The sequence below is a fragment of the Candidatus Binataceae bacterium genome (assembly GCA_035508495.1).
Taxonomy (GTDB): Bacteria; Desulfobacterota; Binatia; order Binatales; family Binataceae; genus JASHPB01.
In genome coordinates, this window is the sequence record DATJMX010000007.1 from 1 (window position 1) to 57,177 (window position 57,177).

General features: G+C 61.9%; 56 protein-coding genes and 1 tRNA gene (1 of these 57 only partly in view). 28 read left to right on the forward strand and 29 right to left on the reverse strand.

The annotated features are described in order from the left end of the window. The 12 genes from VMA09_02540 to VMA09_02595 form a co-directional block, all read left to right on the forward strand. The coding region (locus tag VMA09_02540; protein ID HUA32457.1) for a hypothetical protein at positions 1-371 on the forward strand (371 nt) is incomplete at its 5' end. Between the two features lie 413 nt (positions 372-784). Next, positions 785-1,039, forward strand: coding sequence for a hypothetical protein (locus VMA09_02545; protein ID HUA32458.1), 255 nt, complete (start codon positions 785-787; stop codon positions 1,037-1,039). Continuing rightward, positions 1,036-2,241 carry a CoA transferase gene (locus VMA09_02550; protein HUA32459.1) on the forward strand — a complete coding sequence of 402 codons (1,206 nt, stop codon included), beginning with the start codon at positions 1,036-1,038 and terminating at the stop codon, positions 2,239-2,241. Before VMA09_02545 ends, VMA09_02550 begins: the two co-directional genes overlap by 4 nt. Continuing rightward, the gene (locus VMA09_02555; GenBank protein HUA32460.1) at positions 2,241-3,437 is read left to right on the forward strand and encodes a CoA transferase; all 1,197 of its coding nucleotides are present in this window, start codon (positions 2,241-2,243) and stop codon (positions 3,435-3,437) included. Before VMA09_02550 ends, VMA09_02555 begins: the two co-directional genes overlap by 1 nt. Positions 3,438-3,542: 105 nt before the next feature. Further along, positions 3,543-4,058 (forward strand): PEGA domain-containing protein, encoded by a 516-nt coding sequence (locus tag VMA09_02560; GenBank protein HUA32461.1) that lies wholly within the window; start codon positions 3,543-3,545, stop codon positions 4,056-4,058. 63 nt (positions 4,059-4,121) lie between these two features. Next, entirely contained in the window at positions 4,122-4,928 is an 807-nt protein-coding gene (locus VMA09_02565) for a DUF169 domain-containing protein (protein ID HUA32462.1), read from the forward strand. 41 nt (positions 4,929-4,969) lie between these two features. Next, a complete protein-coding gene (rpe, locus tag VMA09_02570) occupies positions 4,970-5,659 on the forward strand; it encodes a ribulose-phosphate 3-epimerase (GenBank protein ID HUA32463.1) in 690 nt (229 codons plus the stop codon). After that, positions 5,656-5,970 carry a hypothetical protein gene (locus VMA09_02575; protein ID HUA32464.1) on the forward strand — a complete coding sequence of 105 codons (315 nt, stop codon included), beginning with the start codon at positions 5,656-5,658 and terminating at the stop codon, positions 5,968-5,970. The genes rpe and VMA09_02575 overlap by 4 nt, the downstream gene beginning before the upstream one ends. 71 nt (positions 5,971-6,041) lie before the next feature. Continuing rightward, positions 6,042-6,119 (forward strand) — tRNA-Pro (locus VMA09_02580). A 256-nt stretch (positions 6,120-6,375) separates the two neighbouring features. After that, positions 6,376-6,999, forward strand: a complete 624-nt coding sequence (gene plsY, locus VMA09_02585; GenBank protein HUA32465.1) for a glycerol-3-phosphate 1-O-acyltransferase PlsY — start codon at positions 6,376-6,378, stop codon at positions 6,997-6,999. A 158-nt stretch (positions 7,000-7,157) separates the two neighbouring features. Then, a complete protein-coding gene (locus VMA09_02590; protein ID HUA32466.1) occupies positions 7,158-7,556 on the forward strand; it encodes a nuclear transport factor 2 family protein in 399 nt (132 codons plus the stop codon). A 110-nt stretch (positions 7,557-7,666) separates the two neighbouring features. After that, a complete protein-coding gene (locus VMA09_02595; protein HUA32467.1) occupies positions 7,667-8,005 on the forward strand; it encodes a P-II family nitrogen regulator in 339 nt (112 codons plus the stop codon). Between the two features lie 96 nt (positions 8,006-8,101). Here the strand turns inward: VMA09_02595 and VMA09_02600 are convergent, their stop codons facing one another. Beyond that, positions 8,102-9,325, reverse strand: coding sequence for an acyl-CoA dehydrogenase family protein (locus tag VMA09_02600; GenBank protein ID HUA32468.1), 1,224 nt, complete (start codon positions 9,323-9,325; stop codon positions 8,102-8,104). Between the two features lie 130 nt (positions 9,326-9,455). On the opposite strand from VMA09_02600, the gene VMA09_02605 reads away from it, so the two are divergent. The 3 genes from VMA09_02605 to VMA09_02615 all read left to right on the forward strand — a co-directional run bounded on the left by VMA09_02605 (position 9,456) and on the right by VMA09_02615 (position 12,596). Then, positions 9,456-10,073, forward strand: a complete 618-nt coding sequence (locus VMA09_02605; GenBank protein ID HUA32469.1) for a glutathione S-transferase N-terminal domain-containing protein — start codon at positions 9,456-9,458, stop codon at positions 10,071-10,073. A 73-nt stretch (positions 10,074-10,146) separates the two neighbouring features. Further along, complete coding sequence (locus VMA09_02610; protein ID HUA32470.1) at positions 10,147-11,349, forward strand: CoA transferase; 1,203 nt, start codon at positions 10,147-10,149, stop codon at positions 11,347-11,349. Beyond that, positions 11,346-12,596: a CoA transferase gene (locus VMA09_02615; protein ID HUA32471.1), complete on the forward strand. Its 1,251-nt coding sequence runs from the start codon at positions 11,346-11,348 to the stop codon at positions 12,594-12,596. Before VMA09_02610 ends, VMA09_02615 begins: the two co-directional genes overlap by 4 nt. 165 nt (positions 12,597-12,761) lie before the next feature. On the opposite strand, the gene VMA09_02620 is transcribed toward VMA09_02615, so the two are convergent. Then, entirely contained in the window at positions 12,762-13,094 is a 333-nt protein-coding gene (locus VMA09_02620) for a hypothetical protein (GenBank protein ID HUA32472.1), read from the reverse strand. A 227-nt stretch (positions 13,095-13,321) separates the two neighbouring features. Here VMA09_02620 and VMA09_02625 point away from each other — a divergent pair, with 227 nt between their 5' ends. The 7 genes from VMA09_02625 (at position 13,322) to ppdK (ending at position 21,746) form a co-directional block, all read left to right on the forward strand. Next, positions 13,322-14,428, forward strand: coding sequence for an ABC transporter permease (locus VMA09_02625; GenBank protein HUA32473.1), 1,107 nt, complete (start codon positions 13,322-13,324; stop codon positions 14,426-14,428). A 14-nt stretch (positions 14,429-14,442) separates the two neighbouring features. Further along, positions 14,443-15,234, forward strand: coding sequence for an ATP-binding cassette domain-containing protein (locus VMA09_02630; protein HUA32474.1), 792 nt, complete (start codon positions 14,443-14,445; stop codon positions 15,232-15,234). Between the two features lie 48 nt (positions 15,235-15,282). After that, positions 15,283-16,224, forward strand: a complete 942-nt coding sequence (locus VMA09_02635; GenBank protein ID HUA32475.1) for an MlaD family protein — start codon at positions 15,283-15,285, stop codon at positions 16,222-16,224. Continuing rightward, positions 16,221-16,868: an ABC-type transport auxiliary lipoprotein family protein gene (locus tag VMA09_02640; protein HUA32476.1), complete on the forward strand. Its 648-nt coding sequence runs from the start codon at positions 16,221-16,223 to the stop codon at positions 16,866-16,868. The genes VMA09_02635 and VMA09_02640 overlap by 4 nt, the downstream gene beginning before the upstream one ends. A gap of 114 nt (positions 16,869-16,982) precedes the next feature. Continuing rightward, a complete protein-coding gene (locus tag VMA09_02645) occupies positions 16,983-17,522 on the forward strand; it encodes a metallophosphoesterase family protein (protein HUA32477.1) in 540 nt (179 codons plus the stop codon). Positions 17,523-17,597: 75 nt separating this feature from the next. Continuing rightward, the gene (locus VMA09_02650) at positions 17,598-18,896 is read left to right on the forward strand and encodes a glycine--tRNA ligase (GenBank protein ID HUA32478.1); all 1,299 of its coding nucleotides are present in this window, start codon (positions 17,598-17,600) and stop codon (positions 18,894-18,896) included. 102 nt (positions 18,897-18,998) lie between these two features. Next, complete coding sequence (gene ppdK, locus VMA09_02655) at positions 18,999-21,746, forward strand: pyruvate, phosphate dikinase (protein HUA32479.1); 2,748 nt, start codon at positions 18,999-19,001, stop codon at positions 21,744-21,746. A 90-nt stretch (positions 21,747-21,836) separates the two neighbouring features. Here ppdK and VMA09_02660 read toward each other — a convergent pair whose 3' ends face one another. The 11 genes from VMA09_02660 to VMA09_02710 all read right to left on the reverse strand — a co-directional run bounded on the left by VMA09_02660 (position 21,837) and on the right by VMA09_02710 (position 34,240). Continuing rightward, a complete protein-coding gene (locus VMA09_02660; protein HUA32480.1) occupies positions 21,837-22,769 on the reverse strand; it encodes an alpha/beta hydrolase in 933 nt (310 codons plus the stop codon). 74 nt (positions 22,770-22,843) lie between these two features. Then, a complete protein-coding gene (locus VMA09_02665) occupies positions 22,844-23,737 on the reverse strand; it encodes a hypothetical protein (protein HUA32481.1) in 894 nt (297 codons plus the stop codon). Next, entirely contained in the window at positions 23,713-25,038 is a 1,326-nt protein-coding gene (locus tag VMA09_02670) for an AarF/ABC1/UbiB kinase family protein (protein HUA32482.1), read from the reverse strand. The genes VMA09_02665 and VMA09_02670 overlap by 25 nt, the downstream gene beginning before the upstream one ends. Next, positions 25,035-25,799, reverse strand: coding sequence for a nickel pincer cofactor biosynthesis protein LarB (larB, locus tag VMA09_02675; GenBank protein HUA32483.1), 765 nt, complete (start codon positions 25,797-25,799; stop codon positions 25,035-25,037). Before larB ends, VMA09_02670 begins: the two co-directional genes overlap by 4 nt. Further along, on the reverse strand, positions 25,796-27,076 hold the full coding sequence (locus tag VMA09_02680; GenBank protein ID HUA32484.1) for a hemolysin family protein: 1,281 nt from the start codon (positions 27,074-27,076) through the stop codon (positions 25,796-25,798). The genes larB and VMA09_02680 overlap by 4 nt, the downstream gene beginning before the upstream one ends. Beyond that, positions 27,076-28,284, reverse strand: coding sequence for a hemolysin family protein (locus tag VMA09_02685; GenBank protein ID HUA32485.1), 1,209 nt, complete (start codon positions 28,282-28,284; stop codon positions 27,076-27,078). The genes VMA09_02680 and VMA09_02685 overlap by 1 nt, the downstream gene beginning before the upstream one ends. Next, on the reverse strand, positions 28,284-29,333 hold the full coding sequence (thiL, locus tag VMA09_02690; protein ID HUA32486.1) for a thiamine-phosphate kinase: 1,050 nt from the start codon (positions 29,331-29,333) through the stop codon (positions 28,284-28,286). The genes VMA09_02685 and thiL overlap by 1 nt, the downstream gene beginning before the upstream one ends. A gap of 62 nt (positions 29,334-29,395) precedes the next feature. Then, complete coding sequence (locus VMA09_02695) at positions 29,396-30,688, reverse strand: HAMP domain-containing sensor histidine kinase (protein ID HUA32487.1); 1,293 nt, start codon at positions 30,686-30,688, stop codon at positions 29,396-29,398. Next, complete coding sequence (locus VMA09_02700; protein HUA32488.1) at positions 30,685-31,890, reverse strand: aspartate aminotransferase family protein; 1,206 nt, start codon at positions 31,888-31,890, stop codon at positions 30,685-30,687. Before VMA09_02700 ends, VMA09_02695 begins: the two co-directional genes overlap by 4 nt. Further along, positions 31,887-33,125: an acyl-CoA reductase gene (locus VMA09_02705; GenBank protein HUA32489.1), complete on the reverse strand. Its 1,239-nt coding sequence runs from the start codon at positions 33,123-33,125 to the stop codon at positions 31,887-31,889. The genes VMA09_02700 and VMA09_02705 overlap by 4 nt, the downstream gene beginning before the upstream one ends. Further along, complete coding sequence (locus VMA09_02710; GenBank protein ID HUA32490.1) at positions 33,122-34,240, reverse strand: hypothetical protein; 1,119 nt, start codon at positions 34,238-34,240, stop codon at positions 33,122-33,124. Before VMA09_02710 ends, VMA09_02705 begins: the two co-directional genes overlap by 4 nt. A 290-nt stretch (positions 34,241-34,530) precedes the next feature. Here VMA09_02710 and VMA09_02715 point away from each other — a divergent pair, with 290 nt between their 5' ends. The 4 genes from VMA09_02715 (at position 34,531) to VMA09_02730 (ending at position 37,647) form a co-directional block, all read left to right on the forward strand. Beyond that, on the forward strand, positions 34,531-34,947 hold the full coding sequence (locus VMA09_02715; GenBank protein ID HUA32491.1) for a hypothetical protein: 417 nt from the start codon (positions 34,531-34,533) through the stop codon (positions 34,945-34,947). Between the two features lie 107 nt (positions 34,948-35,054). Further along, positions 35,055-35,963, forward strand: a complete 909-nt coding sequence (locus tag VMA09_02720; GenBank protein HUA32492.1) for a S1C family serine protease — start codon at positions 35,055-35,057, stop codon at positions 35,961-35,963. A 72-nt stretch (positions 35,964-36,035) separates the two neighbouring features. Continuing rightward, positions 36,036-36,878, forward strand: a complete 843-nt coding sequence (locus VMA09_02725; protein ID HUA32493.1) for an isocitrate lyase/PEP mutase family protein — start codon at positions 36,036-36,038, stop codon at positions 36,876-36,878. A gap of 40 nt (positions 36,879-36,918) precedes the next feature. Next, positions 36,919-37,647, forward strand: a complete 729-nt coding sequence (locus tag VMA09_02730) for a class I SAM-dependent methyltransferase (protein HUA32494.1) — start codon at positions 36,919-36,921, stop codon at positions 37,645-37,647. A 92-nt stretch (positions 37,648-37,739) separates the two neighbouring features. On the opposite strand, the gene VMA09_02735 is transcribed toward VMA09_02730, so the two are convergent. Next, positions 37,740-38,438 carry an FAD-dependent oxidoreductase gene (locus VMA09_02735; GenBank protein ID HUA32495.1) on the reverse strand — a complete coding sequence of 233 codons (699 nt, stop codon included), beginning with the start codon at positions 38,436-38,438 and terminating at the stop codon, positions 37,740-37,742. Next, positions 38,435-38,809 carry a 2Fe-2S iron-sulfur cluster-binding protein gene (locus VMA09_02740; GenBank protein ID HUA32496.1) on the reverse strand — a complete coding sequence of 125 codons (375 nt, stop codon included), beginning with the start codon at positions 38,807-38,809 and terminating at the stop codon, positions 38,435-38,437. Before VMA09_02740 ends, VMA09_02735 begins: the two co-directional genes overlap by 4 nt. Positions 38,810-38,949: 140 nt before the next feature. Here VMA09_02740 and lexA point away from each other — a divergent pair, with 140 nt between their 5' ends. Next, on the forward strand, positions 38,950-39,564 hold the full coding sequence (gene lexA, locus VMA09_02745) for a transcriptional repressor LexA (protein HUA32497.1): 615 nt from the start codon (positions 38,950-38,952) through the stop codon (positions 39,562-39,564). Positions 39,565-39,604: 40 nt separating this feature from the next. Here the strand turns inward: lexA and VMA09_02750 are convergent, their stop codons facing one another. The 6 genes from VMA09_02750 to VMA09_02775 form a co-directional block, all read right to left on the reverse strand. Beyond that, entirely contained in the window at positions 39,605-40,477 is an 873-nt protein-coding gene (locus VMA09_02750; GenBank protein ID HUA32498.1) for a HAMP domain-containing sensor histidine kinase, read from the reverse strand. A gap of 213 nt (positions 40,478-40,690) precedes the next feature. Further along, on the reverse strand, positions 40,691-40,888 hold the full coding sequence (locus VMA09_02755) for a hypothetical protein (GenBank protein HUA32499.1): 198 nt from the start codon (positions 40,886-40,888) through the stop codon (positions 40,691-40,693). After that, the gene (locus tag VMA09_02760) at positions 40,885-42,921 is read right to left on the reverse strand and encodes a carbon starvation CstA family protein (protein ID HUA32500.1); all 2,037 of its coding nucleotides are present in this window, start codon (positions 42,919-42,921) and stop codon (positions 40,885-40,887) included. Before VMA09_02760 ends, VMA09_02755 begins: the two co-directional genes overlap by 4 nt. Before the next feature lie 200 nt (positions 42,922-43,121). Beyond that, positions 43,122-43,346 (reverse strand): twin-arginine translocase TatA/TatE family subunit, encoded by a 225-nt coding sequence (gene tatA / locus VMA09_02765; GenBank protein HUA32501.1) that lies wholly within the window; start codon positions 43,344-43,346, stop codon positions 43,122-43,124. Between the two features lie 82 nt (positions 43,347-43,428). Then, entirely contained in the window at positions 43,429-44,871 is a 1,443-nt protein-coding gene (locus VMA09_02770) for a sigma-54 dependent transcriptional regulator (GenBank protein ID HUA32502.1), read from the reverse strand. Then, positions 44,868-46,565: an ATP-binding protein gene (locus VMA09_02775; protein HUA32503.1), complete on the reverse strand. Its 1,698-nt coding sequence runs from the start codon at positions 46,563-46,565 to the stop codon at positions 44,868-44,870. Before VMA09_02775 ends, VMA09_02770 begins: the two co-directional genes overlap by 4 nt. Positions 46,566-46,950: 385 nt before the next feature. Between VMA09_02775 and VMA09_02780 the strand changes: the two genes are divergently transcribed. Beyond that, the gene (locus VMA09_02780; protein HUA32504.1) at positions 46,951-49,455 is read left to right on the forward strand and encodes a glycosyltransferase; all 2,505 of its coding nucleotides are present in this window, start codon (positions 46,951-46,953) and stop codon (positions 49,453-49,455) included. 267 nt (positions 49,456-49,722) lie between these two features. Here the strand turns inward: VMA09_02780 and VMA09_02785 are convergent, their stop codons facing one another. The 8 genes from VMA09_02785 to thrS all read right to left on the reverse strand — a co-directional run. Continuing rightward, entirely contained in the window at positions 49,723-50,181 is a 459-nt protein-coding gene (locus VMA09_02785; protein ID HUA32505.1) for a MerR family transcriptional regulator, read from the reverse strand. Further along, positions 50,178-50,468 carry an integration host factor subunit alpha gene (locus VMA09_02790; GenBank protein HUA32506.1) on the reverse strand — a complete coding sequence of 97 codons (291 nt, stop codon included), beginning with the start codon at positions 50,466-50,468 and terminating at the stop codon, positions 50,178-50,180. Before VMA09_02790 ends, VMA09_02785 begins: the two co-directional genes overlap by 4 nt. 44 nt (positions 50,469-50,512) lie before the next feature. Further along, on the reverse strand, positions 50,513-52,927 hold the full coding sequence (gene pheT, locus VMA09_02795) for a phenylalanine--tRNA ligase subunit beta (protein ID HUA32507.1): 2,415 nt from the start codon (positions 52,925-52,927) through the stop codon (positions 50,513-50,515). Continuing rightward, on the reverse strand, positions 52,924-53,970 hold the full coding sequence (gene pheS / locus VMA09_02800; GenBank protein HUA32508.1) for a phenylalanine--tRNA ligase subunit alpha: 1,047 nt from the start codon (positions 53,968-53,970) through the stop codon (positions 52,924-52,926). Before pheS ends, pheT begins: the two co-directional genes overlap by 4 nt. Positions 53,971-54,072: 102 nt before the next feature. Further along, on the reverse strand, positions 54,073-54,438 hold the full coding sequence (gene rplT / locus VMA09_02805) for a 50S ribosomal protein L20 (GenBank protein HUA32509.1): 366 nt from the start codon (positions 54,436-54,438) through the stop codon (positions 54,073-54,075). Between the two features lie 42 nt (positions 54,439-54,480). Beyond that, entirely contained in the window at positions 54,481-54,678 is a 198-nt protein-coding gene (gene rpmI, locus VMA09_02810; protein HUA32510.1) for a 50S ribosomal protein L35, read from the reverse strand. A gap of 34 nt (positions 54,679-54,712) precedes the next feature. Beyond that, positions 54,713-55,246: a translation initiation factor IF-3 gene (gene infC / locus VMA09_02815; GenBank protein ID HUA32511.1), complete on the reverse strand. Its 534-nt coding sequence runs from the start codon at positions 55,244-55,246 to the stop codon at positions 54,713-54,715. A 38-nt stretch (positions 55,247-55,284) separates the two neighbouring features. Beyond that, on the reverse strand, positions 55,285-57,177 hold the 3' portion of the coding sequence (thrS, locus tag VMA09_02820; protein HUA32512.1) for a threonine--tRNA ligase. 48 nt of this gene lie beyond the right edge of the window; only the last 1,893 of its 1,941 coding nucleotides appear in the window; its start codon lies beyond the right edge, outside the window — the gene reads right to left on this strand; the stop codon is at positions 55,285-55,287.

The window sequence follows — 57,177 nt, forward strand, 5'->3', positions numbered from 1 at the left end:
TGCGGCAGCATAATGGTAAGAAACGGCTCCTGCTACAAATGCATGAATTGCGGCTCAACCAGCGGGTGCAGTTGAGGAGATTTTCGATGTTCCCTGCTGAAAAGGAAAACAGACTTTTAGTTGGAAGTCAGGACTTTCAAATTCTCGTTAACCGCGGTCACTCCTTCGGTAAAAGAGAAGCCGTCTTGCATGGTGGACCTCAAGGGAAAGGCTTGTTGGCGACCAGACTCGAGATTTGGTGCGACGCCTGCGGACGAAAGTTTACCTTCAAAAACGGGAAGATGGACGCGAAATTGGATTCGGAATGGTACTGGGATCCTGCCGAGATTCGAGGGTTAGAGCTACTTTGCTCACGTGTGCCACTGAATTGACTTTACGAGGGTCCCGGTGAACGGGATGTGCGGTGAAAATTTCCGGATGCGGATGGGGGCGGCGGCGAGGCGGAGAAGGATCGAGGGCGGATAGGCGTAGTAATCACCGGAAAGGTGGCGGGCGCGTTCACCGGGGCCCACTTTGAAGATCGGCGAGGCAGTAAAACTCGCATAAGAGTGTGGTGATGGGGCGGCGGATGTGGTGACGGCGGGGGCCGGCGAAAGCCGGCCCCCGAATTCGTTTTGAGTTCTGTTATTCTTCGACGTTGCTCGGGATGACGGAATTGTAGGTGCCGCTTTCGCGACAAGCGTTTACGATAAGAGAAAATGTCACCCGCAGCGCGGCAGCAGATTGGTACCAAAAGATCATTTGAAAACCGCGCGCGAGGCCAATATCATCCGCATCACTAATTATGGGACTTCGAAAAGTTACTTTGTTCGATAAGGAAGGCCCCGCGATTGTGCCCGTCGATGAGGACGGGCAGGCCAAGCCGTGTGTGCTTGGCGTGCGCTGGGTCAATCCCGATACCTTTGAAACGATTCGCGCGCGCGGCGGCAAGCGCACGGGACCCAAGAACGAAGTCCTGCTCGACGTGCCGCCCACGACAGACCTGACCGCGTTTGCGATCGAGCATCTGGCTGAGGCGCCGCGCAAGTTCGAGAAGTGAGCGAGCCGGGCGCACTCGCGGGGCTCAGGGTCCTTGACCTGAGTGACCATCGGGCGCAGTTGTGCGCGCGACTTCTCGCCGACATGGGCGCCGACGTGATCAAAGTCGAGCCGCCGTCCGGAAGCAGCTCGCGGCGGATCGGCCCGTTCCTCGACGACCTGCCGCATCATGATCGCAGCCTCTTTCACTGGTATTACAATCTCAACAAGCGCTCGCTGACACTCGATGTTGCCGATCCTCGCGGCGCGGAGATCCTGCTGCGCCTGGCGAAGTCGGCCGACGTGATCATCGAGAGCTATGCGCCTGGCTCGCTCGCGAGGATGGGCCTCGGCTGGGAGCTGCTACATCGCGAGAACCCGGCGCTCGTGCTTTGCTCGATCACGCCCTTCGGACAGACCGGCCCGTATCGCGATTTTGTCGCCGATGACTCCGTGCTCACCGCCCTCGGCGGGATGCTCTACGTCAACGGCTACCCGGACCGCGCTCCCGTGCGGCCGCTGGGTCTCCAGGCTTATCATTCGTCGGCGTACTTCGGCGCGATCGCGACGATGATCGCGATCCTCGCACGCGACACGAGCGGCGAAGGTCAGTGGATCGATCTCAGCATGCAGGAATCGACCGCGGCTGCCGTCGAGCACGTCGCAAGCTCGTACTTCGAGCGCGGCGAATCCGAGCCGCGCCGCGGCACGCTTCATTGGAGCCGCTTCTTCCGCGTCGGCAAATGCCGCGACGGCTACATCATGCACTGCTGTCTCGGCGACTGGACCTCGCTCATCGAATGGGTGAAGAGCGACGGCAAGGCGCAGGACCTCGACGCGCCCGACTACGACCAGGTGATGCATCGCTTCCTGATGGCGGAGCATCTGTTCGACGTGCTCGACGATTGGGTCAAGGATTACGACCGCGACGAGCTGCTCGAACGCGCGCAGCTCCTGCGTCAGCCGTACGCGACGGTGCGGCCGCCCGAGTCGATGTTCGATGACGAGCAGTTAGCGGCGCGGGGCTTTTTCGCCGAAGTTGAGCATCCCGAGCTTGGCCGCAAGTTCCGCTATCCGGGCGCGCCATATCTTTTCAACGGCACTCCATGGCGCGTGTATCGGCGTCCGCCGCTTTTGGGTGAGCATACGGGCGAAGTACTTCGCGATACGCTCGGCCTCGATGCGGCGGAGCTCGCGGCGCTCGCCGAAGAGGGGATCATCTGATGGCGCTGCCGCTTGAGGGCGTTCGCATCCTCGATTTCACCTGGGTCGTCGCAGGCCCGGTGGCGACGCGGATTCTAGCCGACCACGGCGCCGAAGTGGTCAAGATCGAGCGCAAGAATCCGCCGCCAATGGGCAATCGCAAGCTCGGCCTCCAGTGCGATCTTCATCGCGATAAAATTTCCGCGGCGATCAACATGGGCCATCCCAAGGGTCTTGAGCTGGCTCGGCGGCTCGCCGCCATGAGCGACGTCGTGATGGACAACTTCTCGGCGCGCGTGATGCGCAGCTGGGGGATGGACTACGAGAGCCTGCGCAAGGTGAAGCCCGACATCATCTGCATCAGCATGTCGGGGCTTGGGCACACCGGGCCGCGCTCGAGCTACGTCAGCTACGGCCCGACGCTGCAGGCGCTGTCAGGATTTACTGCGCTGATGGCCGATGCCGACGGCCGTCCCGCGGGTTACGGCTATTCGTACGCCGATATGAGCGGTGGATTCACGGGCGCGCTTGCGGCGCTGATCGCGCTCTATCACAAGCGACGTACGGGACAGGGACAGTTTGTCGATCTCGCGCAGTTCGAGGCGGTGAGCGCGCTCGTCGGTCCCGCGCTGCTCGATATCTCGGCCAATGGCAGAACGCAGCCGCCGCCGCTATGGAATTCGCAAGAAGGCCCGGCCGCGCCGCACAATGTCTATCGATGCGCGCCCGAGGGCAGCGACCACGATCGCTGGATCGTGATCTCGGTGCATACCGAAGCCGAATGGAATCGCTTCGTCGCGGCGCTCGGATCGCCGTGGTGGGCGGCGGATGAGAAGTTTCGCACGCTCTATCTCAGGATGCGCAACCGCGACGAACTCGACGCGAATATCGCAAAGTGGACGATCACACGCCGCGCCGAAGATGTGATGGCGGCGCTACAAGCGGCGAAGGTCCCTGCCGGCGTCGTATCCAACGGTGCCGATATCTGCGTCAAGGATCCGCAACTCAAGGAACGAGGCTTCTGGCCGCCGCTCGAGACGAAAAACGGCGAGACTCACGTCACCGGAATCCCGTTCAAGCTGTCATCAACGCCCGGCAAAGTCCGCACCCTCGGCCCCGAAGTCGGCGAGAACAACGACTACATCCTGGGCGAATTGCTGGGCTTGTCGAATTCCGAGCGCGACGCGTTAATCGCAGAGGATGCAATCTGGCCCTAGCGCAAATCGCGTCGCAATTCCCTCCTATTTCAGTCTATAGCTTGCACATTAGCTCTTTTATCGCCTAATCTGTCGCCATCAAACTTCGCCAAAAGGGGGGAGCAGATGACGAAAATCTCTGCGCTAAGTGTATTGGTCTGCACCGCGATCGCGGCTTCGTCATGCGCGACGCTGTTCCAGGGCACCAACGAGGAAATCATGGTCGCGAGCGATCCCGCCGGCGCGCAGGTCAGCGTCAACGACGGGCGTTCGGGAGTAACGCCGTACTCGATGCGTGTGAATCGCGACGAGGACTTGCAGATTCACGTCGCGAAGGCTGGCTACGCCTCTTACGACGAAGCCGACACCAGCCACATCGAATGGGGCTACCTTGTGTCGGACATCTTCTTCACCGGGCTGATTGGGCTCGCCGTCGATGGAATCGACGGCGCGATGTTCTATCACAATCACTCGATGGTGACGGCTCATCTTGATCCTGCACCGGGCTCGCCCGCGATTGGAGGCGTTCAGCCTCCCGCCACGCCTGCGGCCGTTGTTGCGAGCGCGCCGGTCGCGGCGTCTGTCGCGGCAGCTCCTGCGCCGAGTGCGATCGCGTCGGATCAAAAGCCAGCTTCGCCGTGACACTTTTGCGGCCTCGCTCGCGATGCGATAGTTGTGGTTCGAATTCGCAACGGGAGCGTGCAGATGAACGAGCAGGTCGCGGCGAAACTTAAGGCGCTTGATGAGGCGATCGGCCGCCACGTGCGGCCAGACACTTTTCCGCTCGCGATTCGGATGCTCGGCCACAACGAGCCAGTCCCCGAGGGACTTCGCGTTCCGAGCAAGACCATGGGCGAGAACTGGATCGTATGCCAGTCGATCGGCGTTGCGCGGCGCTATGGATGGGGAATCGCAGTCGGCCGCGAGGACGTTATTTGCCCGCTGTCCGCGATCGCGTTCGGCTTCCGCAAGCCTAACGACGAATATCTGCGCGGCTTCGCCTCGGTCGGGATGTATTGCGAGACCGAGGACGCCGCGACCCGCCTCGAGGCCGGCACCTGGCGCTTCGAGCCCGGTACCTACGACTACGTGTGTGTATCGCCTCTAGCTCGCGCGACCTTCGAGCCGCATATCGTAGCCGTTTATGCCAACAGCGCGCAGGTGATGCGCCTGGTCAACGCCGCCCTCTATCTTCAGGGTGGCCGAATCGAGAGCACGACCGGCGGACGCCTCGATTGCGCTGAAATCGTTATCCAGACGATGACGACGAACAAGCCCAAGGTGATCATCCCGTGCAACGGCGATCGTGTGTTCGGGATGGCGCAGGACACCGAAATGGTCTTCGCCTGCCCGTGGAGTTTCGTCGATGATCTCTTGAAGGGCCTCGAGGGCACGTACAAGGGCGGTGTGCGTTACCCGATTCCGGTCGCGATGCGCGGGACGGTCACGATGCCGAAGCATTACCAGGAGCTGCTCAAGATGCTCGAAACGCAGGACAAGCCCAGGAGCTGAGCGCACTCGCAACCTGAAGCCCGAGCCGTTACGCTTGCCGCATGGACGTTTCCGATAAGCTTGCGCCTTCGATTCTTTCTGCCGACTTCGCGCGCCTAGGCGAGGAGGTCCGCCGCGTCGAAGAAGCCGGCGCCGATCTGATTCACTTCGACGTGATGGACGGGCACTTCGTGCCCAACATTTCTATCGGCATCCCGGTGATGGAATCGCTGCGCAAGGTCACGAAGCTGCCCCTCGATGCGCATCTGATGATCTCGGAGCCCGAGAAATACATCCAGAAATTCGTGAAAGCTGGCGCCAACTCGATCTCCGTGCATTGCGAGGTATGCCCCGATATTCCCGCGATCGCAAAACAGATCCGTGGCTTCGGCGCGCGCGCTTCGATCGGAATCAATCCGGAGACCGATGCCGATCGCGTGCTCGCTCATGCCGGGACGCTCGACATGATCCTCGTGATGAGTGTGCATCCGGGTTTCGGCGGTCAGGAGTTTATCCCCTCGGCGCTCGAGAAGCTGCGCTACATCCGCAAGGAACTGAAGCGCCGCGGCCTCAATATCGATGTCGAGATCGACGGCGGCGTGAAGCTCAACAATCTTGCCGACGTGAAGGCCGCAGGCGCGAATGTTTTTGTCTCGGGCTCGGGAATCTTCGGTCATCCGGACTATCACAAGATCGTCGGTGAGATGCGCGAGACGATTGCCCGAACTCCCGTCGACCTCGATCGAAAGTGAAACCAGGTCATTCGATCGCGAGCCTCATCGTCGCGTGGCTCCTGATGGTTCCGCCGCAGGTGCCGCCGCGTTTCACCGCCGAGCGCGAACCGGATTTCCAGGCGCCGATGTCCAAGTGGGAAAACTTCGGCGAGTTCGCCGACGCCAAAGCATGCGAGCAGGAGCGCACCCATCTCGCCCTCATGCTCGCCGATCCCAAGGTGATGGCGCAGCAGGAGCAGATGGCGCATTGGTATCCGGACTTCGCGCGCAAACGACTCGCCTATTCTAAGTGTATCGAAGCCGACGACCCGCGCCTCACGGCGAAGTGAGCGCACTCGCGCGGGCTCGATGCTGATGATATAAAAGGGGGCTCTGATTTCCCGATTGAGCCAACCGAGTACGGGGTGTAGCTCAGCATGGCCAGAGCACTGCGTTCGGGACGCAGGAGTCGCTGGTTCAAATCCAGTCACCCCGACCATCTTCACCGATCGTTGCACCGACCGCGCGTATAGCGTTCTTCAAGCGCCGTCAGTCGAAGCCACAACGTTGATAGTGCAGGCGATGCTCGTGAGGCAGACCTCCCTTCCCGGTGCGGGAAGGGAACGAGGGTTAGGTCGAATGCTTCGTTGGAACCCAGACAACGACCTAACCCCTAACCCCTTCCCGCATCGGGAAGGGGGAGCAAAAAAATCCGCATCGATCTTTGAATTTCTTAGCCCCGTTCGGTCAAGCCGATGACATTTCTTTTTCTGATCCTGGTCGCGTATCTAATCGGTTCGATTCCTTTCGGTGTGATCGTTGGCCGCGTGCGCGGCTTCGATCCTCGCACCGTTGGCTCAGGCAATATCGGGATGACCAACGTCGTGCGCGCTGGTGGTCCGGTGGCGGCGGGGCTGACGTTCATCGCCGACGTCCTAAAGGGCGCGATCCCGGTCGCCTTCGTGAAGCATGAGGGCTTTCCGCCTCATGTCGTCGCGTGGGTCGCGATAGCGGCATTCGTCGGCGCGATCTGCTCGATATTCCTGGGCTTCAGAGGCGGCAAAGGAATCTCAGCAGCGCTCGGGATCTGGCTGGTGATTTCGCCGGCGACCATCCTGATTGCACTAGCCGCATTTGTGATCGTGTTGGCCGCGACACGAATCGTATCGCTTGCCTCGATCAGCGCAGCGTTCGTCCTGCCTCCGGCCGCGGCCGCATTGAACCTCCCGCGCCACTACCTGTTACTGGCGATTGTCATGACGGCGCTCGCGCTGCTGCGCCATAAGGACAATATCGGCCGCCTGATGCGCGGGGAGGAAAAGCCGTTCGGATCAAAGCCAACGCCGAGCGCTACTACAACTGAGATGCACGGCGAATAATCATTCGCCCGCTCACCGGGCAAGGAAACTCGCCCGTGCCCACGAAACGCCACTTGAAACGGCGTTTCGCGATGGCATTGCGCTTGCGTAGCCCCCCAATGGCGGTTGGCGTAATCCCGTGCGTTTGATTAGCTAGCGGGGCAACGCAGGAGGCCGACATGAACACCGCCGAGATGAAGGAAGCAGTTCTCGAGTTTCTCAAAGAGTTCGAAGATCCCGATCCGATCAGGCTCGAATCGATGATCTCAAACAATTTCGTTTACCAGGTCATTGCCAACATGCCCGGCTTCTCCGAGCCGATCAAAGGCAAGGAAGGTATGAAGGGCTTTGCCGGAACCCTCAAGGCGATGCTGCCGAACGGGCTCAACATGAAAATCGGGCAAATCATTGCCGAGGGCGACCATGCCGCAGTGCAATGCGAATCCGATACGACAGCGGCCAACGGCAAGAAGTATCAGAATCGTTACCATTTCTACTTCCGCTTCGAGGGCGACAAGATTGCCGAAGTCAAGGAGTATTGCGATACCAACCACGCCCGAGAGGTGTTTGCCAGTTAGGCGCGCATAAACGCCCTCTTGCGCCATCGGCGGCGGATGCGAAATGGTTGTGGGGGTGGCCGGGCACCTGGGCGACCGAAGCCCGGCAGGAAGCGACCCAGAGGAGTCATATGAAAAAGGTCGAGGCGATCATCAAGCCGTTCAAACTCGATGAGGTCAAAGAAGCCCTCTCGAGTATCGGTGTACAGGGTCTCACGGTCAGCGAAGTGAAGGGCTTCGGACGCCAGAAGGGGCATACCGAGCTTTATCGCGGCGCCGAGTACGTGGTGGATTTCCTGCCCAAGGTAAAGCTCGAAATTATCGTCTCGGATGAACTCGCGACCCAAGTGGTCGAAACGATCGAACGGGCCTCGCGCACGGGCCGTATCGGCGACGGCAAGATCTTCGTGATGCCGATCGAAGAAGTGGTGCGCATCCGCACTGGCGAGCGCGGCGCCAACGCACTCTAAGCGCAAAGCGCGCTCGGACAAACCTGCAACAAAATGAGAGCGGCGGTTGAAATCAACCGCCGCTCATTTCTTTAGCCGCTCTCCGCGAACGATGATTCAGCGCGGATTGCTGACGATGCCGCGGCCGAAGTCCCATTTGCGGCCCTTCTTGAACTCGCTCACGATGCGCCGCGACACCACCATCCGATGCACTTCGTCGGGTCCATCGTAGATGCGGGCGAAGCGCGCATGCCGGTACATCCGCGCGAGCGGAGTGTCCTCCGACACGCCCATCGCGCCGTGGACCTGGATCGCGCGATCGATCACGTCGTGCAGCACCTTCGCGCCCCAGAACTTGATGATCGAAATCTCTACGCGCGCCTCATCGCCAGCATCGATCTTGGCCGCGGCGTTGAGCGTTAGCAGGCGTGCGGCCTGAATTTCCGCGGCCGAGTCAGCAATCCAGTTCTGGATGGTCTGCTTGTCGGATAGCGGACCGCCGAAGGAGTGGCGATTGATCGCGCGATTTACCAAAAGCTCAAACGCGCGCTGCGCCTGCCCGAGCCATCGCATGCAATGGTAGATGCGGCCGGGGCCGAGCCGCTTCTGCGCGATCTTGAAGGCCTGTCCGCGCGGACCGAGCAGATTCGTAAGCGGCACGCGCACGTCGTTGTAGCGAATCTCGCAGTGCCCGCCCGAGGTCTCGCCCATGACAGGCACGGCGCGCACGATCTCGTAGCCCTTGGTGTCGGTCGGCACGACGATCATGCTGAAGCGCTCGTAGGTCGGCGCGTCGGGCTCCGTCACGCACATCACGGTTGAGAAGGCCGCCACGTTGGCGCCGCTCGTAAACCATTTGTGGCCGGTGATAATCCATTCGTCACCATCCTGCACGGCGCGGGTGCGCAGCCCCGTGGGATCGGCGCCCGAGACCTCGGGCTCGGTCATCGAGAAGCTCGGGTAGATGTCGCCATTGACCAGCGGCGCGAGCCAGCGCTTCTTCTGCTCGGCGTTGCCGTAGAGATGGAACATCGTGGCGTCCTGCGCCGAATGCGTGCCGAGGCCCGCGATCGCGTACTCGCTGCGCCCGACGATCTCGTTGACGAAGACATAGGGCATGAAGCCGAGACCGCCGCCGCCGATCTCCTTGGGCAGGCCGAGCGCCCACAGCCCGCGCTCCTTGGCCTTGGCCTGGATCGATTTCATCGTGCGGCGCGATTCGTCGTCGCCGCGCTCGAGAATCTTTTCGTTCGGATAGATCAACTCCTCCAGGAAATCGGACACGCGCGTGCGCAAATCCTGCACTTCCGGGCTGGCTTCGATTTCGGCGACGCTTTGCATGACGAGCACCTCCTCGCGTCGATTAGCGCGCCCGCCGCCGCGCCTGCAAGCGCGAAAGATTAATGGTGGGTTCGCTTAGGTGCCCGTGCTAACGAAGTTCAGAGACCCAGCCATCGTGAAGGAGCGCGTCATGATCGATCTCTATACGTGGACCACGCCTAACGGCCGCAAGGTTTCTGTGATGCTCGAGGAGTGCGGCTTCGACTACAAGGTGCATCCGGTCAATATTCGCGAAGGCGATCAGTTCAAACCCGAGTACGTGAAGATCTGCCCCAACAGCAAGATCCCGGCGATCGTCGATGATGGCGTGTCGATTTTCGAGTCGGGTGCGATCCTCGTCCATCTGGCGGAGAAGGCCGGCAAGCTTTTGCCCGCGAAGGATCCCGGCCGCGCGAAAGTCCTCGAATGGCTCTTCTGGCAGATGGCGAATATCGGTCCGATGATCGGGCAGGTGAATCACTTCGCAAACGCCGCGCCCGAAAAGATACCCTACGCGATCGATCGCTACGCCACTGAATCGGCGCGACTGGTCAAAGTGCTCGATGATCAACTCGGCCGCACCCAGTACATGGCGGGCGACTATTCGATCGCGGACATCGCGACCTACGCATGGATATCGGTGGGATTCGTGCCGATCAAAAATTTGAAACCTGATGTAGTCGGCGAAGGCGCCAATGTCGCGCGCTGGATAACGGCGATCGCCGCCCGCCCCGCAGTAAAGAAAGGCATGGAAGTGCCGAAGGTCTAAGGCCCACAATTTGAACGATCGTTTAAGTTGACAGCGTGAGGTCCGATGGGCGATACCGGGCGCATCGGACCTTATGCGTTACTCTGCCTTGAGCGATGTCCGCGTCGTCGATCTGACCCATTTCATCGCGGGCCCGTACGCGACCAAGCTGCTCGCCGACATGGGCGCTGAGGTTATCAAGATCGAACCGCCACGCGGCGAGGGCGGGCGCGCGCTCGGACCTCATCGCGGCGCGCCCAATCCCGATCGCGGCGGCCTTTTCGCCTTCGTCAATCAGAACAAGCTCGGCGTTACGCTCAACCTGAAGCACGATCGCGGCCGCGAGTTGCTCCACGGGCTGCTCACAGACGCCGATATCCTGTTCGAGAACTTTGCGCCCGGCACGATGGCGGCGCTCGGACTCCCGCCGCAGGATCTGCTCGCGAAGTTTCCCACGCTCTCGATCATCTCGATTTCCAACTTCGGCCAGGATGGTCCCGACCGCGACGCGCCGCTGAACGATCTCGCGCTCTTCGCGCGTGGCGGGTGGACCTTCCCAGTCGGCGAAAAAGATCGCGAGCCGCTGACGCCGCCGGGATCGCTCGCGCAGTATGTCGGCGCGGTTTACGGCGCGATCGGCGCGATGCAGGCGCTGGCTGCCCGCGACTTCGGCCTCGGCCACGGACAGCACGTCGATATCTCGCTGCTCGAGGCGACGGTAGCGACGATGATCTACGAGACCGTTAGCTTTCAGTACGTCGGCGCAGTCCGCGAGCGCGCTGGCAAGCGCTTCGCCATTGGCCCGTTCATGATCGTCACGCTCAAGTGCCGCGACGGCTACGCCGGACTGCATTGCGTGACCGATAAGCAGTTCGAGGGCCTGTGCGATCTGATGGAGCACCGCGAGTTGTTGACCGATCCTCGCTTTCGCACCGCGCTTCAACGGATGGTGAACAACGACGCGCTGCTCAAAATCGTCGAGGATTTTTTCATCGAGCGCGACCGCGCGTGGCTCTATCGCGAAGGCCAGGGGCGCGCGATTCCGATCGTTCCGATTCCGAGCGTCGCCGAAGTCCTCGAATGGGAGCAGACCAAGGCGCGCAACTACTTCGACACGCTCGCCGATCCAGTGCTCGGCACGATTCGCGTTCCCGGCGCGCCGCTGCGGCTCGGCTCGAAGCCCGAAGCGCCGCGCCCGGCGCCCACTCTCGGTCAGCATAATCGCGAAATTCTGTGCGGACGGCTCGGACTCAGCGCTGACGACCTCGATCGGCTGGGTAAGGAGGGGATCGTATGACGACGGTTTTAAACGGCAAAATCCGCGTGCTCGATCTCTCGATGGGATGGGCGGGGCCGATGGTCGGCCAGATGATGGCGGAGCTTGGCGCCGAAGTCGTGAAAGTCGAAGACACCGATCACTTCGACTGGTGGCGCGGGTCATTGTCGGTCGCTCCCCCCGAGATGCAGCCGATCGAGCGCTCGGCGCCGTTCAATACCGCGAATCGCGGCAAGCTCGGCGTCACCCTCGACCTCCAGGATCCGCGCGGCGTCGATCTGGTGAAGCGGCTGGTCGCCGTCTCAGACATGCTGATCGAAAACTACAGCCCGGGCGTGATGGAGCGCTTCGGCCTCGACTACGCGACGCTGGCTGCGATCAACCCGCGCCTGATCATGGTATCGATGCCGTCGTTCGGCTCCTCGGGCCCCGAGTGCAACGCCCGCGGCTACGGCAACACTGTGGAAGCGATGGCGGGAATCACGGGTCTCATGGGCTACAAGGACGCGGAGCAGCGCTACACGTTGAGCAACGCACTCGGCGATCCTGTGAGCGGGTTGCATGGAACTTTCGGCTTGCTCGTCGCGCTGCACGAACGTGAGCGAACGGGACGCGGGCAATTGATCGAGCTCGCGCAGGTCGAAGCGCTGATCCCATTCGTGGGCACGTCGATCGTCGAATGTCAGCTCACGGGAAAAGTTCCGCCGCCGCGTGGCAATTCGCATCCTGAGCATGCGCCGTACGGGATTTACGCCTGCGTCGGGGACCACGGATGGATCGCGCTCGCATGCGAGAGTGACGAGCAGTGGCAAGCGGCCGCTCATGCGCTCGACCTCGACAATCTCGCCGATGATGCTCGGTTCACGCGCGCGGCTGATCGCAAGGCGAACGAGTACATCCTCAATGCCGAGCTGACGCGCGCGCTCGGCGCGCTGCAGGCGGATGATGCGGTGCAACGCTTGCTGGCGGTCGGAGTTCCCGCGGCGCCGGTGAATTCAGCGCCGGCGGTAATCGGCGATGCGCATCTCGCCGAGCGCGGCTACTTCGTCGCGATCGATCGCGCTGTCGTCGGAACGCATCTTTATCCGGGAGGTGTCGCGCGCCTGCCTGAAACGCCGTTAGTCGCCGATCAACCTGCGCCTCTGCTCGGCGAACATAACGCCGACATATTCCGCCGCTTGCTGAATCTGAGCGACGCAGAGGTCGCGGCTCTCGAGCAGGAAGGCATCATCGGCACCGCGCCGCGCGAGTACAAAAAGGCTTCATAGCCTCGTCGCAGAAAAAGATCACCACCAAGACACGAAGGGCACCAAGTCAGAAGAAATCATCGAAGCGGCGTTGCGTCGCTTCGCGTACTGCCCTTGGTGTCTTAGTGGTGATCTTTTTCTGTCCGCCCAACCGCGCCCGAAGCTATCCGCAGCGCGGGCTCGTCTTCAATCGACGTTGGCCTTCGCGACGAAGCCTTGCATGCCCTTGTTGACGCCGTCGGTCACTTCGATCTGTGCGCCGAGGTCGTCGCTCGAAATAATTCTCACCGGAGTATTGTTGTCGAGCTGCTTGGTGGCGAGGCTCTGGCCGAGTCCCCCGAACATCCCGGCCACGCCACCCTGGCTCTTCATCTGCGCGATTTTCTTGTAGGTGTCCTCGTCGGGATAAACGGCGACCGTGTTGTCGTTGCCGGTCGCGCGAACCTTGTGACCGCATCCGGCGAGCATCACCGCGGCCGCGAGCGCAAAAGCGCTCATTCGCAGAGTCGAAAGTCGCATAGCAGAGCCTCCGCTTCCTCGTGGGCGCCAGTCAGGATTAGCGCGTCGGTCGCCTTTTAGCATGAGATCGAGTCAAACGCTCGCGCCAGAGTGGCCGCCCGATGAGCCGAGCTTAGGTTGCGCGCCGACGTTTTATTCGTAATCTGAATGGCGATGGCAAGCAGGGCGGATCCGTTCGGCCGCTGGCACGGCGGCGGCTGCCGGTGTCGGGCGATCGCGAGATACTCGTGAACCGACCCGTCTCTGCGGCCGAACCCCGCGCGCAGCTCAAGCTCGCACGCGAAGACCTCGATCCTTCCGCGGCGAGTTTCGATCGGCTGCATAAAAGAATTTTCGCAACCACTTCGCACGGAACGATCAGCCTCGATCTGAGCGCGGTCGGCGAGGCTACGCTCGACGAGCTGGCGGTGCTCGCGCGACTCGCCGACGATGCGAAGGCGCGCGACGTCGATCTGCAAATCGTCGGATGGCCGCCCGAGTTGATCGGCGGAATCGAGAACGCCTCCAGGGCGCTTCTTTCCGAGGAAGCCGCACTCGCGCCATACGAACCGGTCCTCGAGCGCGTGGGAGAATCGGCCCTGCGCGTCGCGGCGGATTGGGAAGGGTGGGGCGCCTACCTCTACAATGCGGTCAATGCAATCGTCGTCGATCCGCTCGTCGGCCGACGATGGAAATTCGACGCGATCTTCGATCAGATGTACCTGGTTGGCGTGCGCGGGACGCCGATCGTCGTCTTCATCTCGCTGCTCGTCGGGGTCGTGCTCGCGCTCAACGGCGCGAGCCAGTTGCGGCAGTTCGGCGCCGCGATCTTTATCGCTAACCTGGTCGCCGTCTCGGTCGCTCGCGAGATGGGGCCGCTGATCACGGCCGTGATTGTCGCCGGGCGCTCGGGTGCGGCGATGGCGGCGGAGCTCGGCACGATGGTTGTCGCGGAAGAGATCGATGCGATGCGCACGATGGCGCTGGACCCGAATCGCTACCTGCTGGCGCCGCGCGTGATCGCGCTTATGATCGTTGTGCCGTGCCTGACCGTCGCAAGCGATCTGTTCGCGATTGGCGGCGGCTACATGGTCGGTATCAGCATGGGTCTTGGCGCGGGAAATTATATCAGGCAGACGGCGCAGGCGATCGTGGTGGGCGACGTGCTGACGGGCCTTTTCAAGAGTCTCATCTTCTCGGCGCTAATCGGCCTCATTTCGTGCTACGAAGGTCTGCGCGTGAGCGGCGGCGCGCAGGGCGTCGGCGCGGCAACAACCAACGCGGTGGTCTCCTCGATAATCTCGTGTATCGCTGCTGACGCGGTGTTTACGCTGGTCTTCTACCTCACGAATTGAACGTGATTTGAACGATGGACGAGCTGATCAAAGTCGAGAATCTGGTTGTCCGCTACGGCGAGAATACCGTGCTCGACGGGATTAACCTCGCGCTCAGGCGCGGCGAGATTCTCGTGATCCTGGGCGGCAGCGGATGCGGCAAGTCCACGCTGCTGCGCCATATCGTGGGACTGCGCCAGCCCGAGGGCGGGCGCGTGATGCTCTTCGGGCGCGATCTCTATGGCGAGGACGACGACGAGCGCGAAGAAAGCCTCAAGCGCATCGGGATGCTTTTCCAGAGCGGGGCGCTGTTCAACTCGCTGACGCTCGAAGAGAACATCGCGATGCCGCTGATTGAGCATCGCGGCGTCGCGCCCGAGGTGGCAGCCGTAATCGCGCGAATGAAACTCGCGATGGTAGGCCTCGAGAACGCCGCGCGTCTGCTGCCGGCCGAGATCAGCGGCGGAATGAAAAAACGCGCCGGTCTCGCCCGGGCGCTCGCGCTCGATCCCGAGGTGCTGCTGTTCGACGAGCCGTCGGCCGGCCTCGATCCCGTGACGGCGCGCGCGCTCGACGATCTGATTCTCGATCTGCGCGCCCGGCTTGGCGTGGGAGTCGTCGTGGTGACCCATGAGCTCGGCAGTATCAACGTGATAGCCGACCACGCGATCATGCTCGATCGCGGCAAGATCATCGCCGAAGGCCCGCTGGTCGATGTTCGCGAGAGCATCGATCCCATCGTGCATGCATTTTTCAATCGCGAAGCGCGCCGCGAGAACGCTGGCACCCGTCCGATAGCGGAATTGCTAAGAATGGTCGGCAAATGATTTGGCGAACGTTCAGCAGCACGCGTGCGTGTAGGAGAGTCCCTCGACATGACGATAAAACGTGAACGCACTCTGATTGTCGGCGTATTCGTAGCCGGGACGGCGGTGATTCTTTTGCTCGCCCTGTTCTGGATCGCGGGCGCGCGATTCTTTCGGCCCGTCGCGAACTACACTGTCCTCTTCAATGGGTCCGTGAGCGGATTGGTGGCTGGAGCTCCCGTGCAGCTCAACGGTGTGCAGGTCGGACGGGTCGCCGATATCGATTTGACCGAGGACGTTCCGCCGCAGGTGGAAGTCAACATCGAAGTCAAGCCGCGCACTCCAATCCAGCGCAACACAATTGCCAAGCTCGCCGGCAACATCGTAACTGGTATCCGCTATATCGAGCTCTCCGGCGGCACCGCTCAGGCCGGCACGCTGCCGGAGGACGGCACGCTTCACGGCGATCAGCAATCACTCGCCGATCTGCAAGCGCAGGCGTCTCAGGTCACGCAGGAGACGTACGATCTGATCGCCGCGCTCAAGCATGACACGCTCAACCATCAGAATCGCCTTGCGCTTGGCGACATGATTCAGAACATGAGCGTGGTGTCGAAGAACCTGCGCCTCGTTACGGATCGAATCGCGGCGAAGAATCGCCTCGACGAGCTCGACCAGACGCTATCGAACATCAACAGCGCGAGCGCGGAAATCAAGCAAGCGGCGTATCACGCCAACGGCACGATCGAGACGCTCCAGGATCGCGCTGGCGCCACCTTCCGCAACTTCAACAATACGCTCGACAAGATGAACATGACGCTGGCGAACGCGCAGGTCATGATCAACTCAGCCAACTCGCTTATCGATCGCAACACGTTTCATATCGATCATGCGCTGCTCAACATCGATCGCCTCTCACAACATCTCGATGAGACGATCGAAACGATCCAGGCCGATCCGTCAGTGATGGTATGGGGCAGCCGCGTTTCGGATCGGGAGACCGAGAAGTGAGCCGAGCCGCTCTGCAGATCGCAGCGTGCGCGATCGCGCTTGGCACGGCCGCAGGATGTTCCGCGGTGATGGCGCGCAAAATCCCGGAAACGCATCGCTATCAGCTTGTTACGCAGCCGATCTCAACCACGGTGCCGTCTGAAGTGCGGCTCGAAGTGCGAGCGGTTTCCGGTGGCGCGCCCTACCAGGACACGGGGCTGGCATTGCAAACCTCCGAGTATCGCATCGATTCGTACCGCTTCCATCGATGGATCGCGCCGCCGACAGATATGGTGGGCGATCGAATCAAGTCGATCGTCTACGCGCCATCGTCCGCGGCGCCGACTCCGCTCGACGCGCCGACTGCCGTGCTGGAGGCGGACATTCTCGCTTTTCAGCAAGTTCAGGAGAAAAATGGTCAGTCCTCCGGACTTGTCGATATTCAATTCTGCCTTTATCCGAGCGGGGTCTTTCAGCGCGCGCTATGGTGCCGCGAGCTGAAGAAGGACACTCCCGCCGCGTCGGACGGACCCGAGGCCGCGGCCGCGGCGATCAACGCGTCGCTCAACGATGTACTCCAGCAATTCGCATCCGCACTGCCCAGCGCGGTCGCGGAGATTCCACGCTCGCAGTCGCCCGCTCCCGCCGCGCAAGGACCGATGTGATCTGATTTTCGCGATCTGGGTTCGCCGGGGACTGAAAACATCAAAATTGCGGGGCATACCGGCCCATGATAACCTTGCTAGTTCGGATTTCGAGCGCGCCTCGACCAAAGAGCTATGCGAATCGGCCTCATTTCTGACACTCACATTCCCGAAGCCTGCGAGCATCTGCCGCCGCGCGTGTTCGAGGTGCTCGCCGGTGTCGACATGGTGATGCATGCCGGCGACGTGTACGTAAATCGCGTGCTCGACGAGCTGACCCGTATCGCGCCGGTTGTGGCGGCGCTCGGCAACGGCGATGAGGGCCTCGACGGGCACAAGCACAAGCTCGATGTTGACGACGAGCGCGTGCGCGAGGCGCATCTGTTCGAGATCGAGGGCGTGCGGATCGGGCTCGTGCACGCGATTCCAACGCCCGACGAAACGTCCGAGGAAGTTTTCCGCCGCGCGATCGATCGGCATTTCGGCGGCCCCGTGAATGTGATCGTGCAGGGCCACAGTCACGTCGAAGGCGTCGTGCGCTTTGGCGATACGTTGGTAGTTAATCCCGGCAGCGCGACGCTGCCGCGTAATCTGGTCGATGTGCCCGGCACGGTCGCGATCCTCGAGATCAAGGATGGCGGCGCGGTGTCGGCAGAAATCATCAGCCTCGCCTGAGCGCGAGCGAGGCGTAGATACCTGGAGGCTTTGTTGTCCGCAGAAAGTGCAGTGCCCGCCAAACGCGCGGTCACGATGGAAAAACTGGTTAACGTCTGCAAGCGCCGCGGCATCGTCTTTCCCACCAGCGACATCTACGGCGGCCTCGGCTCGACCTTCGACTACGGTCCGCTGGGAGTCGAGATCAAGCGCAACGTCAAAGAGGCGTGGTGGCGCGAGATGGTGCAGTATCGCAGCGACGTGCTGGGCCTCGACTCGGCGATTTTCCAGCATCCGCGGACCTGGGAAGCCTCCGGTCATCTGCAAAATTTCACCGACCCGCTGGTCGATTGCAAAAGCTGCAAGCAGCGCTTTCGCGCCGATCATATCCAGGGTACCAAGTGCCCCGAATGCGGGGGCGAGTTGACCGAGGCGCGCCAGTTCAACCTGATGTTCAAGACCTTTATGGGCCCGGTCGAGGACACCGCGAGTACGGTCTACCTGCGCCCCGAAACCGCGCAGGGAATTTTTGCCAACTTCGAGAACATCGTAGATACACAACGAGTCAAACTGCCGTTCGGCGTGGCGCAGATCGGAAAATCGTTCCGCAACGAGATCACGCCCGGCAATTTCATTTTCCGCACCCGCGAGTTCGAGCAGATGGAGATGGAATTCTTCATCAAGCCCGACCGCGACGAAGAGGAAACCTGGTATCGCTACTGGGTCGATTTTCGTTTCAACTGGCACGTCAAGTACGGAATCAAAAAGGATCACCTGCGCGCGCGAGCGCATGCGACCGATGAGCTGTCGCATTATTCGAGCGGCACCACGGATATCGAATTTCTCTATCCGTTCGGCTGGGGTGAGCTCGAAGGCGTCGCCAAACGCGGCAGCTTCGATCTCGATCAGCATGCGAAGGCCAGCGGCCATGATCTCACGTACTTCGACGAGGAAGCGAAGCAGCGCTACCGTCCGTGGGTGATCGAGCCGGCGCTCGGCGTCGATCGCTCGATGCTCGCGTTTTTGCTTGATTCCTACGACGAAGACGTGGTCGAGAACGAAGAGCGTATCGTGCTGCGCCTCGATCCGCGGCTCGCGCCGATCAAGGTCGCGGTATATCCGCTGCTGCGCAAAGCGGGACAGCCCGAAAAGGCGATCGCCGTGCGCGATGCGCTGAAGCGCCATTTCACCGTCGCTTACGATCAGGCGGGATCGATCGGCCGCCGTTATCGCCGCCAGGATGAAGTCGGCACGCCGTTCGGCGTCACGATCGATCATCAATCGATGGAAGACGACACGGTGACACTACGCGATCGCGATACAATGACGCAGGATCGCGTCCCGATCGCGACGCTTATCGACGAACTGACCAAGAGAATCGGCTGGAACAGCTAGCAAGTTTCGCGCGACAAGGTATCTCGACTAGCTCGGATACGATCGCGATAGTGCCTGTAACAATCGCTCCGCACGATGCGGGGATGGGAGAATCGGTTATCCATGGGTCGCATACATCCTGAGATCTTCTTCTTCGGCGCCGGAGTGGCGGAAGGCCGCGCTGCGATGCGCGATTTGCTGGGCGGCAAGGGCGCGAACCTGGCCGAGATGGCGTCACTGAAGCTGCCCGTACCGCCGGGCTTCACGATCTCAACGCGCGTCTGCAATTACTATTACGATCACGATTCCAAGTATCCGAAGAAGCTCGACAAGGGCGTCGCCAAGAGCGTCGAGCGAATCGAAAAAGCCCTCGATCGCAAGTTCGGCGACGCGACGAAGCCGCTGCTGGTCTCGGTGCGATCGGGCGCGCGCGTTTCAATGCCTGGAATGATGGACACCGTGCTTAACCTCGGCCTCACCGACGAGACGGTGAAGGGGCTCGAGACCGACAGCCAGAATCCGCGCTTCGCCTGGGACTCGTACCGGCGCTTCTGCCAGATGTACGGCGACGTCGTGCTCAAGCTGAAGCCCGAGAACAAGAACGATCCTGATCCTTTCGAGGAGCTGATCGACAAGAAGAAGGAATCGCGCCACGTTACCGAGGATGTCGATCTCAGCGTCGACGATCTCAAGGAGCTGGTGCAGGAATTCCGTGCGTTGATTCGCAAGCGCGTCGGCCGCGACATCCCACAGGATCCCAACGAGCAGCTCTGGGAGGCGATCGGCGCGGTGTTCGGCTCGTGGAACAACGACCGCGCGATCGCGTATCGCAAGTTCAACAATATCCCGGGCGATTGGGGCACTGCCGTCACCGTGCAATCGATGGTCTTCGGCAACCTCGGTCCCGATTGCGCTACGGGCGTCGCATTCACACGCGATCCGGGCACCGGAGAGAAGGGCATCTACGGCGAATTCCTGCAAAACGCGCAGGGCGAAGACGTCGTCGCCGGAATCCGCACGCCGCATCCGATCAGCGTCAAGGCGGGCAAGGTCGCTGCGCAGCGCGAGCGGCTTAGCGAGTCGGAGCGCATGGAAAAATACGCGACACTCGAGGAGTCGTTCCCCGAGGTCTACAAGGAACTCCTCAGGATTGCGTCGCGTCTCGAAAAGCATTTTCGCGATTGCCAGGACATGGAGTTCACGATCGAGCGCAATCGCCTCTTCATGCTGCAGACCCGCAACGGCAAGCGCACGGCAGAAGCGGCGGTGCGAATTGCGGTTGACATGGCGGACGAGAAGCTCATCGACAAGAAGACCGCGCTGGGCCGCGTCGAGCCCGATCAGCTCGAACAGTTTCTGCACCCGCGGCTCGATCCGCGCGTCGAGAAGAAAGTGATCGCGCGGGGCTTGCCCGCGTCGCCCGGCGCCGTCAACGGCGAAGTCGTTTTCTCCGCCGATGAAGCCGTCGCCGTCTCGGAGGCCGGACGCAAAGTGATCCTGGTCCGCGCCGAGACTTCGCCCGAGGACATCCACGGGATGCAAGTCGCGCAGGGAATCCTCACTGCTCGCGGCGGCATGACGAGTCACGCCGCCGTCGTCGCGCGCGGTATGGGCAAGTGTTGCGTCGCGGGATGCTCGGCGCTCGACATTGACTACAGCGCCGGCACCATGTCGGCGAACGGCGTCACGATTCATCGCGGCGAGTACATCACGCTCGACGGTACAGCCGGCGAAGTGATCGAGGGCAGGGTGCCGACGGTCGATCCCGAGATGCCGTCGTATTTCGAGAAGTTCATGGGCTGGGCGGACAAGGAGCGCCGTCTGGGAGTGCGGGCCAACGCCGACACGCCGCACGATGCGAAAGTTGCGCGCGCGTTCGGTGCAGAGGGTATCGGCCTCTGCCGCACTGAGCACATGTTCTTCGAGTCGAACCGCATCGACGCGGTACGTGAGATGATCCTGGCGCAGAACGCCAAGGATCGCGCGAAGGCGCTGGCGAAAATTCTGCCGATGCAACGCGACGACTTCGTCGGCATTCTGAAGGCGATGGAAGGCCTGCCGGTTACGATTCGGCTTCTCGATCCGCCGCTGCATGAGTTCCTGCCCAAGGAAGACGAAGAGATCAGAGAGCTCGCAGGCAAGATCGGCACGACGCCAGAAAAACTGAAGGCGGCGCGCGACAACCTGTTCGAGTTCAATCCGATGCTCGGCCATCGCGGCTCGCGCCTTGGCATCAGCTTCCCCGAAATTTACAAGGCGCAGGCGCGCGCGATCCTCGAAGCGGCATGCCAGCTCAAGAAAAAGAACGTGAAGGTGATACCGGAGATCATGCTGCCGCTCATCGGCGAGCGCAAAGAGTTCGAGATCCTGGCCGCCGATATCCGCGAAGTCGCCGACGAGGTCATGAAGCAGAGCGGCGAAAAGGTGCACTATACGATCGGCACGATGATCGAAGTGCCGCGTGCCTGCGTCACCGCCGATCAGATCGCCGCGGTCGCGGACTTCTTCTCGTTCGGCACCAACGACCTGACTCAGATGACCTATGGTCTGTCGCGCGATGACTCGGTGAGGTTCCTGCAGGATTATCTCGATCGGGGCGTCTACAAGCGCGACCCCTTCCAAGGCCTCGATGCAAGCGGCGTCGCGGATCTCATGCGCATCGCAATCGAACGCGGCCGCAAAGCCAACAAGAAAATCAAACTCGGCATCTGCGGCGAGCACGGTGGCGATCCCGCCAGCGTAAAACTCTGCCACCGCCTCGGCCTCGACTACGTGTCATGCTCGCCCTACCGAATCCCCGTAGCGAGACTGGCCGCCGCGCAGGCCGCGATCGAGTCGAAGCAAAAGAAAGCCGCCTTCAAGGACGTCTAACGAGATCGATACCTAGACGAAAAACTGCCGGATGAGTGTGCTCATCCGGCAGTTCTTTTTAATTCGCCTCAGGATGACATTCCGAGCACCCTAGCTGCCGAGGGCCTCTTTGAGTGCGGCGGCTGATTGCGCCAGCGCCTGCTTGCCCTTATCGAGGACGTGGTAGAACGAGTAGAAGCCGTGGATCATGCCGTCGTAGCGTGTGATCGTTACCGGCACTCCCGCGGCCTGCAAACGTTTGCCGTACGCCTCGCCTTCGTCGCGCAGCGGATCGAATTCCGCCGTAATCACGAGCGCCGGGGGCAAGCCTTTCAGATCCTTCGTGAGCGCGGGCGCGATACGCGGATCTTTCTTGTCTGCCGGGCTGCGCAAATAGTGACCCCAAAACCATTTGATCGATTCTGCCGTCAGAAAGTAGTCACGCAGCGTCTTGTGCGATTCGGTATCGAGTTCCGCCTCGGTCGCCGGATAGATGAGCATCTGGAAGACGAGCTTCGGCGCGCCAGCATCGCGCGCGAGCTGCGAAATCACGGCCGACAGATTCCCGCCCGCGCTATCGCCGCCAACCGCGATGCGCTTCGGGTCGCCATTGATCGACGCGGCGTTAGCTGCAACCCACCTGAGCGCGGCCCAGCAATCCTCGACGCCGGCCGGAAACTTATGCTCTGGCGCCAGCCGATAATCGACCGCGACCGTCACACATTTCGCATGATTCGTCAGGTAGCGGCACGGCCCGTCGTGTGTTTCGAGATCGCCGATGACCCATCCGCCGCCGTGATAGAAAACGAGAATCGGAAACGGGCCGTTGCCCTCCGGCGTGTATATTCGCACCGGGATTTCGCTTGCCGGACCGGGAATCTTGCGATTCTCAATCTTCGCCGGATGCTCCAGCAGCGCGGGCGGAATCATGAAACCGGCGGCGGTAACCTTGCGCGCGTCGGTGGGCGAGAGATCCTGGATCTGCGGACCGCCAACGGCGCCCATCTGATCCATCATTGCTTTGGCTTGCGGGTCGAGCGGCATAACGTCCCCTCCGAGGCGAGGAGTTCGATCGCTCCCCGCGTCACTCCCCTCTTAGAACGGAATAAGACGGCGCATCAAGCGACGCCGCAGAGCGAGCCGAGGATCGTCACGCGGCCAGGCCAGTTTTCGATTCGCCAGTCGCGGCGCACGAGTTTCTCGCGCTCGAGTTTTTTGGCCGCGCGATCGACGAGCGCCGGATCGATCGCGAGCATCCGCGCGATCGCGCGCTCGGCGCCGAAGCCGGCGATCTGGAAATAGCGGCGCACGATTCGATCCGCAGCTTCGCTCGGCGAGAGCGAGCGCGCCTCGCGGATCGCGTCCTCCCATCGATGCTCGACGGTGTCCCACACGTAGCTGAACGGATCGGCGCGCTCCTCAACCTTGAGCGCAAGGAACTTCTCCTGCACCTCGCGCATCGCACGGTCGAACTCGGCGCGGCGCTTGGGCTGCGCGTATCCGCTCGACAGCTTGAGCACGCGCGTCTCCGACGCGCCGCGCTTCGTGAGCGTATCCATCACGAGCTTGGCGCAATGACTCAGCATCCCGCGCTCGTAGAGCTTGCGATAGTTGACCGGCGAGGTTCGCAGCCGGAGAAACGCGCCCAACATGTCGCGCGCGATGAAACTTGGCTTCCCCGCGATCACCTTGCCGTAGTAGACGAGCCGCTTCTCGGGCAGTGAATCCTTGATCCGCCACGTCATTACGATTCCGTAGTCGTGCTGGATATGCTCGCCGGCGACGGGCTCGCGCTCGCCGACGATCGCCTCGCGCAGGCACGGCACGCCCAGACCTGCCGTGAAGGCGGTGCAGAAGCCGACTTCCTCGATGAAGCGCAGCGCCGTGCGCTCGCCGCTTACGCGGCGCGACGGGATGCGCCGAAAATGATGATCGCGATGATGTTCGAGCGGATCCAGCAGGACCGCGCGCTGCTCCCCGGCCACGGCTATCCCGGAATGTTGCGCAGGCATGCGGCGAAGATCCTGTGATAGTTGGCCGTAACGCCGAGGCCGCGCGTGATCCCTTCGAGGCCGACCAGCGCGCGAATTGTAAACACGCTGTGAGCAGGCGACTTGTAGAGCCGGTTCTGCAGCGCGATCTCGCCGACCTTGGTGGCCTTGGCGACGGTGTCGTACTCGGCGGGATCAAATTCGCGGTCGACGATCATCGGCTCGAACAGGATGTGCATGATCTCGACCATCGGCGCCGGATCCTGGTCGCGGTCGAGGTAGCCGAGCTTCATCATTGCCGCGCCGAGCGAGTCGTCATCGCCGCTCACTATCGCCCTTGCCACCTGGAGATTCGCTTTGCGCACCGGCTCGGTAAAGCGGCGAATCGAGCCGAAGTCGAGCATGCCGAGGCGCGGATGATGACTGACGACGTAGTTGCCGGGATGAAAATCGGTATGCAGCATGCCGAATTCGAGCACCTGCCGCCACGCCAGCACGTGCATCTTGCGCGCGACCCACGAGCGCAACTCGAGATCGACCGCCGGGTTCAGCACGTCGGCGAGTCCGTAGCCGTCGACGTAAGTCATGGTGAGCACCCGGCGCGAGCTGAGATTCTCGATGCATCGCGGCACGACGATCTCATCGTCGCCCTCGAGCAGCTGCCCGAAGTCGGCCATGTTGCGCGCTTCGCTGACGTAGTCGAGCTCTTCGCGCAGCCGCTGGTCGAGCTCCTTGTAGATCGCCGCCGTGTCGATCTTCTGGCGCATCACGTCGCGCCCAATGGCCTGCAGCGTGCGGAGCAGGAGCTTTAGATTCTGCAAATCCTCGGCTACGGTCTTGTCCACTCCCGGATACTGCACCTTGACGGCAACTTCGGTACCGTCCTTGAGGGTCGCGCGATGCACCTGGCCGAGCGATGCGGCGGCAAAGGCGGTCTGCTCGAAGCGGCGGAACAGCAGCTCGGGGCGCTTGCCGATCTCCTTGCGGATCTGTTCGGAGATCATCGCGTAGCTCATCGGCGGCACGTTCGATTGCGTCGCGCTGAGGACGTCGAGCGCCTCGCTCGGCAGCAAATCGTGTCGCATCGAGAGCATCTGGATCAGCTTCATGAACGCGCCGCGAAGCTGCTTGGAGCTCTCGACGATTCGGCGCGCGTTGCGGATATGAGTGTCGAGCAGTTCGCGCTCGCGCGCGGGCCCATTCAAAAAGGGACGGCGGAGCTGGTTCCACAGGTAGCTGCTGCCGACCTGCGACGTGAGCTCGCCGATCTTGATCGCGCGCCGCACGCGGCCGCTGGTCAGAGGATTGCGCCGCTCGCTCACGCGACTCCTATTCCGACGCGGTTGATAAGCGTGGCACTCAGCGCGGCGCCGAAACCGTTGTCGATATTCACCACGCTCACGCCGCTGGAACACGAATTGAGCATCCCGAGCAGAGCCGCGAATCCGCCCATGGCGGTGCCGTAGCCGACGCTCGTCGGCACAGCGATCACAGGCTTGTCGATGAGACCGGCGACGACCGAAGGCAGCGCGCCTTCCATCCCCGCGACGACGATCAGCACGCTCGCCAGGCGCACGTCATCGAGGTTGGCGGTGAGGCGATGAATCCCCGCGACGCCGACGTCGTAAAGCCGCGTCACGCGATTTCCGAAGAGCTCCGCGCACAGCGCCGCTTCCTCGGCGACGGGAATGTCCGAGGTGCCCGCGCTGATGACCATGATCGTGCCGTGACCTGACGGCTTCACCTTCTCGCGCACGATCGTGGCGAGCTGCGCTTCGGGGTAATAGCGCAACGCGCTGAGCTTGCGGCGCACGGCGCTTGCCTTGGCGGGCTCGATTCGCGTGACAATCAGATTCATGCCGGCCGAGGTGATGCGCTTGCCGATCGCGACGATTTGTTCGACCGATTTGCCCTGGCCGAACACGACTTCGGGCACGCCGCGCCTGAGCGCGCGATGGCCATCGATCTTGGCGAAGCCGAGATCATGAAACGGCAGCTCTCGGAGTTGCTCGAAAGCCGCGCCTGACTCGAGCTTGCCGGCCGCGACGGAATCGAGGATTTCGCGAATCCGCTTCGGAGTCATCGGCGCTTCAAAACTTCAGGCTTGAGCGGTTGCGGCAAAAGGAGCGCGACCTCGCGCACCGCGCGCAAATCCGAGCGGGTCACCGTGATTGTGATGTCGCCGACGCGCAACTGCTCACCGGGCTTGGGAATATGACCGAGATGTTCGACCACGAGACCGCCGATCGTAGCATACTCATCAGCTTCGGGGAGCTTGAGGCCGAAACGTTCGTTGAGTTCGCTGACCGTGGCGCTCGAGATTGCGAGCAGTGAGCGCGGACCGGCGATGCGGGCATGCTCCTCGGCAAGGTCGTGCTCGTCCTCGATCTCGCCAACGATCTCTTCGAGCAAATCTTCGAGGGTGACGATTCCCGACGCGCCGCCGTACTCATCGACGATCACCGCCATGTTCTCTCCCGTGCGCTGCATCGCAACGAGCGCCTCGTCGAGCGGCATCGATTCGGGAAAGTAACTCACGTGGCGCATCACTTCGCTCACGGGGCGACCGAGATCGGGTGCCTGCAGGAGATCGAAGGCATGCACGACGCCAACGATATCGGTGATACGCCGGCGGAGAACCGGCAGGCGCGTGAAACCTTCGCGGCGCACCATTTCGATCGCGGCTTCGAGCGTGCTTTCCTCGGGGATCGCATCGACCCGCACCAGCGGCACCATCGCCTTGCGCACACCGGCGCGCGAGAAGCGAAAGATGCGGCTGATCATCTGCCGCTCGGCCGGCAGGATCGCGTCGGCGTCGTGAGTGCCTGTCGCCTCCGGACGGCGCGCGAGCCGCAACAGATCCTCGCGCGAAAGAAAGACGCTCTGCATCTCGGAAGGGACGCCCATCAGCCGGCGCAGCGCGCGGCTCAGCCAGGTCTCGATATTGAGCACGGGGCCGAGCGCAGTCGACAGAATCCTGAGCGGCGCGACGGCAAGCATCGCGAAGCCATGCGGATCGCGCAGCGCGAGCAGTTTCGGGATCGCCTCGCCGAGCAGCAGCGTGATCGGCGTCAGGATAAACGGTGCGAGGAAGGCTGCATTCGGACCGTAGCGATGGAGAAAGCTCGTGAGCAGCACGGCGGCAACGACGGTCGCCAGGTTGGCTCCCGTAAGCGTCAGCGCGACGACGCGATCGCGATTACCCAGCAGGCGCATCAGCGTGCCGGAGCGCTTGGAGCCGCGTTCGCTCTCGGCCCGCACCTTGAGCTCGTCGGCGGAGACCAGCGCGATCTCGCTCGCAGCGAAGAACGCCTGGATACCAACGCATCCCAGCACCGCCAGCAGCACGACCGCGAGCATTAGCGCCTGAGCCTCACAAGTTCCACGGTCGCGCCGCGCACACTTTCGACCGTCGCCTCGTACTCGCCGAGCTGGAGATGCTCGCCGACGCGCGGCACACGTCCCTGCTTGCGCAGCACGATACTGGCGAGCGTGCGTCCACCGGCGGGCGCGATTGCGACCGGCAGGTGCTGGTTTAACTGCTTGATATCGATCGCGCCTGAGACCACGAACTCGTGGTCGGAAACCTTCGCGAACTCCGGCACTTCGATATCGAACTCGTCACGAATCTCGCCGAACAGTTCTTCGAGCAAATCATTCAATGTGACGAGGCCGAGCAGCTTGCCGTACTCATTGACCACGAGCGCCATCTGGAAACGCCCGCGCCGCATCTCGTCGAATAAATCGCCGAGCGACTTGCCGGGTGGGATGAAGTAGGCGGGGCGCACCAGGCGCTCGATCCGCGGCGGCGTCGGATCCAGCCTGCGCGCGACGAGGTCCTTGGTGTGGAGGATGCCCGCGATATTATCCGGGGTGCCGCGATAAATCGGCACGCGCGTGTAACCCTCGTGCACGATATCCGCGATCAGTTGGTTAGCCGGCGTAGCGATATCGAGCACGAACATCCGTTCGCGCGGCGTCATCACATCGGCGGCACGGCGCGCGCCGAGATCGAACATGCGATGGATCATCGCACGCTCTGCAGGCTCGACCTCGCCGGAATGCTCGCCCAGCCGCAGGAGAGCCTTGAACTCGGCTTCCGAAACCGCCTCGGGAGTAGGAGCCTCCTCGGCTTGGGCGAGGTACCTGGTTACGGGATGGACGAGGTCGGCGATGAGCACCAGTGAACCGGCAGTCAACGTCGCAAACGCGCCAGGAATGCCGAGCGCGAAGGTCTTGGGCGTGATGTCGCAGAAGATCAGCACGATCACGAGCATCACCGGAGCGGCGATATAGGGTCCGAGCGCGGCGCCGAGCCACAGGATGAGAAAACTGGTGGCGAGACATTCGGCGAAGATGTTGCACGCCTCGTTGAGACCGATAATCACTAGCAGCGATTCGACTGGGCGCTGCATCAAATGTTCGACCGAGCGCCGCACCGAGCTCGCGAGCTGCTCGCGCGTATGCTCCATGCGCACGAGAGCGAAAATCGCGGTCTCGGAGCCAGCCAGCGTCGCGCTCATCATCACGAGCACGCCGACCGTCACCGGCAGCAGCAGCATCAGCATCAGCGTGTCCCTTGCGCGCGGAGCTGGTCGAAGCCGGCATTTGGCGGAAGCTTGGCGCCGCTCAATTTGATTCCCCGCCCCTTTACGATTCTGCCGATTCGCGTCACCTCAATTCCCAGCCGCTTGGCCAGCTCCCGCGCCGAGATCCGTGCGGATGCGCAGAACAATAACTCGTAATCTTCGCCGCCCGAGAGTGCATATGAGACGTCGGCTCCCACAGTCCGTCGGTACGCGTCAGAGATCGGCACTGATAGGGCGTCGATCTCCGCGCCGACCTTGCTGCGCTCGAGAATATGCCCCAGGTCCTGCAGCAACCCGTCGCTGATATCGATCGCGGCGGGAGCGGGACGAAGCTGCGCAAGGCGGATTCCTGCTTCGATACGCGCCGCCGGCTCAAGATACCTGCTCACCAGATGTTGACGCGCCTTGGCTGGCGCGCGCATCTCGCCCGCGAGTATTCGCCATCCAAGAGCGGCGTCACCGACCGTGCCGGTGACGAAAATATCGGCGCCGACGCGAGCCGTATCGCGGCGCAACACACTTTTCCCCGCATCACCCAAAAGTGCGATCGTGATCGAGAGTTCGCTCGCACTGGTGATGTTGCCGCCGACGATGTCAACATGCGCGCGGCGCGCCGCCGTCCTCAGACCCTGGTTGAGTCCGTCGATATACTCGAGCGCAACCGTCGGCCGCACCCCGAGATTGATCACGCAGGTATGCGGCGTCCCGCCCATCGCAGCGATATCGCTAAGGTTCACCTCGAGTGCGCGGATCCCGGTTTGTTCCGGCGAGCCCCACCCCATCTTGAAGTGAACATTCTCGACCATCGAATCGATCGTGACTAGCTGATCTCTGGACGAGCTTCGAATGATCGCGCAATCGTCGCCCGGTCCCAAAATCGTCCGGCGCGACAAGCGGCTGCGCGCGGTCAAATGCGCAATTAGCTCAAACTCACCGGGAAGGCCTTTTCGACCGGATGGCACACGGCGCAACTGGCGGGCAGCCAAATCGTCAGGGTCTCTGCGCCGGGCGCGGCGCGACTCTGGCATAAGTCAAACAAGCGAACACGCCACGACGCTAAACGATTCGAATAACACGGGCAATAGGACGGTCACGCGGGTGTTCGCGACGCAGCCTGGCCATGCACCGGCAGCTCGGCGACGAGTCTGAGGCCGCCCCGCTCGCCCGGGTGCGCCGAGAAGATTCCGCCGGAAGCTTCGGTCAGGCGGCGCGCGATATAGAGGTTCAGGTCGCGCGACGGCGATCCAAACCCGTTGCGCGGGAACTGCGTGCACAGCGCCGCAAGCTCGCTCGCCGAAATAGCGGGGCCGTCGTCGCAGACTTCGATCCTGATTTGATTCTCGTGCGGGCCGCATTCGAGCCTTGCGGCGCCGGAATCGACGCGGCTCAACACGAAACCGACGAGGTTCTTGACGATACGCTCGACGTGCCGCGGATCGTGACGGCATCGCGGCAGCTCACACAATGCGGTCTTGAGCTCGACACCGCGCCGGCTCGCCTGGACTTCGCAGCTATCGACTACCTCGCGCAGGTTCGGGGTGAGATCAATCTCGCGCGGCTCCGTGACTAGCCCGTGCGCCTCGATCTGGTACATGTCGAGCAGGTTGCTGACGACAAGGTCCATGTTCCAGGCCGCCAACCCGAGCCGCGCCAGCAGGTCAGAACGATCCTGCGGCGCCAGATCCTGGGCCTGCAGCAGCGTCGCATAGCCGGCGATTGCAGCCAGCGGGCTGCGCACGTCATGCGCCATCGTGCTGATTTGAGCGTCGCGGAAACCGGCCGCCTCTTCGAGATCGCGCACCTGCTGGCGCAAGCGGCGGCGATAGCGCTCGATATAAACCGAGCTCGATTGCGCGAACGCGAGAGCCGTTACCAGCGCCGCCAAGTGGGCCGGAATGTAGAGTTTAGGATCACCCAGTAGCATCGGCATGAGCACGTAGAGCGAAAGACTCGCCGCGTTCATCGCCAGTTGCCATGACGGCGTCCACGCGATGTAAGCGGAGGTGGCCAGCGGACATAGCATCGCCGAAACAAAGAGTGTTTCGGGCCGTTGCGACAGGTGGGCGAAGATCCCGAACGTGGCGATCAAGGCCATGCCGAAGCACAGCGAGACCGGTCGCCAAAATCTGCGAACGGTATTGGACCAGAACGCCGCGCGAAAAATCAGGAGCTCGCCCAGGGCCACCCATACCCAGACCAGTCCGCGCGGCGAATACCCGAAGCCGAAAAGCTCTATCAACAGGTAGCCGGCAGTAACCAGAATCGCGACATCGGCGCCCTGCCACAGCACATTCAACGAATCCAGGTCGCGCTCGATTAGCCCCAGGGTTAGGCGCCGGCGGCCGGCGAGAGTCGGCGATAGCCTCGCCCCGGACCCGCTCATCGCGTGCGGCTCCCGGCTTGCAGCGCGGCGTTCATCGCGTCCAGCGCAAAGTCGATTTCCTCCGGCGTGATCGTGAGCGGCGGCGCAAGCCGTACGACAGTGTCGGCATTCAACGTCCAGTTGATAATCACGCCGCGCGCGACGGACTCGGCGACGAAGCGCGCGGCCATCGCCGCGCTGCGCATCTCGATACCGATCAGGAGACCGATACCGCGTACGGCCGCGATCTGCTCGGAGCCGAGCGATTCGATTCGCTGTCGGAACCGATCGCCGATCGCTTGCGCGCGCTCCCAGAGCCGCTCCGCCAGGATTACGTCCAGCGACGCGAGCCCGGCGGCGCACGAAAGCGGATGGCCGCCGAAGGTCGTGATGTGTCCGAGCGGAGGGTCGTGCGCCAGCACGTTCATTATTTCATCGCGCGCGGCGAACGCTCCGAGTGGCAGCCCCCCGCCGAGCGCCTTCGCGAGAACAATCACATCAGGAACGACGCCGTAGTGCTCCAGCGCGAACAGCTTTCCCGTGCGGCCGAATCCAGTGAGAACTTCATCGAAAATCAGCAGAGCGCCCGAGCGATCGCATAGCTCGCGCAATGCCGCAATGAATTCGCGGCCTGGAATCCGCACGCCGCCCTCGGCTTGCACCGGCTCGACGACGACCGCCGCGATCGTGTCGTCGATCGCCTCCAGCGACGCGATGTCGTTATAAGGGATGTGGCGCACCGGTCCGGGTAACGCACCAAACGGCTCTCGAAACGCGGGATTTCCAGCCAGCGCCATCGCGCCCATGGTGTCGCCATGATACGCGCCGTCGAACGCGACGAATCCCGAACGCCGGGTCAATTTGCGCGCCGCCTTGAGTGAGCCTTCGATCGCCTCGGCGCCGCTGTTCGTGAAGTAAATTCGATCCAGCGGGCGTGGCAGCACTTCAGCGAGTCGATCGGCGAGGCGTGCCTGCTTTTCGATCACGTATTCGCCATAGACCATGACGTGCAGATGGCGCCGCATCTGATGCTCGATTGCGGCGAGCACGTGCGGATTGCCATGGCCGAGCGCGGAGACACCGATACCCGCGATCAGATCGAGATATCTGCGGCCGTCGGTCGCGCAGAGCCACGAACCTTCAGCGCGCGCGATCTCAAGGCCGAGTGGAGAGTCGGAGGTTTGCGCGACGTGACGCAGGAATTTGTCCCCTAACTCGCTCATCGTGGGCTTATCATGCGATCGAAAAACGCGCCGCCATGACGCCAGTCGAGCGGCGGCGACTGCATCTCGCCCGGCGCGCAAATGCGCGGGATTTGCAGATGTTCGAGGATGGCGCGGATCTCCGCGCCGGTTTGACCCGCTGCCGCCAGGGACATCGATTCAAGATATGGCGATGCCGGCTCGATACGGCGTCCCAACTCGGCGGCATCGGCCACCGCGCTGACAACGAGCGTGCGATACCCGGGCGATACTGAAAACGAAGCCGCCGCGTCGAAGACCACCGTCCAATCAAGTCGCGGGCCCTCGATCAGCTCGAGGTCGTCGCCACCGATTGCGCGCCAGCGTGCGACTTCACGCACGCGCCGAATCGCGGCCGCGTCTTCGAGAGGCAGCCGCAAGGGCGCAGGGAATCTGCCAGCGGTATTGCGCAGCTCGGCCGCGATCCGTCGGGCAAAGTCGCGCGCACCAGCAGCATCCGCTTCAACGACAAAGACATGATGCGGCGAAAGGCAGCCAAGTTGCTCGTAGAGGGAGGTATCGATCGCGATCGCCGCGGCGATTTCACCGAGCCTCGATGCGGGCATCGCTTCAGGGGCGACGATCGCGCCGCTGATTCGGCTGCCGAAGCCGACGAACGCGCGATCGTTCGAGAGCGCCGAGATCGTCGCGTCGTCGCCATAGGCAACGAGAACGTCGACAAGCTCGGCGAGCTCAGCGGACATTTGACGGTCGTCGCGGCTCCAGTTGAACACCGCGAGGTGCTGGCTCAACGCAGGATCGATTTCAGCGAGCGCTGCTTCGAATTCGGTCCAGAAAATGGGCTCGCTGGAAGCAGCTTTAACCAGCAGACCGCAGCCCGCGAGCATCGCGAGGACGATTTCGTGGATACCCGCCCCCGCTGCGTTGCCAGCCATAACGAACGCGCAAAGTTCCGGACGATGACGAGCGCGCTGCGCGAGTGAATCGAGAGCATCGTTTGAAAACGGATGAAGTAGCGCGTCGAGCGAAGCGTCGAGGAGCGGGGCGGAGAATCCGGTGCGCGAGGCGATTTGCTCAACGACGCGCCGCCGTCGAACATTATCGCGTTGCTGAAACTCCGAGAGCACCCGCGCCAGCGATGATGCAATTCGCGCGGAGGAAAGCGGGCGAGCAAGCGCCGCGCGAATGCGCGTCGCCGCTGCATGGAGCGCGCCGGCGTTAAGCGTAGCCGCTCGCGTGCCGGCAGCGAGGCTCATGATGCGACACTCGCTGCGTTGCGATTCTGGCGTTTGCGTTCCACGGCTTCGAACTCGCCGATCGCGAGCGCGCATCCACGGGCCTCGCTCGCAGCCGCGCGGCCCACCAGGCGCACCCGATCTCCGCGCACTACACCGATATCCTCGGTCATCACGGCTGAGATCGAACCAACGTTGGCAAGATCAAAAAACGCCAGCAGTCCCATCTCACCGTCGGACACGCCGGCGAGCGTCACGGGATCGAGGGCGCGGACGCGCAGCCACGGCGGCGCGATCTTCACGCGCGGGCCGCTGGCGACTTCGCGCGAGTTGAATCGCGTTGCGTCGTAAAGCTGCGAGCATAGCTCCGTCATCCCGTATTCGTTGATCACGAGGTCGGGTTCGATTCCGAGGAACTGGCGCGCTCGCCCGATCACCTCCGCGGGCGTGAGCGGAATCGCCTGACCCTTTGCGCCGCCCGTATCCATCAGGCGCGAGCCCGCAGGCAGATCGATTCGTTCACTACTAGTCTCAATATGCTCACAAAGAGAGGCAAACGCCGCCGTCGTGGTCAAAATGCAGACCGGCTCTCGATCCGCCGCGGCGCGCCGCAGAAAATCCTCGGCCGCCGCGATATCGACACCTTGCCGATTCGCCGCATATAGCATCGTCCGCGCGCCGAACTCCTCGATGCACCACGTGACCATCGTCGAGAGCGACGACTCGGGCATCACGTCCGACCCCGGATGCATCGCGAGCATCCGCGACCGCGCTCCGTCCGCAAAGAGCATCCGCCTGAGATGCGCAAGCGCTGAGGCGCGGTAAATCTCCGGATGCATCACAACATGGCGTCCGCGATGCGATCGCCCAAGCGTGGTTCCGCTGGTGAGGAACTCGAGACGCGGAGCCGATTCGTCGTGAGCCAGGTTCGCATACTTGAAGGCCGCCGTGCTCACGACCGGGACCTCATCGACCGAACGGATTTGACTCGGATCGGCGCCGCGCGATTCGCAATAGGCGCGATAGTTCCGCACCCAATCGAATTGATGGCGAAACGCACGTATCGCGAGTTCATCAAACCGCGATGGCTGCGGATTCCGGATGAACTCAAGTATCTCCTGGTAAATATCAGGCATTTAAACGAACGATGTCGGTCGATTCGATGATGACACCGCTCGCAGCAGGCATTCAATCCTGCTCAATGAGCCTCAATGATTCTGTGCCGCGGTTATTTACCCCACGGTCCGGCTTGTGTAACATTAACGTGGTGTCGGTGGGGAGGAAGGGTGTCCTCGCAAAGAGCAGCGAGGTCTCGATGATCGATTTCTGGCACGAGAAAAATCCCCCTTCAAGTGAAACCGCTTTTGCTCGACGAACGTATTTCTGCTAGAAAAGTTCGCGAGCGGCAAGGGAAGGGCGTCGCGCAATGAAAAAGTTTATGTCCGGCGTGGTGCTGGGATTTTTGGCGAGCTTTGCGCTGGCGTTTGCGTCGAGCGACATCACGCATAACGGAAACTTCTGGAACGCGTTGAATGGCTCCGCCAAGGATGGCTACGTGGTCGGCTATTCCGACGCGATGCGTGTGAGCGCGGCGAAGCTCGATCAGCTCAACGTCGCCGCCGACGTCTTCCACTGGAAGGGCGCGCGCAAGATCATCCATCAGCTGACCGACCAGCTCTCGACCAACGATCTCACCACGGCCCAGGCCGTGAAGCAGCTCGACAGCTTGTATGGCAATCAGAAGTACAGCGAGCTCGATCTCGGGCAGGCTCTTCAGTTGCTGACGGTGCGCGCCAAGCAGACCGCGCTTCCGCCCGACCAGTCGCGGCAGGACAACAAGTAAAGTCTTTCCTGATCTGATTCGAGGCGGCGCCGCAAGACGCCGCCTCTTTTTTTGTGTCCTTGAAACCGTAATGGCACGGTCCTAGGTTTGGAGACGGAGTATCCGCCGTGAACGCACCGCCTTTTTTGCTCGATAAGGTACTGCGCGCCACTGTCGGCGTTCACACCCATATACCCTCGTCACACGTCTCGACCGCGATCGGCCTTGGCACCGACCGCCGCGGTACCGGCATGATCGTCACCCCCGACGGCTTCATCCTGACGGTTCACTATTTGTTGCTCGGCGCCAAGAACGTGATCGTCACGATGCCCGACGGCGATCAGCGCGAGGCGCAGATCATCGCGCGCGATTACAGCACGGGCCTTGGACTCCTCAAGATCGACGGAGCGAACCTGCCGCATATCGAGGTCGTTCCATCCACCACTTGCGAGCCTGGCCAGGACGCGTTCAGCGTCGCGAGCATGGGCGCGGAAAAGCGATGCGCCGACTGCGGTATTATCACTTACCTCGGGCCCTTCGATGCGGTCTGGGAGTTCACCCTCGATCGCTCGGTGTGCGTCACGGCGTCGTCGCTGAGCATCGGCTTCAGTGGGGGCCCGGTGTGCAACATGAAGGGCCAGATCGTTGCGATCTCATACCTCAACTTCGCGGACATGAGCCGCGCGATCCTGGGCATCCCGGGCGAAAATTTTCTCGGCGTGCGCGACGAGCTGATGGCGCATGGCCGGCGAATCTCCACGCCAGCGCGCGCGTGGCTGGGAGTACTCTCATACACGCTCCGCGACCACGTCGTGATCGCGGGCGTGATGCCCGGCGGGCCCGGCGAGAAAGCCGGCCTGCAGCAGGGCGACCTGGTGCTTGCGATCGACGGCCAGGACGTGAACGATCGCCGCTTTCTCTACGATACGCTGCGCGGACGCCATCCGGGCGACCACATTAATCTTAAGGTGCTGCGCAATAATCGAGTTTACCAGCTGGCGATCCCCTCGATCGGCGCCGAAGATTACTTCGCCTGACGCGAGCTTTTGCGCGGCGCTCTCACGCGCTGTAGCCTCGCCTTCAAATTTCTCACGGTTGAGATCATCACGATGAATGAATCGAGAAAGCGCCTGCGCCAGATGCTCGCGGCGCCGGGACTGATCGTCGCTCCGTTCGTGTTCGATTGCCTGCAGGCAAAGCTCGCAGTGAGCGCCGGCTTCGATGCCGTTTATATGACGGGCTTCGGCACCTCGGCATCGCGCGGGTATCCCGATCTGGGACTGCTCACGATGTCTGAGATGGTCGCGAACGCGCGCGCAATCTCATCGGCCGTCGACGTACCCGTCATCAGCGACGCCGACACCGGGTATGGAAATCCGCTCAACGTCTGGCGCACCGTGCGCGAATACGAAGACGCGGGCGTGTCGGCGATGCATATCGAAGACCAGGTGTTCCCAAAGCGATGCGGCTTCCTCGCGGGTAAGCAAGTGATCGCGATGGACGCGGCCGTGTCGAAGATACGGGCCGCTTGCGACGCCAGGCGCGATACGGATCTCGTGATAATCGCGCGCAGCGACGCGCTCCAGGTCGAAGGATGGGACGGCGTGGTGCGCCGAGTGCGGGCGTATACTGAGGCGGGTGCCGACCTGCTCTTCGTCGACGGCATCAAAACGCTTGACGATCTGAAGCGCTACGCCGATCTGCTTGGCGACCTGCCGCTGATCTACAACGGCGACCTGCTCCCGCTCGACGAACTCAAGAAGTACCCATTCAAAGTAACAATCCACATCGGCACTATGCTCGCGCTATTTGCCCAAATCCGCGACACGATGCGCGAGCTGAAACAAACCGGCCGCATCTCAACGAATACCAAGTCAGGAGTCTTCGAAGAGTTCACTGCGCTGATGGGCGTGCCTGAGTATCAAGCTCTGGAGAAGAAGTACGTCGAGTGAACGTCTGCCGTTCTGAAAAAATTCAGGTCATGGAACGAAAATGGCGCAGAATATTTACGATACCGACGAATTCTTCGCGAACTACAGCAAACTGCCGCGCTCGATCGATGGCCTCGCCGCGGCACCCGAATGGCCGTCGCTGCGCGCGATGCTCCCCGACATCCGCGGCCGCAAAGTCCTCGACCTCGGATGCGGCTTCGGATGGTTCTGCCGATGGGCACGCGAAAACGGTGCATCCGAAATACTCGGCATCGATCTATCCGAAAAGATGCTCGCCCGAGCCGCATCAGCCACCAATGACTCCGCAATCACCTACCGAAAAGCCGACCTCGAGCATGTCGAATTATCGGCACAATATTTCGATCTCGTGTACAGCTCACTGGCATTCCACTATGTGAAGAACTTCAATGCTCTAATCGCAAGCATCCACAAATCACTGAAACCCGGCGCCTCACTCGTATTCTCAGTGGAGCATCCAATCTACACAGCACCATCAAATCCCAAATGGATAACCAATCCCACAGGCCGAAAGGTATGGCCGCTGGATAACTACTTAATCGAAGGTCCGCGCTCAACCGACTGGCTAGCCAACGGCGTAATCAAACAACATCGGACAATCGCGACCTACATCAACGCACTACTCAGCGTCGGCATGACGATTACTCACATCGATGAGTGGGCGCCAAGCAAAGAACAAATCGCGCAGCATCCAGACTGGGCTGACGAACGCCAGCGCCCGTCGTTTCTGCTGATCTCAGCCCTGCGCTGAATCAAAGCGAGCCGCGTCCCAAGCGCTCCGCACGTTGCAACGCAAAGGATCAGCCGGTGGCGAGCCACATAACTCTAGCGCCCGCGACATAGTCACCATTGCTCGTAATGAACGGCGCGACGCTCGTAGCCGGCCCCGCGCAGCAGATCGCGGATGCGGCTGACGCCCGCGCCGACGCCGCAAATCCAGAACTGCCGCGTGCGATCCGCGTCCGCATCGATCCAGCGACGCGCCGCGATCGCGCTCAGGCGATCGTAGAGAACCTCCTGCGGGGCAATCAGCGTTTCGAATGTGAAGTTGGATGCGCGCCGCGTCCATTCTTCGAGCTCCTCGCGATACAGGATGTGCTCGTTGCGATCGGCGGCGTAGTCGAGATGCATGCGCGCTTGCGATCCTGATTCCAGCGCGCGCCGAATCATTGGACGAATCGCGGCGACTCCCGTCCCTTCCGCGATGAGGCCAATCTCGACCTCCGGCGCGCGTTCCATCATGAAGGTGCCGAAGGGGCCGGTGAACTCGAGCGCATCGCCGACGCTGCGATCAAATAGCCATTGGACTCCGCGTCCGTTGGGTACGCGGTTGAAGCAGATTTCGATCGCGCGGCCGCCGTCGAGGCTCGACGCGATCGAATAAGGGCGCGTGCGTGTTTCGTCGCCGAGCGGAATCGCGATCGAGATGAAATGACCTGGCGCGAACTTGAGCGGCTTCTCGAGCGCGAGGAAGAGCGAGCGCGTATCCTCGCAATGATCGTGAATCCGGGTCACATGCGCGATCGTGGTAGGGCGGCTCATTCCTCGGCTGACTCGCTGGCTTGATTGATCGTGTAGCGCGGCACGGTGACGATGATCTCCGCGTCGGGATCGGTGATAACGGCCTGGCATCCGAGACGCGATGTCGGCGCGAGACCCGGCGCCCGGTCGAGCAGATCTTCTTCCTGCTCCGACGCTTCGCCGAGCTTGTTGAATCCTTGTTTGACGATCACGTGACAGGTTGTGCATGCGCAGTTGCCACCGCATGCGTGCTCAAGATGAACCTTATGGCCCAGCATGATATCGAGGATCGAGCCGGGCTTGCCGTCGTGATGAAACGGCGCCTTCTTGGGATCGAATTCGATCACGCGCTCGGGATCGCCGTTTTCGTATTGGATGCGAAGTTTTGCCATTTGGCGGTCTTGGTGCTCAGATTAGTCTCAGGTCGGAAGCTGCGGTTCCAGTCGGCCTAGAAAGCCCCATCGAAGCGCTTGCAGCTTCGCCCGATTTTCGCCATCATCATAGCCGACGCCTCAAGGGGACGGACACCATTATGGCAACGCTGACAAAGCGGCAGAAGCAGTTGATGGACTATCTCAACAACTACATCAGTGAGCATGGCTATGCACCAACGCTCTCTGAGGTCGGCGAATACTTCGGGCTATCGTCGCTGGCCACCGTCCACAAGCATCTGCACAACCTCGAGCAGAAGGGCTTTATCAAGCGCCAGCATAATCACAGCCGCGCGCTGGAAGTATCCGAGTCGGATCGGCCGCAGGCGGCGCGCACACTCCGGCTCCTGGGCCGCGTCGCGGCAGGCACGCCGATCGAAGCGGTTGAAGGCAACGAAACGATCTCAGTGCCCGACGAGTTCGTGCGCCGCGACAATACGTTCTGCCTGCGGGTCAAAGGCGACTCGATGATCGAGGACGGAATCCGCGACGGCGATTACATCATCGTCGAAGGCCGCGAAACGGCCGGCAATGGCGAGACCGTCGTTGCGCTGATCGGTGAAGAAGCGACGGTGAAGCGCTTTTATCGCGAGCCCGACGGGTCGATTCGATTGCAGCCGGCGAACTCGGCGATGCAACCGATCATGGTCAAGGAAGGCGACCTCGCGATTCGCGGGGTAGTCGTCGGCCTGATGCGCCACTATCGCTCGGTCTAGTCACGATCGGCAAAACCCGGCCGCAGCGCACTCGCAGCAATCACCCGCGCCCGTTCTTGGACGAGTCGTCGATCCGATTCGTCAGAAACGTCGGCGTCGTGTGACGAACATCGGCTGGCGCACCTTGTCCTTCGTGCAGCGGAATCGTGACGGTGAAGGCCGAGCCCTCGTCGGGCGCGCTCTTGACATCAAGTTTGCCGCCCAGCGATTCGACGTTGTGTTTGACCACCGGCAGACCAAGTCCCATGCCACGAAACTTGCGCGCGCTCGAATTGGAAAGCTGAGCGCACTGCTGGAACGCGACTGCCAGCATCGCCGGTTCGATCCCCGGACCGGTGTCGGTTACGCACAGCTCAAGCGCTTGCGGATGCTCGGGCGATGCGGTCCGCTTGAACGAGATCAGCACCGAGCCTTGCGACGTGAACTTGATCGCATTGAGCGCGAGGTTGAGCAGAATCGACTTGAGCGGGCGATGCCGCACGTGAAGCTTGCCGACGGATTTGTCCACCCGCACCTCGATCGAGAGACCCTTGCCGAGGTTGGCCGCCTCAAGCGCGGGCGATACTTCTTCCATCAGATCTTCGATCGTCAGGTCTTCCTCGATTAACGTTTCCGCGTGGGCATCGGCGAGCGCAAATTCGAGGAGATTCTCAACGGTCTGCGACAGGTCGTGAACGTTGACGTTCATGCGGTCGACAATTTGCCGATCCTGCCGCGGCAGATAGTCAGACAGCTCGTCGCGCAGGATATCCAGGTAGCCGAGCAGAGCCTGAACCGGAGTTCGCAACTCGTGCGCAAGATTGGCCAGCGCTTCGAGGCGCAGGCCTAGTTCCCATCCTGCGGATGCGACCGGAGACGGCGCGCTGTTCGCCACGATCGCATCAAGCTCGCGGTGATTGGAACGCTCCGACAAAGCCCCCTTCCAATGACTGGTTCGGTTACGCGCGTCTTACTCGTACTGCGCGCAATGAACCAATCAGCAGCGACCTTAAAGGATCGGCCGGGGAGGCTGAATCGGATAAACACCTAGTTAGCTAGGAAATAGTACCTAGTTTTCTCGGAAATGCTAACTAGGGACAAGAGTTGCACGGTGAAGTCAAATTGAACGCACGCGGTTGCGTGTTTCTCAACAACAACGCGATTGTTTGTGATGATGCTCCCGGAGATGCGCTTTCACTCGCATAGCTTGTTCTTTGCGCGATAAACTTTGCAGCTCATTTTCCGATGCTCGCGCGTTGTTCAACCGCCGCAGTTCCGCGCCGATGGTGGCCAGAACCGCCTGCACCCACGCGCTGACAGGGTGTGAACGCTGTCGTGCGATCATGCGGCTTCCTCCGAGCTTGGCGCGCCCGGCGCCTGGCCCAGGATCGCAAGCCTGGTCCATACTCGCAGCGAATCGCACAGAATCACGATGACCGCGGCGATAAAGAATGCCGTCATCATCGCATCGACGCGATCGTTCCAGATAAGCCGCCCGATCTCGGCCACGCGCGTGGCGCTGGTCGCCGGCGAAGCGGCCTCGACGCCCAGTATCGTGGCGTGCGCGAGGAAGCCAATTGCGGGGCTCGCGCTGAAGATCTTCTGTATACCGGCAGTCATCGTCACTGCGACGAGCCATACGAGCGGAATCAGCGTGACGAACGCGTAGCGCGCCTTGCCGCCGCGGACCATCGCGCTGGTCGCCACGCAGAGCGCGATCGTCGCGAGCATCTGGTTGGCGATTCCGAACAGCGGCCACAGCGAATTGATCCCGCCCAGCGGATCGATCGTGCCGAAATATAAAAAGTAACCCCATGCCGCGACGATCACGAGCGAAGTCGCGAGCACGTTGACGTATGACGAGCTGTCGGCGAGCGATTCATGCAGATGCCCGAGCAGATCCTGGAGCATGAAGCGCGCGACGCGCGTGCCAGCGTCGAGCGTGCTCAGGATGAAGAGCGCCTCGAACATGATCGCGAAATGGTACCAGAGCGCCATCAGTGCCTTGCCGCCGAGCGAGTTGGCGAAGATATGCGCCATCCCGACCGCGAGCGACGGCGCTCCGCCCGTGCGCGCATAGAGCGACGACTCGCCGACATCGGCGGCGAGTTCTTGCATGTGCGCGTCGGTGACCTCGAAGCCCCATCCGCTGATCTTTGCGCACGCGGCCGGCCCCGTGCCGACGACACCCGCGGGGCTGTTGATCGCGAAGTAAACGCCGGGCTGGAGCATCACCGCCGCGACCATCGCCATGATCGCGACGAACGACTCCATCAGCATCCCGCCGTAGCCGATTATGCGCGCGTCGCGCTCCTGCTCGAGCATCTTGGGCGTTGTGCCGGAGGCGATCAGCGAATGGAATCCCGAGATCGCACCGCACGCCACGGTGATAAACGCGAATGGAAACACCTTGCCGGCGAAGACCGGGCCGGTGCCGTCGATGAACTGAGTGAGCGGCGGCATCAGGGCCTGCGGATGAGTCCACACGATTCCGAGCGCGAGCGCGACGATCGTTCCAATCTTGATAAAAGCTGACAGATAGTCACGCGGCGCGAGTAGCAGCCAGATCGGCAGCACCGAGGCGAGAAAGCCGTAGATGATGATCCACACGGCCAGGCTGGGCGCGTCCTGATTGAAGTAGTGCGCGAAGCTGAAGCCCTCGACCCAGCGCCCGCCGAGCACCGCCAGCATCACGAGGCCGAAGCCGAGCACCGAGCCTTCGACGAAGCGGCCGGGCCGGATGTGCGTCATGTAGATCCCGACCAGCATCGCGATCGGCACCGTCGAGGCGACGGTCGAAGTGGCCCAGATGCTGTGCTTCATCGCGTTGACGACGACGAGGCCGAGCACGGCGATCAGGATCACCATGATCATCAACACGCCGACGAGCGCGGTGAAGCCGCCCACGGGGCCGATCTCCTCCGACGCCATCTTGCCGAGCGAGCGGCCGTCGCGTTTCAGCGAGTAGCCGAGGATGACGAAATCCTGGACGCATCCGCCGAGCACGGCGCCGATGATGATCCAGATTGTCGAGGGCAGGTAGCCGAATTGCGCGGCCAGCACAGGGCCAACGAGCGGACCGGGACCGGCGATCGCGGCGAAGTGATGGCCGAAGGTGATCCACTTCTGCGTCGGCACATAGTCGCGGCCATTGGCGAGGCGAATCGCGGGCGTGACGTGAGCATCGTCGAGCTCGAGCACGCGGTCGGCAATAAATCGCGAGTAGAAGCGGTAGCCGACGGCATAGAAGGAGACCGCCGCGACGACGAACCACAGCACGTTGGGCTCCGCCTCGCCGCGCGCCGTCGCCAGGATTGAGAGCGCCACCGCGCCCAGCATCGCAACGCCGATCCAAATTAAATAACGAAACGCCTTCACGATGACGCCGATTTATATGCTGAGCGCGAATCGAATCAAGCGCCGCAGCATCGGATGGTCACGAACTTCAATAGCCTCGCCTGCGGCAGCCGCAAACCGGGAGAGGCTGTTCAGAGTTGCCCGCGAGTCAAGAGCAAGCGAAAAAGAAGCGGCGCGAGCGTTTGCTCGCGCCGCATATTGATCTTGAATAAGAAGAGCGATCAGGCCTTGTCGGCTTTGATTTCCGTGGCCTTGATCTCCGTCGTCTTGGCGGGATCTTCGGCCTTGGTCACGACCTTGGCGGGCTCGTCGTCGTTCATTGCGCGCTTGAAGTCTTTGACGGCTTTGCCGACGGCGCCGCCTACGTCGCCGAGTTTGCTCGGGCCGAAGATGATCAGCACGATTATCAGCAGAATGATCAGATGCGATGGGGACAGAATATCCATAGTCGGTCTCCCGAAAGGCGCGCCGCCTCTGGCTAAAATCCTATATCGTTGACCCGCGCAATACCATGATTATTCCCGGACGCTAGGCCGTCCGCGCCGGCGTCTCATGGGCGGCTGCGGGTATTCCCTCGTTATCGAGACGATAGCGCTGCACCTTGCGATACAGCGTCGAGAGGTGGATGCCGAGGGCCTGCGCGGCCTTGACCTTGTCGCCTTCGACCTTGTCGAGGATGCGCTTGATATGCTCGCGCTCGAGCTCCTCGAGGGTCATGCCCGAGCTTTCGATACTCGCGACGACGGGCGAGGTGCTGCGCAGCTTATCCGGTAGATCGTGCGAGTGGATTACGTCGGTCTCGGCCAGGATCGCGGCGCGCTCGATCGAATTTTCGAGCTCGCGCACGTTGCCGGGCCACGGATAGTTGATCAGCAGGCGCATCGCGCCTTTCGAGAAACGCATGTTCACGCGGTTGAGCGATTTCTCGTACTTGCGCATGAAATGATTCGCCAGCAGCGGGATATCGTCCTTGCGCTCGCGCAGCGCTGGCAAATTGAGATTGATGACGTTGATGCGGTAGAGCAGTTCCTCGCGGAAGCGGCCCGCCTTCACCTCGGCCTCGAGGTTGCGATTGGTCGCGCACAGCACGCGCACGTCGAATGCGACCGGCTCGTTGGAGCCGAGCGGATAGCATTCGCGCTCCTGCAGCGCGCGCAGCAACTTGACCTGGAGTGCGAGCGGCAGCTCGCCGATCTCGTCGAAGAAGATGGTGCCCTTGTCTGCCGCCTTGAGCAGACCGATCTTGTCCTGGCCCGCGCCAGTGAACGCGCCGCGCTTGTAGCCGAAGAGCTCGCTCTCGAGGAGATTCTCGGGCAATGCGCCGCAGTTGATGGGCAGGAAGCGGCCGTTGGCGCGCTCGGAGGTGAAATGGATCGCGCGCGCGACCAACTCCTTGCCGGTGCCCGATTCTCCGGTGATGAGCACGCTCGAATCGGTGCGCGCGACTTTTTCCATCACGCGGAAGACCTGCTCGATCGCGTCGCTCTTGCCGATAATATTTTCGAAGCGGTACTTCTCGCGCAGCTCGCGGCGCAGGAAGCGGTTCTCGTGAAAGAGCGCCTTCTGCGAGAGCGCGTTGCGCACGACCGCCTTCAGATGATCGTTGGCAAAGGGCTTGGTGATGTAATCGTAGGCGCCCTTGCGCAACGCCTCGACGGCCGACTCGACGCTCGCGTAGGCGGTGACGATGATGCCCATCGCCTCGGGATCGAGGTCGCGGATTTTGCCGAGCAGATCGAGACCGCTGCCGCCGCTGGTCAGGTTAAGGTCGAGGATCGCAAGATCGATTTTTTCCTTCTCGAAGATTCCGATCGCGATCTCAGCCGCGGGCGCTTCGAAGACCTGGTAGCCCTCGCTGCGCGCGAGCTGGACGATAATCGACCGCATCAGCGGCTCGTCTTCTACGACCAGAATTCGATACGGTCCGCTCGACTGCGGCGCCCATCCTGCGGATGCAGTTTCGGTATTCATTGAATCTGTGCGGCCTGCTGCTGGTGAAGTTCGTCCATGCCGGGCAGCGTGATCGTGACCGCCGTGCCGCGGCCGACCTCGCTCTCGACTTTGATCGTGCCCTTATTGCTCAGGATGATGCGCTGGCAGAGCGAGAGCCCGAGGCCCGCGCCCGCGCCTGCCGGCTTGGTCGTGAAGAACGGATCGAACACGCGCTCCAAGTGCTCGCGCGGGATCCCGATACCGTTGTCGATCACCTTGACCATAATCCGGTTGCGCTTGTCGGCGCCGTGCCCGGACTTGAGGTTCTCGGTCACGACGCGAATCACGCCGCCCTCGGCAGCGGTCGCATCCGCGGCGTTGAACAGCAGATTCAAAATGACTTGCTGAATTTCCTTGTCGTCGACGAACGCCGGCTTGAGATCCGCCGCCAGCAGCGGTTCGATCTGAATTCCGGAAAAGCGCTTGTTGTAGCTGACGAGCCGGAGGGTATCGGAGACCACGATATTGAGATTGACTGCGGTGCGCTGCGCGGTCGCAGGACGGGCGAAGTTGACAAGATCCTTGAGCGTCCCCGAGATGCGCGTGATCTGCGACAGGATCGTATGCAGCGTGATACGGCGCTGCTCGTCGGTCTCGCCCGTTAGCAGCGATTGCACGAGCGAAGAGATCGAGGCGAGCGGATTGTTCACCTCGTGCGCTACGCCGGCGGCGAAGGTGCCCGCTGCCGCGAGGCGTTCGGCCTTGAGCAGAGAATCCAGCATCTCGCGGCGCTGCGTGACGTCGCGCAGGATCATCTGAATGAAGCGCTTGTCGCCATAATTGATAAGCGCGGAATTTACGTCGAAGAAAAATGGACCGACCGGGAACTCGGGAGTTTGCGCCGAGCCTTCGCGCAGCACTTGCTCGAGCGCCATAACCACGCTGGCCGCCAGCTCCGCGGGAACGAACTGGGTGAGCGGCCGCCCCAGGATCGGACCGTGATCGCCATCGTGATCGGCTTCCATCTTGTGAAGCTGCTCAGCCGCCGCATTCGCACCCAGCACGACCCAGGTGTGCGGCTCGATTTCGTACATCGGATCGGGCGCGTGGTCGATCGTGTTGCGATACTTCTGCTCGGAGTCGCGCAGGGCGCGCTCGCGCGATTCGATATAGAACTGCGAGACCATCAGGCGCCGCTCGTCGATCGAGGCGACGACGACGTCGCGCACACGCTCCTGAGCCTCGCCGCTGAGCGTCGCGCGGACATGTCCGAGCACCACCTGCTTCAGCGCGATATGAATGGTGTTGAACTGCGAGGGTTTGGCGCGCGCCAGCATCCCTTCCTGGCAGTGCTTGCGAAGATGAATGTAGGTGCGGAGGTCGTCGGGATTGCGGAGATGCGAGACCAGCCGGATGAGCGAGTTGCCCATGTTGGCGTGAACGCGCTCGTGCGTTTCGGGATCGATGTGCAGTACATCGGGGCCGCCCATGATGCCGTGCACCATTTCAACCCACTGGTCGACAATCCCGTCGAAGTGCCGCTCGATAAGGTCTGCCGCCGCGGCGCGTGTCTCCAGGCTCTTGGGCTCGCGGCTATAAATCTGGTTACCCCAGATGCGCGCGAGCATCTGCTCGATAACCGCGAGTTGGTCGCGGATTACGTCGAGCTCCTCGGAGGTTGCCTCGATTGGTGAGTCGGTTGGCTCACGATGAAGAGGTTTCGATTTTGACACACGGCAACATCCACAGGCGCGCGACATTTTCATATTGCTATTCGATCCGACTGAAAAATGGGCGATTCCAAACTCCCGACTGCGATCAATCCTGCCGCATTACCGTGGCAGCAAGCATTATTTCTGAACCGAGATATAACATTCGCAAAATAACCAATCTACTGAGTTCCGCAAGACCGTTCCGAACATTTTTTGCATGCTGCGAAACTCCGACCCTCGCTGAGACCGCCTGGTTCTGCTCGTGCACGGCTTGCGCAAAACGTTCAGCGCTTCATCCCAATCGGTGCGAACTTTCGGTGTATCGCTAAAAACACCGCGTATATCCTAGCCTTTACCCGTGGCATGGCTTTGGCTGTAGCCCCTCTCGCGAGGCTTAGTTGAATCGATGCTTACCGGATCGGGCGAGAACCCCGCGATAGTTGCTCATGGAAAGTTCTTCTCCAAATTCGGCCACAAGTTCTTCCTCAAGGCGATGCGCCTCGACGATGTCGGCGATGCGCTCGACTTCGACCAGAAGCTCAAGCTCCGCTATCGCCTCGATGCGCTGAAGCTGGCGCACACGACTGGGCTTATCCTCTCTGAAGAGCAAGCCTACTCCATTCTCGATGTCGTCGCCCAAACCGGACTTTATGCGATCGTCGAACTACGAGTCACGGTCGATGAGGTCCAGAATCGCGACAAATTCGCGGCGGCGACCTCACGAATCGCGCACGCCGCCAATATCCTGCAAGCCAACCCTGCGCTCGTCGGCTTTCTGATCGATTGCCCGATAACCCAGGATGCTCTTCGCGCGGGCGGCCTGGCTCCCGTGCGCAAGCGGCTGGGGGCGCTCCTTACGACGATTCGCGAACGTGCGGCGCAGGCCCTCATCTCGATCAAGCTGCGGCCCGAGACGCGCGCGCTGTCGATGCTCGAAGAAGATTTCCTCTACGGCGAGATTGCTGCGCTGCCGCCGGTCGAGATTCGTGACTTCGTGGTGAGCCTGCACAACGTCGCCGAGATTCGCCCCGTGCTGATCGAGTTTGCGCAAACCTCGCCGGGGCAGGACGAAGCGGTGGCGATGGCTTTCGGGACGGGTGCGGCTGGAGTGGTGGCGCCGCCGGTTCCTGCTCCGGCGTCTCACGACTGGCTGGGAGTCAGAATGCTGCGCGCGTCGGAGTTGATGCCGTTCGTCACGCTCAACGGCACTTGCCCGCCGCGTCCGCAGGCCATCCCGATGGTCTCGGTCGTTATCTGCGCCTACAACGCGGAGCGCACGATGCGCCCGTGTCTCGAATCACTGCGCAAGCTCGAATACCCGAACTACGAAGTCGTTATCGTCGATGACGGCTCGAGCGATACGACCGCTGAAATCTCGATGGATTTCCCCGAGTTTCGCCTGATTCGCCAGGCTAACAAGGGCCTCAGCGTGGCACGCAACGTCGGAATGCATGCGGCGCGCGGCGAGATCATCGCCTACACCGATTCAGACTGCGTCGTCGATCCGCACTGGCTGACGCTGATCGTCCGTGCGATGGAGCAGGGCGGTTTCGACGGATGCGGCGGACCCAACCTGTCGCCGCACGAAGACGGCCGTATCGAAGCGTGCTGCGCCGCCTCGCCGGGCGCGCCCTGTCACGTGCTCGTGTCGGACAACGAGGCCGAGCATCTGGCGGGATGCAACATGATCTTCACCAAGGCCGCGCTTTCGAAGATCGGCGGCTTCGATCCGATCTTCCGGACGGCGGGTGACGACGTCGACATTTGCTGGCGCCTGATAGGCGCGGGCTTCCGGCTTGGATTCGCACCCGCGGCCTTCGTCTGGCATTTCCGCCGCAACACCATCAAAGCTTATTACGGCCAGCAGCGCGGCTATGGCCGCGCCGAGGCTCTGCTCTATCCGCGCTATGCCGAGCGCTTTAACCTGCTCGGCCAAATCGCGTGGCGCGGCACGATCCCCGGTATCGCGAGAACGATCCCCGGTGGTTCCACAAAGCGCGTGCTCTGGGGCGCTTATAACGCGGGGACCCAGACGTTGTTTGACCCTGCGCTTACATTGGCCAAGGTCCTGCCCGCGACGTTCGAATGGAACGTGATGGCGGCGCTGGCAGTCGTCGTCTCGGTCGCGTTTGGATGGACTCCTATCCCGGCGCTCGCGATGCTCGCCCTCGGTCCCATCTGGGCGCTCTATTACGGATGGCATGCGCCGCTCGAGAAATGCCATCGGAGGTTCACTTCGCGGCTCTTGATCGCGTACTTGTCGTACACGGGTCCGATGATCCGCACGATCACGCGATACAAAACGCGCGCGGCGGCAATTATGAAAAAAGAAGACGCTGAGATGGTTCGGCAGCGCCCGACGATCAACTGGCTCAAACGCTCGGTGAGCCTCAACTACTGGAACGAAGATTACACTCTGCGCGAGAGCCTGCTCGATCGGATGCTCAAGACGTTCGCGCGCGTCGGACATCCGGTTGCTATCGATCAGGGATGGAACGACTATGACGCCGAGCTGCGGCCGAATGTCTGGACGCGAATCGAGCTGAAGACCGCGGACGAAGAGCACGGCGGCAATCGCGTAACGAATCGCGTAGTCGCGCGCGTTCGGCTCACCAAGCTCTCGCACTACGCGCTGGGCGCCGGCGCAACGCTCGTCGCCGCGGCGGGGTTCGCGGGAGTACCGGAGCTTGCGCTCGGGTTGGCCGCACTCACGATCGCGGGCGCAATATGCCTCGCCAGCGCAATGATCGAAGCGGGCAACGGAGCGTATCGTGCAGTAGAAAACTGCGCCGCCGAACTGAACCTGATGCCGATGGGCAAGCCGGTCAGAGAAGCTGCCGAGGTTCCCACCACAACCGGTGCCCCAATCCCGGCCCCGATACAATCAAATCGCGAACGCGCCGCCGACTGACCCGAAAATATTGTAGGGCGGGCGTCCCTGCCCGCCATCAAGACGGCGCGCTTCGCGCCTTCGAGGACTGCAAAAAATGTGGCGGGAGCCGTTCGGCTCGCGCGTCCAATGGCGCGCAGGGACGCCCTCCCCACGTATTTTTTCGGGCAAAAAACAAGTTGAGAACTTGATCCACGGCACCGCACGTCATTTCCGAGTGAACGCAGCTTTCGCTTAGGGAGACAAAGTAGGGGGACAGCCAGTTCCAGAACAAAGAACGCAGCGAACTCAATCGTCGAGGAGTTTTTTCAGATCTTCTAAATCGCGATGCACTTCGCCGAGCACGCGGCGGGCTTTGTCGTCAGTTGGCGCACTGTTCGATGCCTCGGATGCTGGGCGGGAGGCCTTAGGCGCGGAGCTGCCTTTGAGCAGATTCTCCAGGCCCATCTCCTTGATGTACTTGTTGGCGCCGACGATCGTGAAGCCTTCGTCGTGGAGCAGGCGCTGGATCAGCTTCAGGACCTGGATGTCGTGCTCATGGTAAAAGCGATGCTTGCTGCGCGAGTGCTTGGGCTTGAGAAATGGGAACTGGGTTTCCCAGAAGCGCAGGACGTAGGTCTCGACGTGGAGCAGAGTCGCTGCTTCTCCGATCTTGAGGCCGCGCTCGGGAATGCCGCCGGCAGTCGCGGGGGCGGCTGTCGCGGGTTTCTTCGGCCGCACTGATGGCCGGCGGTTAGGCATAGTCATGGTCGGCGCTTCTTGCCGCTGACGCGCTCGCGCAACACTTGTCCGGGCTTGAACGTGAGCACGCGGCGCGAATCGATCGTGATTGGTTCTCCAGTCTGCGGATTACGTCCGCGGCGCGCGTGCTTCTGATTGACCGCGAAGGTACCGAAACCGGAAATCTTGACCTTGTCGCCCTGACGCAGCGAGTCTCGAATGATCGCAAACACCGCCTCGACCACCTCGCCGGCTTCCCGCTTTGAACAGCGGACCCGCTCGTAGATCATATCTACGAGATCGGCTTTAGTCATGCCTTGCGGCGTAACCGTTCCCCACCCGCTCGTGTTGAGCACGCCTACTGCCGCAACTCCGCTCCGAGACGCGTCCGCGCCTGATCAACCAACGCGGCGTGAACCCGGTTCACCTCCTCATCCGTCAGCGTGCGGTCTTTGGCCCTGTATCGGCAGGCCAATGCCACGCTCTTTCTGCCAGCCGCCACTGCAGCTCCCTCGTACACGTCAAAGACCTCGACGCTTTCGAGCAATGACGACCCGCATTCCCGAATGGTCTTAACTACCACATCAGCCGGGAAATTCCGATCCAGCACGAGCGCGAGGTCGCGGCGAATGGCCGGAAATCGTGGCGGTGCTTCGATCGTTTTGCGCGGCGAGAAACCATAAGAAATGAGTTTTGCTAAGTCAAGTTCGTAAATCGCACACGCGCCGTTGAGGTCGAGGCGCAGCGCTTCGGCCGGGTGCATTTCGCCGACATAGCCTATCGATTCATCGCCGAGCCGAACCTCCGCGCCGCGTCCAGGATGCAAAAACGGATAACGCGCCGCTTCGATCGGATGGTAACTGACGTTGGCCGCCGCGCCGCATGAATCGAAAAGGCTCTCGAGGATTCCCTTGATCGAGAAAAACCCCGCCTTGACGGGATGTTCGCCGATCGCCGCCTGCGTGTATGGCCCGTAGCTCAACGCGGCGAGGCAGGTGCGCTCGGTCGAGAAGTCGCCGTCGCGGCCGAAGACCTTGCCGATCTCGAAGGCGTGAAACGATTGCGCCTCGCGATTCAGATTGAAGCGCAGCGCCGCGGTCAGACCGGGCATCAGGCTGACACGCAGTTCGCTCAGCTCAGCAGAAAGTGGATTCGTGACCCTGACCGGAACGGCGCCCGGTGTCGCGCCCGTGTAGCGCGCGTTGTCGGCCGGCGCGATGAACGCGATCGTCGTCGCCTCGCTGAGGCCGCACCCGAGCAGCACTTCGCGCGTGCCGCGCTGGAAATCCAGCTCAGGATTGGTCGCCACCAGGGCGCCGACGCGGGGCGGCAATTGCGCCGGGATTTCTGCGAAGCCCGAGAGGCGTGCGACTTCTTCGATCAAATCAGCCGGCTCGTTGATATCGGGACGGAACGAGGGAGCGGACACACCGAGCGTGCCCTTGCCGCGCGACACGACCTGCGCGCCGATCGCTTTCAGACGGCTGCGCACGACGGCAGGAGCAATCGCCACGCCGAGCAGCGTTTCGATCGCGCCGAGCTCCAAGGTGATCTCGCGCTTTTCAGCCGGACTCGGCTCGATATCGACGATCATCGAAGCCTCGCGCCCGCCGGCGGTCTGGCGAATCAGCTCGGCGACGCGAATCAGCGCGCTCACCTGTCCTGCGCGATCGATACCGCGCTCAAAGCGATAGCGCGCCTCGCTGTTAAGCCCCAGGCGGCGCCCAGTGCGTGCGATCGTCATCGGCGCGAAGTACGCACTCTCGAGCAGGAGGTCGGTCGTGCCTTCGCCGACCTCGGAATTGAGCCCGCCCATCACGCCCGCGATCGCGAGGGTCTTTTCGGCGTCCGCGATCATCAGGTCATTGCTCTCGAGCGAGCGTGTCGCGTTGTCGAGCGTGACGAACTCGTGATCGGTGCCGGCGCGGCGCACAACGATCTTGCCACTCGCGATCTTGCCGAAGTCGAACGCGTGGAGCGGCTGGCCCAGCTCGAGCATCACATAGTTGGTCGCGTCGACGACGTTGTTGAGCCCGCGCATCCCGCACAGCTCGAGCCGCCGGCGCATCCAGACGGGCGAGGGACCGATCTTAATCGCGCGCATCGCGAGCGCCGCGTAGCGCGGGCACAGATCCGGCGCTTCGATATCGACGGTAAAATCAATTTTGGCACTGGGCGAGGGCGAGCGTGCGGCGCGCAGCTTCGGCGCCTGCAGCTTCACGTCGAAGAGCGCCGCAACTTCGCGCGCGAGACCACGAATCGAAAGGCAATCGCCGCGATTGGCCGTGATCTCGACGTCGAGGATCGTGTCAGTGAGCGCCATGTATTCGGCGAGATCGACGCCGAGCGGAGCGTCGTCGGCGAGTGCGATGATTCCCGCGTGCTCGTCGGACATTCCAAGCTCACGCTCCGAGCAGAGCATCCCCCGCGACTCGACGCCGCGAATCGTCGCCGCCGTGAGCGGCTCCTCCTTGCCGAGTTTTGCCCCGACCATCGCCAGCGCGGCATGCATCCCGCTGCGAACGTTGGGCGCGCCGCATACGACTTTGAACTGGCCGCGCTCACCCGCATCGACGTCGCAGAGCGACAGGCGATCGGCGTTGGGATGCTTTTCGGCGTGGAGCACCTTGGCAGTGACGACGCCGGTGAATGCGGCCTGAGTTTTTTCGATCGATTCAACGACGAGGCCGGCGAGACTCAGCCGATGCGCGATGTCATCGGCAGAGGCGTCGAGCGCGACGAATTCCTTGAGCCAGCTGAGCGGCAGCTTCATCGCGCACCTCCGCTGAGGACCGGGAACTGCGAGATGAAGCGCAGGTCGTTTTCAAAGAAGAGCCGCAGGTCGTTGACCCCGAGCTTGAGCAGGCCGGTGCGCTCGACGCCCAAGCCGAATGCGAAGCCCTGGAATTCGGCAGGATCGACTTTCACGGCGCGGAGCACGGCTGGATGGATCATTCCGCAGCCCAGGACTTCCGTCCATCCGGAATGCTTGCAGACGGGGCATCCGGCGCCGTCGCAGAGCAGGCATCGCATATCGAGCTCGGCGCTCGGCTCGGTGAAGGGGAAGTAGCTCGCGCGAAAGCGCACGGCGGTCGCGCCGAAGAACGACTTGGTGAACTCGGTGAGGACGCCCTTCAGATGGGCCATCGTGATCTTGCCGCGCCGATCGACCATGAAGCCCTCGATCTGCGTGAACATCGGTGACGCGCGCACGCTCAGCTCGTCGCGCCGGTAGCATCGTCCGGGGCATACGATCGCGAGCGGAGGCTGCCGATTCTCCATCACGCGGATCTGGCCGTTCGACGTATGCGTGCGCATCAGGCGGCCGCCGTCGACGTAGAACGTATCCTGCATCTCGCGCGCCGGATGATGCGGCGGGAAGTTGAGCGCCTCGAAATTGTGGAAGTCGTCCTCGATATCCTGGGTCATCGCGACTTCGAAGCCCATGCCAACGAAGATCTCGAGCATCCGCTCGAGGATCTGCTGAATCGGATGGATATGGCCGCGCGCGATTTTCATCCCCGGCAGCGTTACGTCGAGGCGCGCCTCGCCGAGCGATTTCTCGAGCGCGGCGGCCTTGAGCTTTCCCTGGAGCGTTTCGATTCGCGCTTCGAGCTCGCGCTTGATCTGGTTGATGAGCTGGCCGATCGCGGGGCGCTCTTCGTGCGGCACGTCGCGCATCCCGCGCATGATCTCGGTTAGCTCGCCGGCGCGGCCCAGCACCCGCACGCGAACGTTTTCGATTTGCACTTCCTGCGCGTCGTCGCCGAGCTCGCCCAGCGCGCGCTGTCTGATTTGCTCGAGCTGCTCTCGCATCTTAAGTCTCCCCGCAATCGGGTGATCGTGACCCCATCAAGCAAAAGACCATGTGGACTACCACATGGTCTTCTGGTGCGACCGCCTGTCGGAGCGCGGTTCTTAAGCGGCTTTCTGGCCGAGCGCGCTCTTGGCGGTCTGCACCAGCTCGGTAAACAAGCCGTCGCGCTCCTTGGCGAGTGCCGCAAGAATCTTGCGATCGATTTCGACGCCGGCTTTCTTGAGGCCGTCGATCAGCACGCTATAGGAGATGCCGTGTTCGCGCGCGAGCGCATTGATACGCGCGACCCACAGTGCGCGATAATTGCGCTTCTTCTGCTTGCGATCGCGATAGGCGTAGGTGAGGCCCTTTTCGAGCGTGTTGCGGGCCTGCTTGTAAAGCTTGCGCCCGCCAACGAATCCCGAGGCGAGCTTGAGTTGCCGTTTATGGCGGCGGCGTGTCTTGGGGCCGCCCTTAGCGCGAGGCATTGTTGTCGAGTCCTTCCTTCGAGGTAGTTGATCGCGTGACGCTTAGCCGTTGGGCATCATCCGGCGCACGCGCTCGGTGTCGGCCTTGCCGAGCCGGCCCGCTTCGCGAAGCTGACGCTTCTGCTTGGGGCTCTTGCTCGACAAGAGGTGGCGCAGGTATGCGCGCTTGAACTTCACCTTGCCGTTCTTGTTGATCGAAAAGCGCTTGGCCGCGGTGCGGCTGGTCTTAATCTTCGGCATTGACGTCTTTCTGTAAATCTCTAGCTCAAGTCTTCTACCGCGGCGTCAACAGGACTGACATGCTGCGCCCCTCCATCCGGGGCAGGCTCTCGGGCTGCGCAACTTCAGTCACTTGCTCGACGATGCGCTCTATCAACGCCCGGCCCAGTTCCGGATGGGTAATCTCGCGACCGCGGAACGAAACCGATAACTTAACACGATTGCCTTCACTAATGAAGCGCTTGATGTGCTTAACTTTGAAGTCCACATCGTGCTCGCCGGTGCGCGATCCCATCTTGACTTCCTTGACGGTGCTGACCGTGTGCTTCTTGGAGTCGTGGGTCTTTTTCTTTTGCGCGTAGCGATATTTGTCGAAATCCGTGATGCGGCAGACGGGCGGATTCGCGGTCGAAGCGACCTCGACCAGGTCCAGGCCCTTGGTCTCGGCGATTCGAATCGCTTCGCGCACGGGCAGAATCCCGACCTGCGAACCGTCGGCATCGATTACGCGAACTTCCTGCGCACGGATCTGATTGTTGACCCGGATAGCGGGTTCTCGAGATGGTGGCGTTCTAAAATCCCTTCGAATATTTCACCTCCCCCGGCTTTTGGGCCGAGTCATCAAATTCAAGCCGGCAACGGCTCCTTTTTCAGCAATTCCACGAGCGCGTCAAGCGGCATCGATTCGCTTTTCGCGCCCCGCAGGCGACGCAGCGAGATTGCGCGGTCGGCAGCCTCGCGCTCGCCCACCACGATCATATACGGCACCTTGGCGAGTTCCGCTTCGCGCACCTTGAAGCCGAGCTTCTCACCACGGATATCGGCCGCGGCACGCACGCCCTCGCGCTTTAAGATGCCCTCGATCTCCATCGCGTAACTCTCGACCTTTTCGCTGAGCGAGAGCACCCGCGCCTGCTCCGGCGCGAGCCAGTACGGCAGTACGCCGCCGGTATGCTCGATCAGCACGCCGATGAATCGCTCGAGCGAGCCCAGGATCGCGCGATGGATCATCACCGGGCGCTCCTCGATACCGGCGCTCGAGGTGTAGGTCAGGTCGAAGTTCATCGGACCATTGTAATCGAGTTGAATCGTCGCGACCTGCCATTTTCGCTTGAGCGCGTCGGGCACATAAATCTCGATCTTCGGACCGTAGAATGCGCCTTCCTTGGGATTTATCTCAAACGCGATCTCGTTGCGGCGCATCGCGTTGGCGACCTTCTCCTCGGCCATCCGCCATTGCTCTTCGGTGCCCAGATGCTGGTCGGGCATCGTCGCGAGCTTGAACTCGACCCGCTCGAAGCCGAGTGTCGTGTAAACCTCGCGCACCATCTCGAGGTTCATCGCGAATTCGTCTTCGATTTGATCCTCGGTGCAAAAGATATGCGCGTCGTCCTGGGACATCACACGCGCCCGCGTGAGGCCGTGCAGCACGCCCGAGCGCTCCGCGCGATGGAGCCGCGAGAACTCCGCAATCCGCAGCGGCAGATCGCGATAGGAGCGCTTCTCGGCGCGATAGACATACGTATGCCCCGGGCAGTTCATCGGCTTCACGCCATAGCCGACGCGCCATCCTTCGGGGCTCGTATCGATCGTCGCCACGTCGGCATCGGGATCGAGCGACAGGAACATATTCTCGCGAAAATTGTCCCAATGCCCCGAGGTATGGAACATCTCGTTCTTATAGATCTGCGGTGTGATCACTTCGTCGAAGCCATAGCGCCGGTAGAGCCGCCGCATATAATCGACCAGCGCATTGAAGATCACCATCCCCTTGGGCAGGTAGAACGGCTGACCCGGCGCAATCGGATCGAACATGAAGAGGCCCATCTCGCGGCCGATCTTGCGATGGTCGCGCTGGCGCGCCAGCTCGACGAGCGCCAGATGCTCGTCCAGCGCTTCCTTGCTCGCGAACGCGGTGCCGTAGATTCGCGAGAGCATCGCGTTGTGCTCGTCGCCGCGCCAGTACGCGCCCGCGACCGAGAGCAGCTTGAAGGCGCGCAGGTAGCGCGTCGAGGGCACGTGCGGTCCGCGGCACAAATCCATCCAGTCGCCCTGCTTGTAGATCGATACGGTATCGTCGGGGATTCCCTGGATGATCTCGACCTTGTATTGCTCGCCCATCTCGGAGAACTGGCGAATCGCGTTCTCGCGCGGGACCTCGATCCGTTCGATCTTGAGGTCGGCCTTGGCGAGCTCCTTCATCTTCGCCTCGATCCTGGGCAGATCGTCGGGGGTGAAGGGCGTCTTGGGCGCGAAATCGTAATAGAAGCCGTCTTCGATCGTGGGGCCGATCGTGACCTGCGTGCCGGGGAAGAGCGATTGCACCGCCATCGCCATAAGATGCGCCGTGGAATGGCGAATCGTATCGAGGCCGGCCTCGCTCTGGGCGAGAATGGGCTCGACGGCGGCATCGTGGTCGAGCTTCCGAGTCAGATCGACGACTTTGCCATCGACGCGCGCGGCAACGAGGTCTTTGCCTGGCTGATCGCGCAGAGCCTCGCGGACCGCGGAGCCGTGCGG

What these genes read in the sequence shown, in the direction of transcription:
- VMA09_02600 (HUA32468.1), bottom strand. Translation starts at nt 9,325, where the DNA reads ATGCAAAGCGTCGCCGAAATCGAAGCCAGCCCGGAAGTGCAGGATTTG.
- VMA09_02700 (HUA32488.1), bottom strand. Translation starts at nt 31,890, where the DNA reads ATGAGCGAGTTAGGGGACAAATTCCTGCGTCACGTCGCGCAAACCTCC.
- pheS (HUA32508.1), bottom strand. Translation starts at nt 53,970, where the DNA reads ATGCGAGAGCAGCTCGAGCAAATCAGACAGCGCGCGCTGGGCGAGCTC.
- thiL (HUA32486.1), bottom strand. Translation starts at nt 29,333, where the DNA reads ATGCCAGAGTCGCGCCGCGCCCGGCGCAGAGACCCTGACGATTTGGCT.
- VMA09_02740 (HUA32496.1), bottom strand. Translation starts at nt 38,809, where the DNA reads ATGGCAAAACTTCGCATCCAATACGAAAACGGCGATCCCGAGCGCGTG.
- VMA09_02610 (HUA32470.1), top strand. Translation starts at nt 10,147, where the DNA reads ATGCGTTACTCTGCCTTGAGCGATGTCCGCGTCGTCGATCTGACCCAT.
- ppdK (HUA32479.1), top strand. Translation starts at nt 18,999, where the DNA reads ATGGGTCGCATACATCCTGAGATCTTCTTCTTCGGCGCCGGAGTGGCG.
- VMA09_02680 (HUA32484.1), bottom strand. Translation starts at nt 27,076, where the DNA reads ATGCTCGCGGTCGTGCTGCTGGCGGTGCTGGGATGCGTTGGTATCCAG.
- VMA09_02605 (HUA32469.1), top strand. Translation starts at nt 9,456, where the DNA reads ATGATCGATCTCTATACGTGGACCACGCCTAACGGCCGCAAGGTTTCT.
- VMA09_02545 (HUA32458.1), top strand. Translation starts at nt 785, where the DNA reads ATGGGACTTCGAAAAGTTACTTTGTTCGATAAGGAAGGCCCCGCGATT.
- VMA09_02780 (HUA32504.1), top strand. Translation starts at nt 46,951, where the DNA reads ATGCTTACCGGATCGGGCGAGAACCCCGCGATAGTTGCTCATGGAAAG.
- VMA09_02620 (HUA32472.1), bottom strand. Translation starts at nt 13,094, where the DNA reads ATGCGACTTTCGACTCTGCGAATGAGCGCTTTTGCGCTCGCGGCCGCG.
- rpmI (HUA32510.1), bottom strand. Translation starts at nt 54,678, where the DNA reads ATGCCGAAGATTAAGACCAGCCGCACCGCGGCCAAGCGCTTTTCGATC.
- VMA09_02595 (HUA32467.1), top strand. Translation starts at nt 7,667, where the DNA reads ATGAAAAAGGTCGAGGCGATCATCAAGCCGTTCAAACTCGATGAGGTC.
- pheT (HUA32507.1), bottom strand. Translation starts at nt 52,927, where the DNA reads ATGAAGCTGCCGCTCAGCTGGCTCAAGGAATTCGTCGCGCTCGACGCC.
- rpe (HUA32463.1), top strand. Translation starts at nt 4,970, where the DNA reads ATGGACGTTTCCGATAAGCTTGCGCCTTCGATTCTTTCTGCCGACTTC.
- VMA09_02635 (HUA32475.1), top strand. Translation starts at nt 15,283, where the DNA reads ATGACGATAAAACGTGAACGCACTCTGATTGTCGGCGTATTCGTAGCC.
- VMA09_02590 (HUA32466.1), top strand. Translation starts at nt 7,158, where the DNA reads ATGAACACCGCCGAGATGAAGGAAGCAGTTCTCGAGTTTCTCAAAGAG.
- VMA09_02735 (HUA32495.1), bottom strand. Translation starts at nt 38,438, where the DNA reads ATGAGCCGCCCTACCACGATCGCGCATGTGACCCGGATTCACGATCAT.
- larB (HUA32483.1), bottom strand. Translation starts at nt 25,799, where the DNA reads ATGACTCCGAAGCGGATTCGCGAAATCCTCGATTCCGTCGCGGCCGGC.
- VMA09_02630 (HUA32474.1), top strand. Translation starts at nt 14,443, where the DNA reads ATGGACGAGCTGATCAAAGTCGAGAATCTGGTTGTCCGCTACGGCGAG.
- VMA09_02615 (HUA32471.1), top strand. Translation starts at nt 11,346, where the DNA reads ATGACGACGGTTTTAAACGGCAAAATCCGCGTGCTCGATCTCTCGATG.
- VMA09_02725 (HUA32493.1), top strand. Translation starts at nt 36,036, where the DNA reads ATGAATGAATCGAGAAAGCGCCTGCGCCAGATGCTCGCGGCGCCGGGA.
- VMA09_02565 (HUA32462.1), top strand. Translation starts at nt 4,122, where the DNA reads ATGAACGAGCAGGTCGCGGCGAAACTTAAGGCGCTTGATGAGGCGATC.
- VMA09_02560 (HUA32461.1), top strand. Translation starts at nt 3,543, where the DNA reads ATGACGAAAATCTCTGCGCTAAGTGTATTGGTCTGCACCGCGATCGCG.
- VMA09_02785 (HUA32505.1), bottom strand. Translation starts at nt 50,181, where the DNA reads ATGACTATGCCTAACCGCCGGCCATCAGTGCGGCCGAAGAAACCCGCG.
- rplT (HUA32509.1), bottom strand. Translation starts at nt 54,438, where the DNA reads ATGCCTCGCGCTAAGGGCGGCCCCAAGACACGCCGCCGCCATAAACGG.
- VMA09_02660 (HUA32480.1), bottom strand. Translation starts at nt 22,769, where the DNA reads ATGCCGCTCGACCCGCAAGCCAAAGCAATGATGGATCAGATGGGCGCC.
- VMA09_02695 (HUA32487.1), bottom strand. Translation starts at nt 30,688, where the DNA reads ATGAGCGGGTCCGGGGCGAGGCTATCGCCGACTCTCGCCGGCCGCCGG.
- VMA09_02710 (HUA32490.1), bottom strand. Translation starts at nt 34,240, where the DNA reads ATGCCTGATATTTACCAGGAGATACTTGAGTTCATCCGGAATCCGCAG.
- VMA09_02650 (HUA32478.1), top strand. Translation starts at nt 17,598, where the DNA reads ATGGAAAAACTGGTTAACGTCTGCAAGCGCCGCGGCATCGTCTTTCCC.
- VMA09_02665 (HUA32481.1), bottom strand. Translation starts at nt 23,737, where the DNA reads ATGCCTGCGCAACATTCCGGGATAGCCGTGGCCGGGGAGCAGCGCGCG.
- VMA09_02770 (HUA32502.1), bottom strand. Translation starts at nt 44,871, where the DNA reads ATGAATACCGAAACTGCATCCGCAGGATGGGCGCCGCAGTCGAGCGGA.
- VMA09_02790 (HUA32506.1), bottom strand. Translation starts at nt 50,468, where the DNA reads ATGACTAAAGCCGATCTCGTAGATATGATCTACGAGCGGGTCCGCTGT.
- tatA (HUA32501.1), bottom strand. Translation starts at nt 43,346, where the DNA reads ATGGATATTCTGTCCCCATCGCATCTGATCATTCTGCTGATAATCGTG.
- VMA09_02705 (HUA32489.1), bottom strand. Translation starts at nt 33,125, where the DNA reads ATGAGCCTCGCTGCCGGCACGCGAGCGGCTACGCTTAACGCCGGCGCG.
- VMA09_02715 (HUA32491.1), top strand. Translation starts at nt 34,531, where the DNA reads ATGAAAAAGTTTATGTCCGGCGTGGTGCTGGGATTTTTGGCGAGCTTT.
- plsY (HUA32465.1), top strand. Translation starts at nt 6,376, where the DNA reads ATGACATTTCTTTTTCTGATCCTGGTCGCGTATCTAATCGGTTCGATT.
- VMA09_02645 (HUA32477.1), top strand. Translation starts at nt 16,983, where the DNA reads ATGCGAATCGGCCTCATTTCTGACACTCACATTCCCGAAGCCTGCGAG.
- lexA (HUA32497.1), top strand. Translation starts at nt 38,950, where the DNA reads ATGGCAACGCTGACAAAGCGGCAGAAGCAGTTGATGGACTATCTCAAC.
- VMA09_02755 (HUA32499.1), bottom strand. Translation starts at nt 40,888, where the DNA reads ATGATCGCACGACAGCGTTCACACCCTGTCAGCGCGTGGGTGCAGGCG.
- VMA09_02685 (HUA32485.1), bottom strand. Translation starts at nt 28,284, where the DNA reads ATGCTGATGCTGCTGCTGCCGGTGACGGTCGGCGTGCTCGTGATGATG.
- VMA09_02555 (HUA32460.1), top strand. Translation starts at nt 2,241, where the DNA reads ATGGCGCTGCCGCTTGAGGGCGTTCGCATCCTCGATTTCACCTGGGTC.
- VMA09_02730 (HUA32494.1), top strand. Translation starts at nt 36,919, where the DNA reads ATGGCGCAGAATATTTACGATACCGACGAATTCTTCGCGAACTACAGC.